General features: G+C 73.9%; 51 protein-coding genes and 3 tRNA genes (1 of these 54 cut by a window edge). 38 read left to right on the top strand and 16 right to left on the bottom strand.

What is annotated here, in order from left to right; all coding sequences use genetic code 11:
- Nucleotides 1-816: the 3' portion of a bifunctional allantoicase/(S)-ureidoglycine aminohydrolase gene (locus EYB28_RS14825; RefSeq protein ID WP_166849368.1), read on the top strand. Its footprint begins 12 nt before the window's first position; only the last 816 of its 828 coding nucleotides appear in the window; its start codon lies off the left edge, out of view; its stop codon occupies nt 814-816.
- A gap of 35 nt (nt 817-851) precedes the next feature.
- On the opposite strand, the gene EYB28_RS14820 is transcribed toward EYB28_RS14825, so the two are convergent.
- Nucleotides 852-2,219, bottom strand: a complete 1,368-nt coding sequence (locus tag EYB28_RS14820) for a deoxyribodipyrimidine photo-lyase (protein ID WP_166849365.1) — start codon at nt 2,217-2,219, stop codon at nt 852-854.
- 60 nt (nt 2,220-2,279) lie between these two features.
- On the opposite strand from EYB28_RS14820, the gene EYB28_RS14815 reads away from it, so the two are divergent.
- Entirely contained in the window at nt 2,280-3,812 is a 1,533-nt protein-coding gene (locus tag EYB28_RS14815; RefSeq protein WP_166849362.1) for a peptide MFS transporter, read from the top strand.
- Between the two features lie 67 nt (nt 3,813-3,879).
- On the opposite strand, the gene EYB28_RS14810 is transcribed toward EYB28_RS14815, so the two are convergent.
- Nucleotides 3,880-5,271 carry an MFS transporter gene (locus tag EYB28_RS14810; protein WP_166849358.1) on the bottom strand — a complete coding sequence of 464 codons (1,392 nt, stop codon included), beginning with the start codon at nt 5,269-5,271 and terminating at the stop codon, nt 3,880-3,882.
- 42 nt (nt 5,272-5,313) lie between these two features.
- Entirely contained in the window at nt 5,314-7,137 is a 1,824-nt protein-coding gene (locus EYB28_RS14805; protein WP_166849355.1) for a sulfatase, read from the bottom strand.
- A gap of 191 nt (nt 7,138-7,328) precedes the next feature.
- On the opposite strand from EYB28_RS14805, the gene EYB28_RS14800 reads away from it, so the two are divergent.
- The 3 genes from EYB28_RS14800 (at nt 7,329) to EYB28_RS14790 (ending at nt 10,402) form a co-directional block, all read left to right on the top strand.
- A complete protein-coding gene (locus tag EYB28_RS14800) occupies nt 7,329-7,910 on the top strand; it encodes a PadR family transcriptional regulator (protein ID WP_166849352.1) in 582 nt (193 codons plus the stop codon).
- Between the two features lie 123 nt (nt 7,911-8,033).
- A complete protein-coding gene (gene ilvD, locus EYB28_RS14795) occupies nt 8,034-9,896 on the top strand; it encodes a dihydroxy-acid dehydratase (protein ID WP_166849349.1) in 1,863 nt (620 codons plus the stop codon).
- Nucleotides 9,897-9,898: 2 nt separating this feature from the next.
- On the top strand, nt 9,899-10,402 hold the full coding sequence (locus tag EYB28_RS14790; RefSeq protein WP_240930579.1) for an N-acetyltransferase: 504 nt from the start codon (nt 9,899-9,901) through the stop codon (nt 10,400-10,402).
- Nucleotides 10,403-10,429: 27 nt separating this feature from the next.
- Here EYB28_RS14790 and EYB28_RS14785 read toward each other — a convergent pair whose 3' ends face one another.
- On the bottom strand, nt 10,430-11,005 hold the full coding sequence (locus EYB28_RS14785; protein WP_166849344.1) for a Uma2 family endonuclease: 576 nt from the start codon (nt 11,003-11,005) through the stop codon (nt 10,430-10,432).
- An 81-nt stretch (nt 11,006-11,086) separates the two neighbouring features.
- Here EYB28_RS14785 and ilvD (EYB28_RS14780) point away from each other — a divergent pair, with 81 nt between their 5' ends.
- The 9 genes from ilvD (EYB28_RS14780) to EYB28_RS14740 all read left to right on the top strand — a co-directional run bounded on the left by ilvD (EYB28_RS14780) (nt 11,087) and on the right by EYB28_RS14740 (nt 20,675).
- A complete protein-coding gene (gene ilvD, locus EYB28_RS14780) occupies nt 11,087-12,808 on the top strand; it encodes a dihydroxy-acid dehydratase (RefSeq protein ID WP_166849341.1) in 1,722 nt (573 codons plus the stop codon).
- A 76-nt stretch (nt 12,809-12,884) separates the two neighbouring features.
- Entirely contained in the window at nt 12,885-13,199 is a 315-nt protein-coding gene (locus tag EYB28_RS14775; protein WP_166849338.1) for a 4a-hydroxytetrahydrobiopterin dehydratase, read from the top strand.
- A 59-nt stretch (nt 13,200-13,258) separates the two neighbouring features.
- Nucleotides 13,259-13,828, top strand: a complete 570-nt coding sequence (locus tag EYB28_RS14770; RefSeq protein ID WP_166849336.1) for a pyridoxamine 5'-phosphate oxidase family protein — start codon at nt 13,259-13,261, stop codon at nt 13,826-13,828.
- A gap of 96 nt (nt 13,829-13,924) precedes the next feature.
- Nucleotides 13,925-14,965 (top strand): ABC transporter ATP-binding protein, encoded by a 1,041-nt coding sequence (locus EYB28_RS14765; protein ID WP_166852484.1) that lies wholly within the window; start codon nt 13,925-13,927, stop codon nt 14,963-14,965.
- The gene (locus EYB28_RS14760) at nt 14,962-16,044 is read left to right on the top strand and encodes an ABC transporter permease subunit (RefSeq protein ID WP_166849333.1); all 1,083 of its coding nucleotides are present in this window, start codon (nt 14,962-14,964) and stop codon (nt 16,042-16,044) included. The genes EYB28_RS14765 and EYB28_RS14760 overlap by 4 nt, the downstream gene beginning before the upstream one ends.
- Before the next feature lie 302 nt (nt 16,045-16,346).
- Entirely contained in the window at nt 16,347-18,170 is a 1,824-nt protein-coding gene (locus EYB28_RS14755; protein WP_166849330.1) for an acetolactate synthase large subunit, read from the top strand.
- A 100-nt stretch (nt 18,171-18,270) separates the two neighbouring features.
- On the top strand, nt 18,271-18,792 hold the full coding sequence (gene ilvN, locus EYB28_RS14750; protein ID WP_166849327.1) for an acetolactate synthase small subunit: 522 nt from the start codon (nt 18,271-18,273) through the stop codon (nt 18,790-18,792).
- A gap of 90 nt (nt 18,793-18,882) precedes the next feature.
- A complete protein-coding gene (gene ilvC / locus EYB28_RS14745) occupies nt 18,883-19,911 on the top strand; it encodes a ketol-acid reductoisomerase (RefSeq protein WP_166849324.1) in 1,029 nt (342 codons plus the stop codon).
- 176 nt (nt 19,912-20,087) lie between these two features.
- Nucleotides 20,088-20,675 (top strand): ASCH domain-containing protein, encoded by a 588-nt coding sequence (locus tag EYB28_RS14740; RefSeq protein WP_166849322.1) that lies wholly within the window; start codon nt 20,088-20,090, stop codon nt 20,673-20,675.
- Here EYB28_RS14740 and EYB28_RS14735 read toward each other — a convergent pair.
- Nucleotides 20,662-21,375 (bottom strand): cyclopropane-fatty-acyl-phospholipid synthase family protein, encoded by a 714-nt coding sequence (locus EYB28_RS14735; protein ID WP_166849319.1) that lies wholly within the window; start codon nt 21,373-21,375, stop codon nt 20,662-20,664. The two genes, EYB28_RS14740 and EYB28_RS14735, sit on opposite strands and share 14 nt — an antisense overlap.
- Before the next feature lie 124 nt (nt 21,376-21,499).
- On the opposite strand from EYB28_RS14735, the gene EYB28_RS14730 reads away from it, so the two are divergent.
- From EYB28_RS14730 to cimA, 4 genes are all read left to right on the top strand, one after another.
- Nucleotides 21,500-22,552, top strand: coding sequence for a 3-isopropylmalate dehydrogenase (locus EYB28_RS14730; RefSeq protein WP_166849316.1), 1,053 nt, complete (start codon nt 21,500-21,502; stop codon nt 22,550-22,552).
- 195 nt (nt 22,553-22,747) lie between these two features.
- Nucleotides 22,748-23,878: a branched-chain amino acid aminotransferase gene (locus EYB28_RS14725; RefSeq protein ID WP_166849313.1), complete on the top strand. Its 1,131-nt coding sequence runs from the start codon at nt 22,748-22,750 to the stop codon at nt 23,876-23,878.
- Nucleotides 23,879-23,931: 53 nt separating this feature from the next.
- Entirely contained in the window at nt 23,932-25,086 is a 1,155-nt protein-coding gene (locus tag EYB28_RS14720) for a winged helix DNA-binding domain-containing protein (RefSeq protein ID WP_166849310.1), read from the top strand.
- Between the two features lie 226 nt (nt 25,087-25,312).
- Nucleotides 25,313-26,962 (top strand): citramalate synthase, encoded by a 1,650-nt coding sequence (cimA, locus tag EYB28_RS14715; protein WP_166849307.1) that lies wholly within the window; start codon nt 25,313-25,315, stop codon nt 26,960-26,962.
- Nucleotides 26,963-26,992: 30 nt separating this feature from the next.
- On the opposite strand, the gene EYB28_RS14710 is transcribed toward cimA, so the two are convergent.
- Both EYB28_RS14710 and EYB28_RS14705 read right to left on the bottom strand, forming a co-directional pair.
- Nucleotides 26,993-27,586, bottom strand: a complete 594-nt coding sequence (locus EYB28_RS14710; protein ID WP_166849304.1) for a hypothetical protein — start codon at nt 27,584-27,586, stop codon at nt 26,993-26,995.
- Nucleotides 27,587-27,688: 102 nt separating this feature from the next.
- Entirely contained in the window at nt 27,689-28,567 is an 879-nt protein-coding gene (locus EYB28_RS14705) for a MurR/RpiR family transcriptional regulator (protein WP_166849301.1), read from the bottom strand.
- Between the two features lie 154 nt (nt 28,568-28,721).
- On the opposite strand from EYB28_RS14705, the gene EYB28_RS14700 reads away from it, so the two are divergent.
- The 7 genes from EYB28_RS14700 to murQ all read left to right on the top strand — a co-directional run bounded on the left by EYB28_RS14700 (nt 28,722) and on the right by murQ (nt 37,021).
- Entirely contained in the window at nt 28,722-29,798 is a 1,077-nt protein-coding gene (locus tag EYB28_RS14700; RefSeq protein WP_166849298.1) for a biotin/lipoate A/B protein ligase family protein, read from the top strand.
- A 366-nt stretch (nt 29,799-30,164) separates the two neighbouring features.
- A complete protein-coding gene (locus EYB28_RS14695) occupies nt 30,165-31,466 on the top strand; it encodes a sugar ABC transporter substrate-binding protein (protein WP_240930578.1) in 1,302 nt (433 codons plus the stop codon).
- Between the two features lie 3 nt (nt 31,467-31,469).
- Nucleotides 31,470-32,441 (top strand): carbohydrate ABC transporter permease, encoded by a 972-nt coding sequence (locus EYB28_RS14690; protein WP_166849293.1) that lies wholly within the window; start codon nt 31,470-31,472, stop codon nt 32,439-32,441.
- A 74-nt stretch (nt 32,442-32,515) separates the two neighbouring features.
- On the top strand, nt 32,516-33,331 hold the full coding sequence (locus EYB28_RS14685) for a carbohydrate ABC transporter permease (protein WP_166852479.1): 816 nt from the start codon (nt 32,516-32,518) through the stop codon (nt 33,329-33,331).
- Complete coding sequence (locus EYB28_RS14680) at nt 33,328-34,989, top strand: glycoside hydrolase family 3 protein (protein ID WP_166849290.1); 1,662 nt, start codon at nt 33,328-33,330, stop codon at nt 34,987-34,989. Before EYB28_RS14685 ends, EYB28_RS14680 begins: the two co-directional genes overlap by 4 nt.
- Entirely contained in the window at nt 34,986-36,056 is a 1,071-nt protein-coding gene (locus EYB28_RS14675; RefSeq protein ID WP_166849287.1) for an anhydro-N-acetylmuramic acid kinase, read from the top strand. Before EYB28_RS14680 ends, EYB28_RS14675 begins: the two co-directional genes overlap by 4 nt.
- Complete coding sequence (gene murQ / locus EYB28_RS14670) at nt 36,053-37,021, top strand: N-acetylmuramic acid 6-phosphate etherase (RefSeq protein ID WP_166849285.1); 969 nt, start codon at nt 36,053-36,055, stop codon at nt 37,019-37,021. The genes EYB28_RS14675 and murQ overlap by 4 nt, the downstream gene beginning before the upstream one ends.
- Before the next feature lie 53 nt (nt 37,022-37,074).
- Here murQ and EYB28_RS14665 read toward each other — a convergent pair whose 3' ends face one another.
- A complete protein-coding gene (locus tag EYB28_RS14665; RefSeq protein WP_166849282.1) occupies nt 37,075-37,833 on the bottom strand; it encodes a YggS family pyridoxal phosphate-dependent enzyme in 759 nt (252 codons plus the stop codon).
- Between the two features lie 106 nt (nt 37,834-37,939).
- Between EYB28_RS14665 and EYB28_RS14660 the strand changes: the two genes are divergently transcribed.
- Nucleotides 37,940-38,377 (top strand): YccF domain-containing protein, encoded by a 438-nt coding sequence (locus EYB28_RS14660; RefSeq protein ID WP_166849280.1) that lies wholly within the window; start codon nt 37,940-37,942, stop codon nt 38,375-38,377.
- A 22-nt stretch (nt 38,378-38,399) separates the two neighbouring features.
- Here EYB28_RS14660 and ybaK read toward each other — a convergent pair whose 3' ends face one another.
- Entirely contained in the window at nt 38,400-38,900 is a 501-nt protein-coding gene (ybaK, locus tag EYB28_RS14655) for a Cys-tRNA(Pro) deacylase (protein WP_166849279.1), read from the bottom strand.
- Nucleotides 38,901-39,037: 137 nt separating this feature from the next.
- Between ybaK and EYB28_RS14650 the strand changes: the two genes are divergently transcribed.
- Nucleotides 39,038-39,796 carry a sulfite exporter TauE/SafE family protein gene (locus tag EYB28_RS14650; RefSeq protein ID WP_240930577.1) on the top strand — a complete coding sequence of 253 codons (759 nt, stop codon included), beginning with the start codon at nt 39,038-39,040 and terminating at the stop codon, nt 39,794-39,796.
- A 68-nt stretch (nt 39,797-39,864) separates the two neighbouring features.
- On the opposite strand, the gene EYB28_RS14645 is transcribed toward EYB28_RS14650, so the two are convergent.
- Nucleotides 39,865-42,609: an RNA helicase gene (locus EYB28_RS14645; protein ID WP_166849277.1), complete on the bottom strand. Its 2,745-nt coding sequence runs from the start codon at nt 42,607-42,609 to the stop codon at nt 39,865-39,867.
- Between the two features lie 123 nt (nt 42,610-42,732).
- Nucleotides 42,733-43,488 carry an aminoglycoside 3'-phosphotransferase gene (locus EYB28_RS14640; RefSeq protein ID WP_166849275.1) on the bottom strand — a complete coding sequence of 252 codons (756 nt, stop codon included), beginning with the start codon at nt 43,486-43,488 and terminating at the stop codon, nt 42,733-42,735.
- Between the two features lie 84 nt (nt 43,489-43,572).
- On the opposite strand from EYB28_RS14640, the gene EYB28_RS14635 reads away from it, so the two are divergent.
- Nucleotides 43,573-44,262: a TetR/AcrR family transcriptional regulator gene (locus EYB28_RS14635; protein ID WP_240930576.1), complete on the top strand. Its 690-nt coding sequence runs from the start codon at nt 43,573-43,575 to the stop codon at nt 44,260-44,262.
- Nucleotides 44,259-45,149 carry an alpha/beta fold hydrolase gene (locus EYB28_RS14630; protein ID WP_166849273.1) on the top strand — a complete coding sequence of 297 codons (891 nt, stop codon included), beginning with the start codon at nt 44,259-44,261 and terminating at the stop codon, nt 45,147-45,149. The genes EYB28_RS14635 and EYB28_RS14630 overlap by 4 nt, the downstream gene beginning before the upstream one ends.
- A gap of 42 nt (nt 45,150-45,191) precedes the next feature.
- Here EYB28_RS14630 and EYB28_RS14625 read toward each other — a convergent pair whose 3' ends face one another.
- A complete protein-coding gene (locus tag EYB28_RS14625; protein ID WP_240930575.1) occupies nt 45,192-46,118 on the bottom strand; it encodes a 3-methyladenine DNA glycosylase in 927 nt (308 codons plus the stop codon).
- Between the two features lie 60 nt (nt 46,119-46,178).
- Between EYB28_RS14625 and EYB28_RS14620 the strand changes: the two genes are divergently transcribed.
- The gene (locus tag EYB28_RS14620; RefSeq protein WP_166849271.1) at nt 46,179-47,015 is read left to right on the top strand and encodes a PhzF family phenazine biosynthesis protein; all 837 of its coding nucleotides are present in this window, start codon (nt 46,179-46,181) and stop codon (nt 47,013-47,015) included.
- Here the strand turns inward: EYB28_RS14620 and EYB28_RS14615 are convergent.
- A complete protein-coding gene (locus EYB28_RS14615) occupies nt 46,993-48,198 on the bottom strand; it encodes a heparan-alpha-glucosaminide N-acetyltransferase domain-containing protein (RefSeq protein WP_166849269.1) in 1,206 nt (401 codons plus the stop codon). The genes EYB28_RS14620 and EYB28_RS14615 overlap by 23 nt on opposite strands.
- Before the next feature lie 232 nt (nt 48,199-48,430).
- Here EYB28_RS14615 and EYB28_RS14610 point away from each other — a divergent pair, with 232 nt between their 5' ends.
- The 4 genes from EYB28_RS14610 to EYB28_RS14595 all read left to right on the top strand — a co-directional run bounded on the left by EYB28_RS14610 (nt 48,431) and on the right by EYB28_RS14595 (nt 52,352).
- Nucleotides 48,431-49,243 carry a class I SAM-dependent methyltransferase gene (locus EYB28_RS14610; protein WP_166852470.1) on the top strand — a complete coding sequence of 271 codons (813 nt, stop codon included), beginning with the start codon at nt 48,431-48,433 and terminating at the stop codon, nt 49,241-49,243.
- 23 nt (nt 49,244-49,266) lie between these two features.
- The gene (locus EYB28_RS14605) at nt 49,267-50,052 is read left to right on the top strand and encodes a fumarylacetoacetate hydrolase family protein (RefSeq protein ID WP_166849267.1); all 786 of its coding nucleotides are present in this window, start codon (nt 49,267-49,269) and stop codon (nt 50,050-50,052) included.
- A 105-nt stretch (nt 50,053-50,157) separates the two neighbouring features.
- Entirely contained in the window at nt 50,158-51,609 is a 1,452-nt protein-coding gene (gltX, locus tag EYB28_RS14600; RefSeq protein ID WP_240930574.1) for a glutamate--tRNA ligase, read from the top strand.
- The gene (locus EYB28_RS14595; RefSeq protein WP_166849265.1) at nt 51,606-52,352 is read left to right on the top strand and encodes an HAD family hydrolase; all 747 of its coding nucleotides are present in this window, start codon (nt 51,606-51,608) and stop codon (nt 52,350-52,352) included. The genes gltX and EYB28_RS14595 overlap by 4 nt, the downstream gene beginning before the upstream one ends.
- A 22-nt stretch (nt 52,353-52,374) precedes the next feature.
- Here EYB28_RS14595 and EYB28_RS14590 read toward each other — a convergent pair whose 3' ends face one another.
- Nucleotides 52,375-53,502: a YeiH family protein gene (locus tag EYB28_RS14590; RefSeq protein ID WP_166849262.1), complete on the bottom strand. Its 1,128-nt coding sequence runs from the start codon at nt 53,500-53,502 to the stop codon at nt 52,375-52,377.
- Nucleotides 53,503-53,572: 70 nt separating this feature from the next.
- On the opposite strand from EYB28_RS14590, the gene EYB28_RS14585 reads away from it, so the two are divergent.
- The 4 genes from EYB28_RS14585 (at nt 53,573) to EYB28_RS14570 (ending at nt 55,017) form a co-directional block, all read left to right on the top strand.
- A complete protein-coding gene (locus tag EYB28_RS14585) occupies nt 53,573-54,484 on the top strand; it encodes a LysR family transcriptional regulator (RefSeq protein ID WP_166849259.1) in 912 nt (303 codons plus the stop codon).
- Between the two features lie 155 nt (nt 54,485-54,639).
- Nucleotides 54,640-54,711: transfer RNA gene (locus tag EYB28_RS14580), tRNA-Gln, on the top strand.
- 99 nt (nt 54,712-54,810) lie between these two features.
- Nucleotides 54,811-54,883: transfer RNA gene (locus EYB28_RS14575), tRNA-Glu, on the top strand.
- A 61-nt stretch (nt 54,884-54,944) separates the two neighbouring features.
- A tRNA-Glu gene (locus EYB28_RS14570) sits at nt 54,945-55,017 on the top strand.
- A 168-nt stretch (nt 55,018-55,185) separates the two neighbouring features.
- Here the strand turns inward: EYB28_RS14570 and EYB28_RS14565 are convergent.
- Nucleotides 55,186-55,947 (bottom strand): PH domain-containing protein, encoded by a 762-nt coding sequence (locus tag EYB28_RS14565; protein ID WP_166849256.1) that lies wholly within the window; start codon nt 55,945-55,947, stop codon nt 55,186-55,188.
- 17 nt (nt 55,948-55,964) lie between these two features.
- Nucleotides 55,965-56,132 carry a hypothetical protein gene (locus tag EYB28_RS14560; RefSeq protein ID WP_166849253.1) on the bottom strand — a complete coding sequence of 56 codons (168 nt, stop codon included), beginning with the start codon at nt 56,130-56,132 and terminating at the stop codon, nt 55,965-55,967.
- Nucleotides 56,133-56,225 lie beyond the last annotated feature (93 nt).

Raw genomic sequence — 56,225 nt, 5'->3', positions numbered from 1 at the left:
ACGCGCTACTTCACCCCGCAGGGCGGGCTGCCCGGGCAGTCCGAGCTGCTCACCGACCGCGCGGTCGTCACCGAGGCGTACACCGTCATCCCGCGCGGGGTGCTGCGGGACATCGTCACGAGCCGGCTGCCCGGCTGGGAGTCCACCCGCCTGTGGGTGCTCGCGCGACCCATCGACGGCTTCGCGACGACGTTCGCCCAGTACGTCGTCGAGGTGTCGCCCGGGGGCGGCGCCGACCGCGGCGAGGTCGAGGACACCGTGCAGTCGGTCGTCTTCGTCACCGAGGGCACCCTCGTCCTGACGTTCGGGGGCACCGAGCACGTGCTCGAGCCGGGTGGGTACGCCTACCTCGCCGCCGGCGAGGAGTGGGCGCTGCGCAACCGGTCCGACGCCAAGGCGGCGTTCCAGTGGGTCCGCAAGGTGTACGAGCCCGTCGAGGGGCACCGCGCCACGTCGTTCGTTACGCGCGAGCAGGACGTCGAGCCCGTCCCGATGCCGGACACCGACGGCGCGTGGGCCACGACACGATTCGTCGACCCCGACGACATCGCCCACGACATGCACGTCAACATCGTGACGTTCCAGCCCGGCGGCTCCATCCCGTTCGCGGAGACGCACATCATGGAGCACGGCCTGTACGTGCTCGAGGGCAAGGCCGTGTACCGCCTCAACGGCGACTGGGTGGAGGTGCAGGAGGGCGACTTCCTGTGGCTGCGGGCCTTCTGCCCGCAGGCCTGCTACGCCGGCGGGCCGAAGCCCTTCCGCTACCTGCTCTACAAGGACGTGAACCGCCAGGTGCGGCTCGACCGCCGCTGAGGGCGGCCCCGGCGTCGCCTGCCGTCCGCGGCCGGTCAGCCCCGCGCGCGGCTGAAGTCGTCCAGCGCCACGCGGCGCTCGTGCGCGTGGTCGACCATCCGGTCCGGGTACCCGGCCGGCGCGGCGTCGAGCCGCCACGGCTCGTGCACGGCCCGGCCCGCGACGCCCCGCAGCTCCGGGACCCACCGCCGGACGTAGTCGCCCTCCGGGTCGAACTTCCGCGCCTGGGTCACGGGGTTGAACACCCGGAAGTACGGGGCCGCGTCGTACCCCGTGCCCGCGACCCACTGCCAGTTGAGCTGGTTCTGCGAGACGTCCGCGTCGACCAGGTGCGCCATGAAGTGGGCGGCACCGCGCCGCCAGTGCAGGTGCAGGTCCTTGACGAGGAACGACGCCACGACCATGCGTACCCGGTTGTGCATCCACCCGGTGGCCCGGAGCTGACGCATCCCCGCGTCGACGAGCGGGTACCCCGTGCGCCCGGCCGCCCAGGCCTCGAACGCGGCGTCGGCCGCCGGGCCGGTCGCCCAGGCGTCGTCCGGCACCACGTCGCGCAGGGACTCGGTGCGTGCGCCCGGCCGGTGGTGCAGGACGTCGGCGTGGAACTCGCGCCACGCCAGCTCGGAACGGTACGACGCGACGTCGGACCCGGGGGCGTCGGCCGCGGCGAGGTCGGCCAGCAGCGTGCGCGGGTGCACCTCGCCCCAGCGCAGGTGCACCGACATCGCGGACGTCCCCGCCAGGTCCGGCCGGTCCCGGGCCTCGTCGTAGCCCGCGAGGCCCTCGCGCAGGAACGCGTGCCACCGGCGCCGGGCGGCGTCCTCGCCGGCCCGCGGCAGCCGCTCGGCGGTCGGCGTCGCCCGCGGCGGGTCCTCGGACCGCAGCGCCGCCCACGGGATCTCGCGCGGCCGGTGGGCCGGGGCCCGCCACCCGTGGTCGAGCCACGCCTGGCGGAACGGCGTGAACACCCGGTACGGGGTGCCGCCGCCCGTGCGCAGGCGCCCGGGGGAGACGGCGTACGCCGAGCCCGTCTCGACGAGCTCGGCGTCGCGCTCCGCCAGCACGGCGCGGACGGCCTCGTCGCGGCGCCGCCCGCGCGGCTCGTGGCTCGCGGCCGCGTGCACCTCGCGCGCACCCACCGCCCGCGCCACGTCCGGCACGACGGAGCGCGGGTCGCCGCGGCGCAGCACCAGCCGGCCGCCGCACGCCGCGTCGAGGGCGGCGAGCGAGTCCACGAGGTAGGCCAGCCGGTTGGCGCCCGCGGCGGACCACAGGGCGTCGTCGAGGACGTACAGGCCGACCACCTCGGCGTCGTCGGCGCGCGCCGCCTCGACCGCGGCCACGAGGGCCGGGTTGTCGGCGAGCCGGAGGTCGCGGCGGAACCACATCACGGTCGCGGGCATCCGCCCACGGTAGCGGCCCTGCGGTCGCAGGCACCCGCGACCGGTGCCAGAGTCGGTCCCATGACCGCGCAGGCCGCGACGCCGCACCCCGAGCACGAGGGCGACCGGGCGTTCTTCGGGCATCCCCGCGGTCTCGCGACGCTGGCCGGCACGGAGCTGTGGGAGCGGTTCAGCTACTACGGGATGCGCGCCATCCTGCTGCTGTACCTCACCGACACGGTGGCGAACGGCGGCCTCTCGATGGACGCCACCACGGGTGCGGCGTTCGTGTCGATCTACGGCACGTCCGTCTACCTCGTGTCCGTCATCGGTGGCTGGCTCGCGGACCGTGTGGTCGGCGCCCGTCGTGCGGTGCTGTACGGCGGCGTGATCATCGCCGCCGGTCACGTGTCCCTCACGGTCCCGGGGTACGGCTTCTCCATGCTCGGGATCGGGCTGGTCGCGCTCGGCACCGGGCTGCTGAAGCCGAACGTCTCCTCGATGGTGGGCGAGCTGTACGCGCGCGACGACCCCCGCCGCGACCCCGCGTTCTCCATCTTCTACATGGGGATCAACATCGGGTCGCTCTTCGCGCCGCTGGTCGTGGGCATCGTCCAGCGGGCGTGGGGGTACCACGCCGGGTTCTCCGTCGCGGCGGTCGGCATGGCCGTCGCCCTGGTCTTCTTCGTCGGCGGCTACCGCTACCTCGGCCGGGCCGGGACGGACGTGCCCAACCCGGTCCGCCCCGAGGACCGGCCCGCCGTCCTCCGCCTCGGCCTGCTCGTCGTGGGGGCGGTCGTGGTCGCCACGGCGCTCGCGGTCGTCGTCGCCGGGGGCTGGGCGGTCGAGGTCTTCATCGACGCGACGTCGTACCTGGCGCTGGCGACGCCGGCCGTGCTGCTCACGGTGATGTACCGCTCGAAGCGGGTCACCGCGGCCGAGCGGCCCCGTGTCGTGGCCTACGTCCCGCTGTTCGTGGCCTCGATGCTGTTCTGGATGATCTTCGAGCAGGCGGCCACGACGCTCACACAGTTCGCGGCGGACAGGACCGACCTGCAGCTCTTCGGCATCACGCTGTCGCCCGCCTTCTTCCAGTCGGTCAACCCGGCGTCCATCATCCTGCTCGCGCCGGTCTTCGCGTGGCTGTGGACGAAGACCGGCGACCGCCCGCCGACGGCGTACAAGTTCGTGCTGGGCCTGACGCTGGCGGCGCTGTCGTTCGTCTTCCTGGCCACGATGTCCGCGGCGTTCGCCGGCACGCTCGCGCCCCCGTGGGTCCTCATCATCGTGTACGTGATCCAGTCGCTCGGCGAGCTCTGCCTGTCGCCCGTGGGCATCGCGGCCACGACGCTGCTGGCGCCGCGTGCGTTCCGCGGGCAGGCCATGGCGCTGTGGTTCCTGTCGAACGCCGCCGGCCAGGCGATCACGGCCCAGACCATCGAGGCCACCGACGGCGTCTCGGACACGGCCTACTTCGGCGGTATCGGGCTGGTGGCGCTCGTCTGCGCCGGGGTCCTGCTCGCGCTCGCACCGTGGGTCACGCGGCACGTCCGCCGGGCGGACGAGCTCGAGCGCGAGGCAGCGGGCGGGGGTCCGGACGGCGGGCGCGGCTGACCGGGAGGGGAGATGCTCCGGCACCCGGTGCGGGGCCGTTCGCGGACGGCCCCGCACCGGGGCGGGGTCACGCGTCGGGGGTTTCGCCCGCCGCGGCGTGGGCCCGTCGTTCGAGCTCTGCGACGAGCGCGCGGGAGTCCTTCACGTACGGGCGGTAGAGGGCGGTGAGGAACGCGGCGTTCAGCGTCATGAGCCCGACGACGAGCCAGAGCATCACCGCCTGCAGGCCGTACGAGTCCGCGAGGAAGCCTGCCAGCAGCGTGTAGACCGCGAACCCCACCGACTCGACGATCGACACGAAGATCGCGAAGGCCGCGCCGCGGAGCTCCGGCGGGACGACGGCCATGACGAGGGGGCGGTTCACCCCCGGGTTGAGCCCCATGGTGGCGCCGATCAGCCCGAACAGGACCAGGTACGGCGCGATGCCGTCGAACGCGATCTGCGTGGTCACGTACGCCACCGCGGCGAACAGGGCTTGCGCGACCTGGAGCAGGGCCACCCGGCCGTGGTCCGGGCTGAGCCGGTGGAGCGCGTCGGCGAGCAGCCCCCCGGCGACCGTGCCGGCGAGGTATCCCACCCCGAACGGTGACATGACGACGGCCGCGGTCGCCGTGTCGAACCCGAACTCCTGCACGAGCAGCGTGACTCCGAAGGCCGCGAGCAGCAGGTGGCTCGACAGGAGCCGGCTGACGAGGAGGACGACGAAGCTCGGGATGCGGACCAGGGACCGCACCCGTGCCCAGGTGATCGTCGACTCCGCGTCACGCTGCGCCTGGCTGAGGGACGACAGCTGCGCCTCGCCGGCGCCCGTCCCCGGGTCCCGGTAGAACAGGAGGATCAACACCCCGAAGACGACGTTGATACCGCCGAAGAGGAAGAAGCCGTAGCGCCAGCCGTCCTCGATGTTCGCGAGCTGCGCGATCACGGGGGCGAGCACGGAGCTGCCCGCCGCCGCGCCCCCGTAGAGCCACCCGACCACGCGTCCGCGCTTCCTGTCCTCGTAGGAGTCGCCGATGACCTCGGGCACGATCGCGTGCGCGGCAGCGACTCCCGCGGCGGCGATCGTGTAGAGCACCACCAGCTGGACGAAGCTCTGGGCCAGGCCCGCGGCGACCGCCCAGAGCCCCCAGAACCCGGTGGCCGTCGCGAGGACCGCCTTGCGCCCGAACTTCCTGGCCAGGAACACCCAGGTCGGTCCGGCGACGGATCCGATCAGCCGCGAGCTGGCGCTGAGGATGCCGAGCGCGCTCGTCGCCAGGCCGAGCGACGCGGCGATGACGGGGAAGAGCGCGTTGACGAGGCCCGACTCGCTGCCGTCGACGATCATCGAGCCGCCGAGGACCACCATGTTGCGCGCTCTCCAGCGGCCGCCGGGCGATCGTGGCGTGTCGGGCACGGTGGGCGCGGTCGCCTCGTGCTCGGGGACGGACCGTGGGGCGAGGCCGTGGGTTGCAGTCATGACATCACTCCGTCGTGATCGGTAGGTGGTGGGGGCGGTCGGTCAGCCGACCTCGGCGTCCACCGTGGTGGGCGACGCCTGCTCGTCCCGGTTCGCCAGCCGGGTGGCGACCGTGCGCAGGACGGGTTCGGGGAGCAGGCCCGCCGCCGCGGCGGCGATCTGGATGATGGTCAGCCCGCTCAGGAAGCCGGCGAGCGGGCTGTGCACCAGCATCGGCGCGCACTCCTCCAGCACGGCTCGCGAGCGCGGGTTCTCGAGCAGCGAGGCGAGGGGCCGGCCGAGGGCGCCGTCCTCGTCCTCCGGGAAGTCCGCGGGAGTGGCCGCGGGTTCCCGCGAGGCGACCACCTGCGACCACTGCTTCTCCACGAGCAGGTGCGCGGCGGTGAGCGGGCCGTCCTGGGGGAGGCCGAGGCGCTCGTACTGGGACGGCGGCGCGTCCGAGGCCACGAGCAGGTCGCGCAGCCGGGTCGCCAGGCGGAGCTCGAGGTCGTCGTCCCGCAGGGGGTGCTCCTGCTCGGGGTCGGTGGCCAGGTCGTACAGCAGGGTCCCGAACGCGAACGGCGTGCCGAACGCCTGGCCGGGCGACCGCAGGACGGGCACGCCCTTGGTGAACGTGAACGGCTCGACGAGCTCGGCCCGGCGGAGCACCTCGTGGTGGAAGAACCCGACCATGTGCGTCGGCATGAGCGTGTGCTCGAACAGGGGCTGGTTCTGCGGAGTCGCGCTCGAGCGCATGTAGACGTACCTGCCGTCCGTCACGCACACGTGTCCGCCGAAGCTGCCGAACAGGCCGGCGTCGCGTCCCGTCGCCGCGTCGGCCACGACGTCGGCGAGGGGCCTTCCCTGCATGTCGGGCGTGCGGTCGACGCCGAAGTACTCCAGGAGCGTCGGGCCGATGTCGATCGTCTGGACGAGGGCGTCCCGCCGCTCGCCGGCGGCCGGTGTCCGGGGGTCCCAGACGAACAGGGGGATGTGGATGGTCTCGTCGTACCAGGGCTGGAGGTTCTTGCCCCACCAGCCGTGCTCTCCGAGCAGGAACCCGTGGTCCGTGTTGACGATGAGCAGCGTGTCGTCCCACATGTCGTGCTCGTCCATCGCGTCCAGGACGCGTCCGAGGTTGGCGTCGCACATGCTGAGCAGGGCGGCGTACTCGTGCCGCGCGTGCTCCACCGCCTCCGGTGGCTCCGTCACCTTCGCGTAGTCGGGCCAGTCGAAGTGGGGCCCGTCGTAGGTGTCCTGGTAGTGCTCCTTGTGCTGCTCGTAGCTGAAGAAGGGCTCGTGCGGGTCGAACGTCTCGATCTGCAGGAACCACCGGTCCTCGTCCTTGTTGGTCCTGAGGAACTCGAGGCCGGCGTCGAACGTGAGCGTCTGCGGGTGCAGGTCCTCGGTCTCGAGATAGCTCCGGTTCACCCAGTCCTGCCGCCACAGGCGTGGTTTGAGCGCCTGGGTCGCGCCGAGCGACTCCGGGATCTCCGGGTCGGCGACGACTCCCTTCCACGGGTCGCCCTCCTGCCCGCGGAAGAGCTCGAACGTCGAGTACCGGGAGTGGTAGGTGGCGCCGCCGTCCTCCCAGTAGTGCTGGTGGTCGGTGGCGAGGTGGGTGTGCACACCGTGGTCCTTCAGCATCTGCGGCACGGAGTCGTCGAAGGGCTCGAGGGGTCCCCACGAGCGGTGCAGGAAGTTGTGGCGGCCGGTGTGCAGCTCGCGCCGCGCGGGCATGCACGGCATGGAGCCGCCGTAGCAGTTCTCGAACATCACCGTGCGCTCGGCGAGCCGCTGGAAGTTCGGTGCGTGGGTCCAGTCGGCGCCGTACGGCGGCAGCATCCTCCGGTTGAGGCTGTCGAACATCACCATGATGGCTTTCACGGGTCCTCCTCGGCCGCGCGCGACGGTGCGGTGGGCGTCGTGACCCCTGCTATGTGCAGAGTGTCATATGTGCAGAGTGTTATATGCTGCCGCCGTGATCGTGTCAACCTCTCCTCGGCCGGCGGCACGGTGAGGCGCGCGGGGGAGCGCGGCCGCTACCGTGGGGCGGCGAACGTCCTGGGAGGAGCCCGATGAAGCTCGAGCACGTGCTGCTGAGCCTCTTGGCGCGAAAGCCCTACCACGGGTACGAGCTGCTGAAGTGGTTCGAGGTCGAGGGGCAGTTCGTGCGCTCGAACGTGCACCACAGCCAGATCTACCGCGAGCTCGCGCGGCTGGTGCGCGCCGGGCACGCGACCTACGAGCTCGACCCGCGCGAGGGGCGCCCCGACGCGAAGGTGTACCGGATCACCCCGGCCGGGCGCGCCGCCCTGCTCGCCTGGGTGCGTTCCGACTTCGAGCCGCCGAGCCGGTTCGAGGACGCCGACTTCAAGGTCAGGTTCGGCTTCGCGGTCGGTGTCGACCTGCGCGCCGCCCTGCGGATCGTCGAGTCGGAGCTGGCCTACCGCCGGGCCCAGGTCGCCCGGTCGCGCGGTCGCGACCTGACGGTCCACAGCCACGACGCGATCCCCGAGTTCGACCCCGAGGCGGCCGCCAGGTACGGGCTGATGACGCACGCCTACGGTGCGGACGCCGTCGACCGGTGGATCGCGTGGCTGGACGGCGTCCGGGAGTCGCTGGTCGCCGACATCGCGGCACGCGACGGCGCCGGCTGACGCCTCCAGTCCGACGGGCGAACCGCCCGCGACCGCATGGCGGACGCGGGCGTACCCTGTCCGAGCCCGCCGTGGCCGCGCTCTCCGAGCGCGCCCCAGCCCACCTGCGTCGAAGGAGCTGACATGAGCCGTCCCCTGCGCTCTCGGACGTCCACCCACGGTCGCAACATGGCCGGTGCCCGCGCCCTGTGGCGCGCGACCGGCATGGGCTCGGAGGACTTCGGCAAACCGATCGTCGCGATCGCGAACTCCTACACGCAGTTCGTCCCGGGCCACGTGCACCTCAAGGACATGGGCGACCTCGTGGCGGGTGCCGTCCGCGAGGCCGGCGGCGTCGCCAAGGAGTTCAACACGATCGCCGTCGACGACGGCATCGCGATGGGACACGGCGGGATGCTGTACTCGCTGCCCAGCCGCGACCTCATCGCCGACTCGGTCGAGTACATGGTCAACGCGCACTGCGCCGACGCGCTGGTGTGCATCTCGAACTGCGACAAGATCACGCCGGGCATGCTCAACGCGGCCATGCGCCTCAACATCCCCGTCGTGTTCGTCTCCGGCGGGCCGATGGAGGCCGGCAAGGCGGTCGTCGCGGACGGCGTGGCCAAGACCCACCTCAACCTCATCAACGCGATCAACTACTCGGCCGACGAGAACGTCTCCGACGACGCGCTGGCCCAGGTCGAGGAGAACGCCTGCCCCACCTGCGGCTCGTGCTCGGGGATGTTCACCGCGAACTCGATGAACTGCCTCACCGAGGCGCTCGGCCTGTCGCTGCCGGGCAACGGCTCGACGCTCGCCACGCACGCCGCGCGCAAGGAGCTGTTCCTGCAGGCCGGCCGTACCGTCGTCGACCTCGCCAAGCGCTACTACGACGAGGAGGACGACTCGGCGGCGCCGCGCGGCATCGCCACGAAGGCGGCCTTCGCGAACGCCATGGCGCTCGACGTCGCGATGGGCGGGTCCACCAACACGGTGCTGCACGTCCTCGCGGCCGCCCAGGAGGGCGAGGTCGACTTCGACCTGACGGACATCGAGCAGATCAGCCGCCGCGTGCCCTGCCTGAGCAAGGTCGCCCCCAACCACCCGAACTTCCACATGGAGGACGTCCACCGCGCCGGCGGCATCCCCGCGCTCCTCGGGGAGCTGGACCGCGCCGGGCTGCTGGACCAGGACGTCACCTCCGTGCACTCGCCGACGCTGCGCTCCTGGCTGGACGACTGGGACGTGCGCGGCGGCAAGGCGACCGACGCGGCCGTGGAGCTGTTCCACGCCGCGCCGGGCGGGGTGCGCACCACCCAGGCCTTCTCCACCTCCAACGTCTGGGAGAGCCTCGACACGGACGCCGCCGAGGGCTGCATCCGCGACATCGAGCACGCGTACACCGTGGAGGGCGGCCTGGCGGTGCTGCGCGGCAACCTCGCCACCGACGGCGCCGTGTTCAAGACGGCGGGCGTCGACCCGGACGTGTTCCACTTCGTCGGCAAGGCGCTCGTGTGCGAGTCGCAGGAGGACGCCGTCGAGAAGATCCTCACCAAGCAGGTCGAGCCGGGCCACGTCGTCGTGGTGCGCTACGAGGGGCCCGCCGGCGGGCCGGGCATGCAGGAGATGCTCTACCCGACGTCGTTCATCAAGGGCCGCGGACTGGGCAAGGTCTGCGCGCTCATCACGGACGGCCGGTTCTCCGGCGGCTCCAGCGGCATCTCGGTGGGGCACGTCTCGCCCGAGGCCGCCGCCGGCGGCACCATCGGCCTGATCGAGGACGGTGACGAGATCGAGATCGACGTCGACTCCCGCTCGATCCGCGTCAACGTCCCCGACGAGGTCCTGGCCGAGCGCCGCGCCAAGATGGAGGCCCGGGAGAACCCGTGGCAGCCGCTGAACCGTGACCGCTACGTCTCCCCGGCGCTGCAGGCGTACGCCGCGATGGCGACGTCGGCCGACCGCGGTGCCGTGCGCGACGTCTCGCTCGTCGCTCGCCGCTGAGCGTGCGTCTCGTCGACCTGACCCTCGCCGAGCTCGACGACGTCGCGCGGCTCCTCGTCGATGACGGCGGCTACTCCGAGCGGGTCGCGGGCCACGCCGCGACCCGCCGGGACGCCGCCGACGTCCTCACCTCCCGCCCGCCCAGGACGGCCCCGGGCGCGAAGCACGTCCTCGGCCTGCGCGACGAGGCCGGGGCGGCCGTCGGCGTCGCCGACGTGATCCGCGGCTGGCCGAGCGCCGAGCACGCGCACGTCGGGCTGCTGCAGACCGCCGCGAGCCGCCACCGCCAGGGGCTGGGGCGTGCGCTGCACGCCGCGGTGCTCGAGCGGGTGACCACCTGGACCGAGGTGACGACGCTGCGGCTCGCTGTCGTCGACACCAACCGGGACGCGGCCGAGCCGTTCTGGCGCGCGCTGGGCTACCGGCCGACCGGCGAGTCGAAGCCGTTCGAGTCCGGGAGCGTTCGGTCGGCGGCGCGCATCTGGACCCGCCCGGTCGCCCGCTGAGGACGTCGGGCACGCCCGACCGGCTGGTCAGCGGTGAGCGTTCAGGCCCGCGACGTCGATCTGCAGGGGGAACGGGCGGTCGAGCTCCAGGGTGTCCCTGGCGATGGCCACCGGCACGTAGGCACCGGTGGCGTCGTCGCGCTCGTAGGCGTGGACCGTGGTGGCGCCGGCGTCGTCCTCGATGCGCCAGAAGTGGGCGATCCCGGCCTCGGCGTACTTGTGGAGCTTCACCGTGCGGTCGCGGTGCGCGGACTCGGGTGAGACGACCTCGACGGCCAGCACGACGTCGCCCACGGGGTACCAGGTGGCGTCCGGCGCGATCGTTCGCGTCGCCACGACGACGTCGGGCTCGGGACGGTTGTGCTCGTCGAGGCGTACGGTCATCTCGCTGTCGACGACGAAGCCGTCAGGAGCCTGGGCCGTCAACGTCGACCGGAGCGAGAAGATGACGCTGCTGTGCCAGCGCCTCTGGGGGGACATCATGAAGACGAGGGCTCCGTCGATCAGCTCGGTGTGGCGGGGCGCGTACGGAAGGTGGTCCAGGTCGTCGGCCAGCCAGCCCTCCGGGCGCGGAGGGCGCATCCAGTCCGGCAGCGTGGTCATGCGTCCACGATAGCCAGCGGACCCGCGCCACGGCGAGAGATCCGCAGGGCCGGGCGCCGCCGTCGGGCCTAGCCTGGCGCCATGAGCGCCGACGTCGACACCCACGCCCCAGAACCGGACCTCAAGCCCCGCTCCCGCCAGGTCACCGACGGCCTGGAGGCGACCGCGGCCCGCGGCATGCTCCGCGCCGTCGGCATGACCGACGACGACTGGGGCAAGCCGCAGATCGGGGTGGCGAGCTCGTGGAACGAGATCACCCCCTGCAACCTGTCGCTCGACCGGCTCGGCGGCGCGGTCAAGCAGGGGGTGCACGCCGGCGGCGGCTACCCGCTGGAGTTCGGCACCATCTCCGTCTCCGACGGCATCTCGATGGGGCACGAGGGGATGCACTTCTCGCTCGTGTCGCGGGACGTGATCGCCGACTCGGTCGAGACGGTGATGCAGGCCGAACGGCTGGACGGCTCGGTGCTGCTCGCCGGGTGCGACAAGTCGCTGCCCGGCATGCTCATGGCCGCCGCCCGCCTCGACCTCGCGAGCGTGTTCCTCTACGCCGGGTCGATCATGCCGGGCTGGGTCAAGCTGTCCGACGGCACCGAGAAGGACGTCACCCTCATCGACGCGTTCGAGGCCGTCGGGGCGTGCGCGCGGGGCCTGATGAGCACCGAGGACGTCGACCGCATCGAGCGTGCCATCTGCCCGGGCGAGGGCGCGTGCGGAGGCATGTACACCGCGAACACGATGGCGTCGGTGGCCGAGGCCATGGGCATGTCGCTGCCCGGGTCGGCCGCGCCGCCGTCGGCGGACCGCCGCCGCGACGGGTTCGCGCACCGCTCGGGCGAGGCCGTCGTGGAGCTGCTGCGCCGCGGCATCACGGCGCGGCAGATCATGACCAAGGAGGCCTTCGAGAACGCGATCGCCGTCGTGATGGCCTTCGGCGGCTCCACCAACGCCGTACTGCACCTGCTCGCGATCGCGCACGAGGCGGAGGTCGACCTCACGCTCGACGACTTCTCGCGCGTGGCCGCCCGCGTTCCGCACCTGGGCGACCTCAAGCCGTTCGGCCGCTACGTCATGAACGACGTCGACCGGATCGGCGGGGTCCCCGTGGTGATGAAGGCGCTGCTCGACGCCGGGCTGCTGCACGGCGACTGCCTCACGGTCACCGGCCGCACGGTGGCGGAGAACCTCGCCGAGATCGCCCCGCCGGACCCGGACGGGAAGATCCTGCGGGCCCTGGACCGGCCCATCCACCCCACGGGCGGCATCACGATCCTGCACGGGTCCCTGGCGCCGGAGGGCGCCGTCGTCAAGAGCGCCGGGTTCGACTCCGACGTCTTCGAGGGCACCGCCCGCGTGTTCGAGCGGGAGCGCGCCGCCCTGGACGCGCTGGAGGACGGCACGATCACCGCCGGGGACGTCGTCGTCATCCGCTACGAGGGCCCCAAGGGCGGCCCCGGGATGCGCGAGATGCTCGCGATCACCGGCGCGATCAAGGGCGCGGGGCTGGGCAAGGACGTCCTGCTGGTCACCGACGGCCGGTTCTCCGGCGGCACCACCGGGCTGTGCGTCGGGCACATCGCCCCGGAGGCCGTCGACGCCGGCCCGATCGCGTTCGTGCGCGACGGCGACCGCATCCGGCTCGACGTCGCGTCCGGGACGCTCGACCTGGTCGTGGACGGCGCCGAGCTCGCGGCGCGGCGGACGGCGGACTGGGCCCCGGTCCCGCACGGGTACACCCGGGGCGTGCTGGCGAAGTACACCAAGCTCGTCGGGTCGGCGTCCCGCGGGGCCGTCCTCGGCTGACCGCCGACCGACGGGAGCTCCCGGCACGCGGGTGGGGCGCCCGCGTGCCAGGCTGGCACGCGAGGGGGTGTGAGAGATGACAGACCAGATCACGACGGACGAGTTCGGGGCCGCCGACGGCGTCGCCGACTGGCGGGTGCGCGACGGCTCGGCCGAGGCCGTCTTCCGCACAGGGTCGTTCGCGGCGGGGGTCCGCCTCGTCGACGAGATCGGCGAGATCGCGGACGCGCTGGACCACCATCCGGACGTCGACCTGCGCTACGGCGCCGTCACGGTGCGCACGTGGTCGCACGACGTCGGCGGGCTCACCCGGCGCGACACCGAGCTGGCGCGGCGCGTCAGCGAAGCCGCCCGCGAGCTCGACATCCCCGCCGACCCCGCCGGCGCGTAGGTCGTCGTGCGGCTCGGGCGCCGGCGCCCGAGCCGCACGGGACCTGCGAGGATGACGCCATGGGACAGGTCCACGAGCACATCGACGACCGCCTCCGGACGTTCGTCGAGGCGCAGCACGTGTTCTTCGTCGCGACGGCGCCCCTCGCCGCCGACGGGCACGTGAACGTCTCGCCCAAGGGGATCGACGGGTCGTTCGTCGTCGTGGACGAGACCACGGTCGCGTACCTCGATCTCACGGCCTCCGGGGCCGAGACGATCGCCCACCTGCGGGAGAACGGGCGCATCACCCTGATGTTCTGCGCGTTCGAGGGACCGCCGAACATCGTGCGGCTGCACGGCCGCGGCCGGGTCGTGAGCCTCTACGACGACGAGTTCACCGTCTGGGCGCCGCGGTTCGCCGAGCGGCGGGGCGCCCGCGCGGTGATCGTCGTCGACGTCGAGCGGGTCTCCGACTCGTGCGGGTACGGCGTGCCCCTCATGGACCACGTCGGCGAGCGCGACCTGCTGCCGCCGTTCATGGACCGCAAGGGGGTCGACGGGCAGGCCGACTACCGGCGGCGCAAGAACCGGACCAGCATCGACGGGCTCCCCGCGTTCGACGACGACCCGGTGCCGACCGCCGTCTGAGCCCCGCGGCGGGACCGCTATGATCCGAGCGGCACCCGGGGCGCCGGGGTGAATCAGTGGTGGATCGACGGGCCGGCGACGCCGCCGCCCGAGGAGGTGGCGGCCCTGGACGGCGAGCTCGCGATCGAGACGCACGGCCTGCGCAAGACCTACCGGAGCGTCCGCGGCCGTGCCGTCTGCGTCGAGGGCCTCGACCTGGAGGTGCCCGTCGGCGGCGTCCACGGGTTCCTCGGCCCCAACGGGTCGGGCAAGACGACCACGATCCGGATGCTGCTCGGGCTGGTGCGCCCGGACCGCGGGACGGCGCGGATCTTCGGCCACGAGGTGCCGAAGCGGCTGCCGGACGTGGTCGGCCGGGTCGGCGCGATCGTCGAGAGCCCGAAGTTCTTCCCCGCCTTCAGCGCGCGGAGCAACCTGCGGCTGCTCGCCGACGCGATCGGCGCGCCCCGCGGCCGGGTCGACGCCGTCCTCGAGGAGGTCGGGCTCGCCGGGCGGGCGCGCGACCGCTACAAGGGCTACTCGCTCGGCATGAAGCAGCGGCTCGCCATCGCCGCGACCCTGCTCAAGGACCCCGACCTGCTCATCTTCGACGAGCCCACCAACGGCCTCGACCCGGCGGGCATCCGCGAGATCCGCCGCACCATGCGCGGCCTGGCGGACCGCGGCAGGACCGTCCTGGTCTCGAGCCACATCCTCGGTGAGGTGGAGCAGATCGCCGACACCGTCTCGATCGTGGCGCGCGGCCGGCTCGTCGCGTCCGGGCGGGTCGCCGACCTCATCGGTGCCGGTGGCCGCGGCTCCGTCCGGGTGCGGGTGGCGCCCGACGACCTGATCATCGCCACGAGCCTGCTGGAGACCGGCGGCCTGACGGTCCGCCGCGAGCACGACGCCCTCGTGGTCGACGGCGGCCCCGACCCGGCAGCGCTGAACCGGGCGCTGGGGGAGCGCGGCGTGTGGGCGCGCGAGCTCGTGCCCCAGCAGGCCGACCTCGAGTCCGTGTTCCTCGGGCTCACCCAGCACGAGGCGCCGGGCGGCCGTACGCACGCCGGGGGCCGCCGCCGCGGGCGCCGGCGCGGCGCGCAGCCCGCGGAGCCCACGCCCCCGGAGACCGGCGCGACGCAGGAGGTAGCCCGATGACGCGGCTGCTGCGCGTGGAGCTGCGCCGGCTGTGGCTGCGCAGGATGACCTGGGCCGCGTGCGTCCTGGCGCTCGTGGCGGTGGGCATCGGCATCGCCACCCAGGTGGGGACGGCGCGGCCGCCCACCGACGCGCAGATCGCCGAGGCCGAGCGCTTCTACGCCGACGAGCTCGCCTGGTGGGAGGAGCACGGCGAGGAGGAGGTGGCGTCCTGCGAGGAGGCCGAGGCCGCCGAGGGCGACGGCGCGGACTACGGGTGCGAGGAGATGGGCCCGCGCCTGGAGCACTACCTGCCGCCGACGTCCACGTTCGTCCCCGACGCCGCGGAGCTCGACGGGCCGTCCGTGGCCGCGGACGTCGACGGCGCCGTCGCCCCCGACCCGGCCGTGGCCGCGGTCCAGGGGTCGCTCTGGTCCGGGTGGAGCGGCCTGCCGTCCCTCGTCCCCGTGGCGACGGGCCTGCTGATGCTGGCGTTCGTCGTCGGGGTGAGCTTCATGACCGCCGAGCAGGGCTCGGGCGCGCTGGGGATGTGGCTGACCTTCGAGCCGCGCCGCCGCCGGGTCTACTGGTCCAAGGCGGTGGCCGCCGCCCTGGGCACCGTGCCGGTCGTCCTGCTCGGCTGGGCGGCCCTCGTCGGCGGCGCCTACGCCGTCTACGCCCGCTTCGGCACCCTCGGGGACGTCACGGGCCCGGTCTGGGTCCAGGTGGCGGCGTTCAGCGGCCGGCTGGTGCTGGCGGGAGCGGCCTTCGCCGCGATCGGGGTCGCGCTCGGGGTGCTGCTCCGCCACGCGGCCGCCGCCGTCGGGGTCGGCGCGGGCGTGCTCTGGCTGAGCACGGTCTTCGCCTACTCGCTGGGCGGGCTGCAGCGCTGGACGCCCGCACTGAACTTCGACGCCTGGCTCCGGGACGGGGCGACGTACGAGGTGGTGCGCACCACGATGGGCGAGGACGGGACGTACGCCGAGGAGTGGGTGACCCGTGTGGTCGCCGGGTGGCAGGGCGGCCTGTACCTCCTGGCCCTCACCGTGGTGCTGTCGCTGGTCGCCCTGGTCGTGTTCCGGCGGCGCGACGTCTCCTGAGCGGCGGCGCCGGCCCGTCCATGCCCTCTTGCCCGACGACGTCGTGTCCATGATGCGGGACACCGGGCTCACGACGTGACATCCCGCAGTGACGGGCGTAACGTTCGACTCGTGCAGACGACGATTCTCGTAGTACTTCTTCCTGGGCGCGCCGGCTGAGGCCACGCACTAGGGCTTCGTCAGCGCGCTCACCCCTCGACCATCCCGCACCTCGCCGGGACCGGGGGGTTTTTCATTGCACGGATACGTCCAGCACGAGCTCCACCGCCCCTCGTCCATCCACCGGCAGGCAGGAGAGACCGATGGCCCAGCCGAACCCGACCCCCGCACAGGTGGCAGCGCGCGCGAACCGCGCCGACGCCCGCCGTACCCCCGGCGAGGAGGTGAGCGGCGCCGAGTCGATCGTCCGTTCCCTCGAGTCGGTCGGCGCGGAGGTCGTCTTCGGCATCCCCGGCGGCGCCATCCTTCCCGCCTACGACCCCCTCATGGACTCGGACAGGCTCCGCCACGTGCTCGTGCGGCACGAGCAGGGCGGCGGCCACGCCGCCCAGGGGTACGCCCACGCGACCGGCAAGGTCGGCGTGACGATGGCGACCTCCGGCCCCGGGGCCACGAACCTCGTGACCCCGCTGGCCGACGCGCACATGGACTCGGTGCCGATGGTCGCGATCACCGGCCAGGTGGCGGAGTCGCTCATCGGGACCGACGGCTTCCAGGAGGCCGACATCGTCGGCATCACGATGCCGATCACCAAGCACTCCTACCTGGTCACCGACCCCGACGAGATCCCGCGGACCGTCGCCGAGGCCTTCCACATCGCCTCGACGGGGCGCCCCGGCCCGGTGCTGGTGGACATCGCCAAGTCCGCGATGCAGGCGCGCACCACCTTCTCCTGGCCGCAGGAGCTCGCGCTGCCCGGCTACCACCCGGTGACGAAGCCGCACGCGAAGCAGGTGCGCGAGGCGGCCAAGCTGCTCGCGACCGCCCGCCGCCCCGTGCTGTACGTCGGCGGCGGCGTGATCCGCTCGGGTGCGTGGCAGGCCCTGCGGCGCCTCGTCGACGTCTCCGGAGCCGCCGTCGTCACGACGCTCACCGCGCGCGGCGCGGTGCCCGACAGCCACCCGCAGCACCTGGGCATGCCGGGCATGCACGGCACGGTGCCCGCCGTCGCCGCGCTCCAGAAGGCGGACCTCGTGGTGGCCCTCGGCGCCCGCTTCGACGACCGGGTCACCGGGAAGCTGTCGAGCTTCGCCCCGCACGCCGCCGTCGTGCAGGCCGACATCGACCCGGCGGAGATCGGGAAGAACCGCGCCGTCGACGTGCCGATCGTCGGCGACCTGAACGAGGTGATCTCGGACCTGGTCCCGGCGCTCGAGGCCGAGCACGAGCGGTCGGGCAAGCCGGACATCGAGGCCTGGTGGCACCAGCTCGACACGTGGCGCGAGACCTACCCGCTGGGCTTCACCGCGACCGACGACGGGCACCTGGCGCCGCAGCACGTCATCTCGCGGCTGGGCGAGCTGGCCCGGCCCGACAGCCTCTACGTCGCGGGCGTCGGCCAGCACCAGATGTGGGCCGCGCAGTTCATCCGCTACGAGCACCCGCGCACCTGGCTGAACTCCGCCGGCCTGGGGACCATGGGCTTCGCCGTCCCGGCCGCCATGGGGGCCAAGGTCGGCCAGCCCGACCGGGACGTGTGGGCGATCGACGGCGACGGCTGCTTCCAGATGACCAACCAGGAGCTCGCGACCTGCGCGCTCAACGAGATCCCGATCAAGGTCGCGCTGATCAACAACAGCTCGCTGGGCATGGTCCGCCAGTGGCAGACCCTCTTCTACGACCAGCGCTACTCGAACACCGACCTGCACACCGGGCACGGCACCAAGCGGATCCCGGACTTCGTCAAGCTCGCCGACGCGTACGGCTGCGAGGGCATCCGCGTGGAGCACGAGCGCGACGTCGACGCCGCGATCAAGCGGGCGAACGAGATCGACGACCGGCCCGTCGTCGTCGACTTCACCGTCTCGCGCGACGCGATGGTGTGGCCGATGGTCGCCGCCGGCGTGAGCAACGACGACATCCAGTACGCGCGGGGCATCTCGCCCGCGTGGGATCGGGAGGATTGAGCGAAATGAAGCGGAAGTTGAGGGCCGCAGCGAAGCAAGGCACTCGGCTGCAGCGGAATGCAGCCTCGATCCGACCCATGTCACTGGAGGACTGACCGTCATGTCGCGACACACCCTGTCCGTGCTGGTCGAGAACAAGCCGGGCGTCCTCACCCGCGTGTCCGCGCTGTTCGCCCGCCGCGGGTTCAACATCCACTCCCTGGCCGTCGGGCCGACCGAGCACGAGGAGATCTCGCGCATCACGGTCGTCGTCGACGTCGAGGAGCACCCCCTCGAGCAGGTGACCAAGCAGCTCAACAAGCTGGTGAACGTCATCAAGATCGTCGAGCTCGACGCCGAGACCTCAGTGCAGCGCGAGCTGCTCCTGGTCAAGGTGCGCGCGGACGCGACGACCCGCACCGGCGTGCTCGAGGTCGTGGAGCTGTTCCGCGCCCACGTGGTGGACGTCGTGCCCGAGACGGTGGTCGTCGAGGCGACCGGCACGGCCGCGAAGCTCTCCGCGCTGCTCGCCGCGCTCGAGCCGTTCGGCATCCGTGAGATCGTCAAGTCCGGCACGCTCGCCGTCGGCCGCGGCCCGCGTTCCATCACCGACCGCGCGCTCGAGCGCGTGCGCAGCGCCTGACCGTCCCGACCCACCCGCGGGGGCCCGCGGCCTCCGCACCACCCCACACTCGACCCCGCTCGAGAAGAACCGAGATCAAGGAGCATCACCGTGGCTGAGCTGTTCTACGACGACGACGCCGACCTGTCCATCATCGCCCAGCGCAAGGTCGCCGTCATCGGCTACGGCAGCCAGGGGCACGCGCACGCGCTGAACCTGCGCGACTCCGGTGTCGACGTCCGCGTCGGCCTGCGCGCCGGCTCGTCGTCGGTGAAGAAGGCCGAGGACGAGGGCCTGCGCGTGCTGCCCGTCGCCGAGGCCGTCGCCGAGGCCGACGTCGTCGTCATCCTCGCGCCGGACCAGGTCCAGCGTCACCTGTACCGCGACGAGATCGCGCCGAACCTCAAGCCGGGCGCGGCGCTCGTCTTCGGGCACGGCTTCAACATCCGGTTCGGCTACATCAAGCCGGAGGCCGGGCACGACGTCTTCATGGTCGCCCCCAAGGGCCCGGGCCACCTGGTCCGCCGCGAGTACGCGGACGGCCGCGGCGTGCCGGTCATCGTCGCCGTCGAGCAGGACGCGTCCGGCTCCGCCTGGGACCTCGCCCTGTCGTACGCCAAGGGCATCGGCGGACTGCGTGCCGGCGGCATCCGGACCACCTTCACCGAGGAGACCGAGACCGACCTGTTCGGCGAGCAGGCCGTGCTGTGCGGCGGCGCCTCGCAGCTGGTCCAGTACGGCTTCGAGACGCTGACCGAGGCCGGCTACCAGCCGGAGGTCGCGTACTTCGAGGTGCTGCACGAGCTGAAGCTCATCGTCGACCTCATGGTCGAGGGCGGCCTGGCGAAGCAGCGCTGGTCGATCTCGGACACCGCCGAGTACGGCGACTACGTCTCCGGCCCGCGCGTCATCGACCCGCACGTCAAGGAGAACATGAAGGCGGTGCTCGCCGACATCCAGAGCGGCGCCTTCGCCGAGCGCTTCATCGCCGACCAGGACGCGGGCGCGCCCGAGTTCACGGCCCTGCGCGAGAAGGGCGAGTCGCACCCGATCGAGACCACCGGCCGCGAGCTGCGCAAGATGTTCTCGTGGATCAAGCCCGCTGACTCCGACTACACGGAGGGCAGCGCCGCTCGCTGACCCACACCGTCAGCAGCGACGCGCGCGGCCGCCGCCCGGGAGACCCCCGGCCGGCGGCCGCTCGTGCGTCGGGGGGCCTCTGGTGAGCAGGCCCGCCAGGCGCCGGCCGACGTCGACCAGGTCGAACGTGGTACCTGCGGCGGGCCGCGGGCGGGCGGTGCTGGCAGGATGGCCGCATGACCGACGACGCCACCGGGAAGCCGGCTCCCGAGGACCAGCCGCAGCCCCCCGACCAGCTGGACGACACCGTCCAGGCCGAGCGCATCACCCGGTTCTGGGACGCCGCGCGGCCGAGCGCCGGCCGGACCAGCCACGGCGGCGCGGTGGGCGAGCGCTCCGAGAACGTGGTGCCGCCCGAGGCGTGGGCGTTCGGCGACTCGCCGCGGCTCGCGGACGAGCTGCTCGGGCTGGTGCTCGCCGGCACCAAGACCGCGACCGCGGAGTCGCTGTGGGCCTACGAGGCCGCCGGTGAACCGGTGCCGCGCAAGGGCGACCTGTCGATCGTCCTCGACGGCGCAGGGGAGCCCCGGCTGCTCATCCGCACGACCGACGTCACCACGGTGCCGTTCGACGAGGTGACGGCGGAGCACGCGGACGCCGAGGGGGAGGGCGACCGCACGCTGGAGTCGTGGCGGGCCGAGCACGAGCGGTACTGGCGCCGGACGCTGGCCGACATCGGCCGTGAGTTCGACCCGTCGATGCCCGTGGTCTGCGAGCGGTTCAAGGTCCTGTTCAGCGCCGGGCCGGACGCTACGCGGGCGTGAGGACCAGCCAGGCGAAGCCGACCACGTCCCGGTAGCCGCCGAGATACTCCTCGCGTCGCTCGTCGGCGAAGCGGCGGGCTCCCGGGGTGCCGACGCGCTCGACGCCGGCGCGCCAGGCGGACTCGAAGTCGTCCCACTCCGACTGCGTCGACGTGGCGGCGTGCCGCACCCGGAACCCGGCATCGGTGGCGGTGCGGGCCAGCGTCGCGAGGTCGGGCAGGTCGCCGAAGATCTCCCGGACCTCCGCGCCGGGGCTCGCCTCGTAGACGCCGTCGGCGAACAGCACCGTCCCGGCTGGCGCGGTCACGTCACGCAGCGCGGCGAGCGCCGTGGCCGCGTCGCCCCAGATGTGCGCCGCCCCCACGTTGACCACGGTCGTCGCGGGTCGTTCCCAGGCGGTGGCGTCGGTCTCGTGGAAGGTGACGCGCCCGGCGAGCCCGCGTTCCCGGGCCCCGCGGCGGGCACGGGCGAGGTCGCCCTGGTGCTGGTCGACGCCGTCGCCGGAGGTGCCGTGGCGCTCGCAGAGCCGGAGCAGCAACTCGCCGCTGCCGCACCCGAGGTCGAGGGCGCGCCCGTCGGGAGCGGGCGGGGCCAGCCTCTCGACGAGGTCGGCCGCGCGGGCCTCGCCGAGCGGGCAGTTGAAGGTCAGGTCCGCCGCGGCGGCGTCGCCGTAGGTCCGGAGGTCGTCGTCCTGGGTCATCGCCCGATCGTGCGGCGGTGCCGGCGGTCGCGTCCAGGCATTTCGTCTCCTCGCGCGAGCACCGGGGTGTCCGAAAAATGAGATCGGTGTCCGTATCATGGCGACCCGGGCGTAGGCTCGGCCCATGACGCGGAGCATCGATCTGGCAGTGGTGGCCGGCGACGGGATCGGCACGGAGGTCGTCGAGCAGGGGCTCGCCGTCCTGGAGGCGGCCGTGGCCGGCTCGGACGTCAAGATCTCGACCACCGAGTTCGATCTCGGTGCCCGCCGCTGGCACGCCACCGGCGACGCGCTCACCGACGCCGACCTGGAGAGCATCAAGGGCCACGACGCGATCCTGCTTGGCGCCATCGGCGACCCGAGCGTGCCCTCCGGCGTACTGGAGCGCGGCCTGCTGCTCAAGCTCCGCTTCTCGCTGGACCACTACGTCAACCTGCGCCCGGGCAAGCTGTACCCCGGCGTGACCAGCCCGCTCGCGGACCCGGGCGAGGTCGACTTCGTCGTCGTGCGTGAGGGCACCGAGGGCCCGTACGTCGGCAACGGCGGCGCGCTGCGCGTCGGCACGCCGCACGAGATCGCCACCGAGGTGTCGGTCAACACCGCCTTCGGCGTCGAGCGCGTCGTGCGCGACGCCTTCGCCCGCGCCCAGGCGCGCCCGCGCAAGCACCTCACGCTCGTGCACAAGCACAACGTCCTCGTGCACGCCGGCCACCTGTGGCGGCGCACCGTCGAGGCCGTGAACGCCGAGTTCCCGGACGTCACGACCGACTACCTGCACGTCGACGCCGCCACCATCTTCCTGACGACGAACCCGTCGCGCTTCGACGTCATCGTCACGGACAACCTCTTCGGCGACATCCTCACCGACCAGGCCGCCGCCATCACCGGTGGCATCGGCCTCGCCGCGTCGGCGAACATCAACCCCGACCGCACCGCCCCGTCGATGTTCGAGCCGGTGCACGGCTCCGCGCCGGACATCGCGGGCCAGGGCAAGGCGGACCCGACCGCCACCGTGCTGTCGGTCGCCCTGCTGCTCGACCACCTCGGGCTCACCGAGGAGAGCAGGCGCGTCGAGGCGGCCGTCGCGGCCGACCTCGCCGAGCGGCCGGCCCACGGCGACCGAGTACGCACGACGGCCGAGATCGGGCGCGAGCTCGCCGGCCGCGTGGCCGGCTGAGCCCTCGCGGACCCCGGCGCCACCGCGCCGCCCGACCCCGGCCGTCTCCACCCGCCACCCTGCACCCGCGCCCGTCGACGCCGTCGGCGCGCGCCCCTCGTCCAGGGTGACCACTGCGGCCGGAGCGGAGGGCTGCCCACGGGGAGCCGAGTCGTGGAAAACTGCAGAGGTCATCCGGTGAAAGGCCTAGCGATCATGACCACGACTTCGTCCAGCATCCTCCCGTCCGAGCTCGAAGACCTCGTCGCCCTGTTCGACGTCCGCGGCACGGACACGCCCACCCCCGACGCCGAGCGCGAGGCCGCGCTGGCGTCGCCACGCTTCGGTACCGTCTTCACCGACCACATGGCGCGCATCTCGTGGCGCCAGGAGGACGGGTGGCTCGACCGGCGCATCGAGAAGTACGGGCCGCTCCAGCTCGACCCGGCGACGGCCGTGCTGCACTACGCCCAGGAGATCTTCGAGGGCATGAAGGCCTACCGGCACGACGACGGGTCGGTGTGGACGTTCCGCCCCGACGCCAACGCCGCCCGGTTCGCGCGTTCGGCGCACCGACTGGCGCTGCCCGCGCTGAGCGTCGAGGACTTCGTCGGCTCCATCGCCGCGCTCGTGCGCACCGACGCCGCGTGGGTGCCGTCGGGGGAGGACTCGAGCCTCTACCTGCGCCCCTTCATGTTCGCCTCCGAGGCCTTCCTCGGGGTGCGCCCGGCCGCCGAGGTGGAGTACCTCGTCATCGCCTCGCCCGTCGGCCCGTACTTCGCCGGCGGGGTGAAGCCGGTCTCGATCTGGGTGGACGAGGAGTACCACCGGGCCGGGCCCGGCGGGACCGGCGACGCGAAGTACGGGGGCAACTACGCGGCGAGCCTGCTGCCGCAGCAGCTCGCTGCCGACAACGGCTGCGACCAGGTGTGCTTCCTCGACGCCGCGACGAACACCCACCTCGAGGAGCTCGGGGGCATGAACGTCTTCGTGGTCATGGACGACGGGTCGGTGCACACCCCGGAGCTCACGGGCTCGTTCCTCGAGGGGGTCACCCGGTCGTCGATCCTGCGGCTCGCCACGGACCGGGGCCACGAGGCCGTGGAGCGGCGCATCCCGCTCACGGAGGTCGTCGAGGGCCTCGCCGACGGCACCGTCCGGGAGATCTTCGCGTGCGGCACGGCCGCCGTCGTCACCCCCGTGGGGCGCCTGCTGGGCAGCACGTTCGACCGCCAGGTCGGCGACGGCGAGCCCGGGGCGCTGACCATGGAGATCCGCGAGCAGCTCACCGGCATCCAGTACGGGCGCGTGGCCGACCCGCACGGCTGGATGCGCCGGCTCGCCTGAGTCCGAAGAGCCGAACCGCAGGGTCAGCCGACGAGGGGACTTCCGAGGGCCGGATGCCGACGCCGATCACGCTGGAGGAGCTCACGCGCACGACGCTGGCGCGGCAGGGCCTGCTCGCCCGGTCCGACCGCTCCGTCCCGGAGGTCGTGGGTCGGGTGGGCGGCCTGCAGGCCCAGCACGCGGAGATGCCCTACGTCGCGCTCTGGTCGCGGCGCGCCGGGCAGACGGTCGACGAGCTCGAGGAGGCGCTCACGGGGCGGGCGCTCGTCAAGGCCACGGTGATGCGCTCGACGCTGCACCTGGTCCCGGCGGACGACTGGCCGGTGCTCGACGCCGTGTCCGCGGAGCAGCGGCTCGCGGCGTGGCGCGCCAGCGCCCGGCGCGCGGGCGTCGACCTGCTGGCGCTCAACGCGAGCGTGCGGGCGTTCAGCATCGAGCCGCGCACCCTCGACGAGATCGAGTCGTTCGCCGCGGACCAGTACCCCGGGGTGGACGCCGCCGCCGCGATCCCGGGCGGCGTCAGCCGGCCGTGGTGGCGCCTGGCGAGCGCGGGCGGCGGGCTGGTGCACGTGCCGCCGAGCGGGCTGTGGGGCTCGCACGCCGCGCCCCGGTACGTCGACGGCCAGGTGTGGCTCGCGGACCGGCTCCCGCTGCCGCGCCCGGCGGTGGCGCCCGACGAGGCGCGCGGCCGGGTCGTGGGCCGCTACCTCGCGGCGTTCGGCCCGGCCTCCCCGGCGGACGTGGCGCGCGGCGTCGGCATCCGCGGCGCGGGCGCGCTGCGACGGGCCCTCGAGGCGCTCGACCTGCGCACGTACGAGACCCCCGACGGCCGCGAGCTGGTGGACCTCGCCGGCGCCGAGGTGGTGCCCGGCGACACCGCGGCCCCGGTGCGGTTCCTGCCCCGGTGGGACCAGCTGCTCGTGGCGTTCGCGGTGCGGGACCGGCTCCTCGACGCCGCCGCCGCGCAGGCCGTCTACCGGCGCAACGCGGACGTGCTGCCCACGGTCCTCGCGGGCGGGCGGGTCGCCGGGACGTGGGCGACGGAGCGCGACGGCGACGCGGCCACCCTGCGGGTCACGATGCTCGCCGACGCGGCCGACCTGGACGACGGGGTGCGGACGGAGGCGGAGGCCGAGGCGGACGCCCTGCTCGCGTACCTCGAGCCCGACGCCGCGACCCGCGCTGTGGCGTGGTCCCGGCACGCGTGAGCGTGTCCGCGGGGCGGCCGGTGCGCCCCACCGGGCCGCCACGTGTGGCACTATGTGAGGCATGACACGCCTCGCACACCAGCGTCGCCGGCTCATTATCGGCTAGCGCGTCCGGCACACCTCGCCGGACGCGCAGACCTTCCGTACCCCGGGGGGTCTTTTTTCATGACCGCAGTTCCACGGCGCGCGGGCCCCCGCCCGGTGCGTCACCGACGTGGGGAGTCCCATGGCCACCGCCCCGTTCCACGTGTACGACACCACCCTGCGCGACGGCGCGCAGCAGGAGGGGATGAACCTCTCCGTGGCGGACAAGCTCGCGATCGCGCCGCTGCTGGACGAGCTCGGCGTCGGGTTCATCGAGGGCGGCTGGCCGGGTGCGGTCCCCAAGGACACCGAGTTCTTCCGGCGCGCCGCCAAGGAGCTGACGCTGCGCCACGCCGTCCTCGCCGCGTTCGGGGCCACCCGCAAGGCCGGCGCGCGCGCCTGGGACGACCCGCAGGTGCGCGCCCTGCTCGACGCCGAGGCGCCGGTCGTCACCCTCGTCGCCAAGTCGGACGTGCGGCACGTGGAGCGGGCGCTGCGCACGACGCCCGACGAGGGCATCGCGATGATCGGCGACACGGTGCGCTTCCTCGTGGGGGAGGGGCGGCGCGTCGTGGTCGACGCCGAGCACTTCTTCGACGGCTACCGCTTCGATCCGGCCTTCACGACGGCGGCCGTCTCCGCCGCGTTCGAGGCCGGCGCCGAGGTGGTCGCGCTGTGCGACACGAACGGGGGCATGCTGCCCCGCGCGGTGAGCGACGTCGTCGCCGAGCTGCGCGACGGGCTCGGCCTCGTGCACGGCGCGGACGCCGCCCCGGGCGACCCGCTGCTCGGCATGCACGCCCACAACGACTCCGGGTGCGCCGTGGCGAACACGCTCGCCGCCGTCGACGCCGGCTGCGCCCACGTGCAGGGCACCGTCAACGGCTACGGGGAGCGCACCGGCAACGTCGACCTCGTGACCGTCGTGGCGAACCTCGAGCTCAAGGACGGCCGGCGGACCCTGGCCGGCGACGGTCTCGCGGAGGCGACGCGGATCGCGCACGCCGTCGCCGAGATCACCAACATCTCGCCGTACGCCCGCCAGCCGTACGTGGGGGCCAGCGCGTTCGCGCACAAGGCGGGGCTGCACGCCAGCGCCATCAAGGTCGACCCCGACCTGTACCAGCACATCGACCCCACCGCCGTCGGCAACGACATGCGCATGCTCGTCTCCGACATGGCGGGGCGGGCGTCGGTGGAGCTCAAGGGGCGCGAGCTCGGGTTCGACCTGTCCGGCCAGGGGGAGCTCCTCAGCCGCGTGACGAACCGGGTCAAGGACGCCGAGGCGCGTGGGTACACCTTCGAGGCCGCCGACGCGTCGTTCGAGCTCGTGCTGCGCGAGGAGCTCACCGGCACGCGGCCGGCGTACTTCCGGGTGGAGAGCTGGCGCACCATCGTGGAGACCGTCGTGGGTCCCGGGCACCCCGACGCGGACCGCCGCGACGCCGACGCCGTCGCCGAGGCGACCGTCAAGCTGCACGCGGGAGACGAGCGCCTCGTGTCCACGGGCGAGGGCAACGGCCCCGTGCACGCGCTCGACCACGCCCTGCGCAACGCGCTCACCCGCGTCTACCCGCTGATCGAGAAGTTCGAGCTCATCGACTTCAAGGTGCGCATCCTCGACGCCGAGCAGGGCACCGACGCCACCACGCGCGTGCTCGTCGAGACGACGGACGGCCTGCGGTCGTGGTCCACGGTGGGGGTGGGGCCGAACATCATCGAGGCGGCGTGGGAGGCCCTCATCGATGCGCACGTCTACGGTCTGCTGCACGCCGGGGTCGAGCCGCGCTGACTCGTCCCACCGCCTGTTCGCAGCGCGCGGTCAGGTCCGCACGCCGGTGCGGGCGAGCACCCCGGTGAGCATCGACCACACGGCGATGCCCAGCACGATCCAGACCAGGGCGGTCGTCAGCCCGGGCAGCAGCTCCGGGCTCGTCGTGAACGGCAGCGCGGCGAGAATGATGGTCGTCAGCGTGACGAGCCAGCCGAAGAACATCCGCGCCCGGGGCGCGGCGAGCACGAGCAGGTGCAGCACGAGCGCCGCGAGCAGCGCGAAGAGGGCGCCCGCCACGGCCCACGAGGCGTCGGCGCTCGACCCCGCGAGGTGCGGCTCGGCGGCCATCTCCTGGTCCATGACGTCGGTGAGGACGACCGACGCGGCGAAGCCGAGCAGCGCGCACACGAGCACCGTCGCCGCCGCGCCCGCCCAGTAGCGGCCCGCGTCCAGGCGCAGGGACCCGGGTGACGGCGTCGAGCCCGGAGTCACGCCCGGAGCCGAGCCCGGCGTCGAGCCCGGCGTCGAGCCCCACGAGGCGGCGGAGGGCGGGATGACGCCCGGGGGCTGCTCGTCGGGGCGGTTCGGGTCGTACGGGTCGTTCGGGTCGTGCGGACCTGCCGGCGTGCTCGGGTTCGTCATGGCGTCGCTCCGTCGTCTCGCTCGGTCTCGCTCGGTGTCGCTCCAGCCCGGCACCAGACGACCACATCTCCCGCCCGGACGCGCGGCCGACGCGCCGTGGGCTCAGCGCGTGCGCGGCGGCAGGCGGTGCTGCTGCACCGCGTCGTACGTGGCCTTGAGGGCGGCGGCGGTCTCGGTGTAGCGCTGCTGCGCGACGCGGACGAACAGGAAGTCGACGACGGCGAGCTGCGCGATCCGGCTCGACAGGGCTCCGGACCGGAACTGCGTCTCGCGGGCCGTCGTGGTGAGGACGATCTCCGCGACGTCGGCGAGCGGCGAGGCGGGGAAGTTCGTCACCGCGATCGTCGTCGCGCCGGCGTCGCGGGCCAGCGACAGCGCCTGGAGCGCCTCGACGGTGCGCCCGGTGTGGGACACCGCGACCGCCGCGCACCCGGGTGCCAGGAGCGACGCCGAGGTGAGCTGCAGGTGCGGGTCGAGCGGGGCGGTGCAGATCATCCCGATGCGGGACAGCTTCTGGGCCAGGTCCTGCGCCGTCAGTCCGCTCGACCCGACGCCGTACACGTCGGTGCGCGTCGCCCCGGCGAGCGCGTCGACGGCGCGCTCGAGCGCGTCCAGGTCGAGCATCCGGGCCGTCTCCTCGATCGTGCGTGCCTCGTGGAACGCGATCTTGGACACGACGTCGGTGGTGGTGTCGGTCTGGTTGATCTCGCCCTCGGCGATGCCGGAGCGTTCCAGCTCCAGCGCGTGCCGGCTCGTGGCCTGCGCCAGGTCGATGCGGAACTCCGGGTAGCCGGCGTACCCGACGGCGCGGCAGAAGCGCACGACGGTCGCCTGGGACGTCCCGGCGCGTGCCGCGAGCTCCGTGATGGTCGCTCCGACCACGCCGACGGCGTCGTCGAGCACGACCTGGGCGATCCGTGCCTCGGCGGGGCGCAGGGTGGGCAGCGCCTGGCGAAGACGCACCAGCACGTCACCGTTCATCGGCGGTTCCTCTCGGTCGAGCGGCGAGGATCCCAGTCTGGCACTTCTTTACCCGCGCAGGGCTCCTGACGAAAGATTGGTGCGTGTCGGCGAGGCGGCGGTGGTGTGACCGAGAGTACCGCGCGGGCTCCTCGCGCGCGGCTACGGTGGGGTGGTGCACGGTGAGTACAAGGTTCCTGGTGGCAAGCTCGTGGCGGTCGACCTCGAGGTGCGCGACGACAGGATGGCCGACGTCCGGCTCAGCGGGGACTTCTTCCTCGAGCCCGACGACGCCCTCGGCGTCATCGACGCCGCGCTGACCGGGCTGCCGCGCCACACGCCCACGAGCGAGCTGGCGCGCGCGGTGGACGAGGGGGTGCGCGCCGCCGAGCGCGACGGGCGGCTCGCCGGGCCCGTGGCGATGGTCGGGTTCGACGCCTGGGCCGTGGCCGTCGCCGTGCGCCGGGCGCTCGGCCTGGCGACGACGTGGGAGGACCACACCTTCGAGGTGCTGCGCCCCGGCCCGATGGCGCCGCCGACGCTCGCCGCTCTCGACCAGGTGCTCACCGAGGAGCTCGCCGAGGGGCGGCGGGGCCCGACGCTGCGGTTCTGGGACTGGACCGAGCGGGCCGTGTTCATCGGGTCGTTCCAGTCGCTGGCGAACGAGGTGGACCCGGTGGGCGTGGCGAAGCACGACGTCACGGTGGTGCGCCGCATCTCCGGCGGCGGCGCCATGTTCATGGAGGCGGGGAACTGCGTCACGTTCTCGCTGGTGGTACCGGCCTCGCTCGTCGACGGGCTCTCCTTCGAGCAGTCCTACGCGTTCCTCGACTCCTGGGTGCTCGGCGCGCTGGCCGACGTCGGCGTCGAGGCCTACTTCTCCGGCATGAACGACGTCTCCTCCCCGGCGGGCAAGCTCGCGGGCTCGGCGCAGAAGCGCCTGGCCGGGGGCGCCGTGCTGCACCACATGACGATGGCCTACGACATCGACAACGACAAGATGCTCGAGGTGCTCCGGATCGGGCGCGAGAAGCTGTCGGACAAGGGGACCCGCAGCGCGAACAAGCGCGTGGACCCGCTGCGCTCGCAGACGGGCATGTCGCGCGAGGCGATCGTGGACGCCTTCGCCGCGTCCTTCGCGAGCCGGTACGCGACGACCCCGTCCGCGCTGCGTCCGGAAGAGCTCGAGCGGGCCGGCGAGCTGGTGCGGACGAAGTTCGCGAGCCCCTCCTGGATCAACCGGGTGCCCTGACCTCCGCGCGCTCCGCACCGTAGGTCACCATCCGCGTAGGTCACCATCCGGTCACGACCGCGGGTCCGCGCTTCCGTCGCGCCCGGTGTCGTCAGTAATCTCCAGACCGGTCGTGACGGCCGAAATCTTATTTCAGAAGGACTCCTTCCCAAACCCTCGGGAGCTCGTGTACTCTCGCCGACGTTGGTTTAGTAGGACTCCTGACCAAACGGGACGGAGAGCGAGACGAGGACGTCGCGCCGGCGGCGCCCGGGCCGGAACGGCCGCGGGGCGTCACGAGACGAGGACGTCGTTCAGCACGACGACGACGGCGCGCGGGAGCGCCGGGACGACGACGGCGGCACAGGCCGCCCAAGGAGGACGACCATGCGGCGACAGATGTTCGGCCGGACGAAGACGGCGGTGGCCACCGGAGCGCTCCTGGCGCTCGGGCTCGCCGCCTGCAGCTCGGGCGGGTCCGACGGCGGGGACGATGGCGGCGAGGGCGGGACCCTCGACGTGTGGATCATGCAGGGCACCAACCCCAGCGGGGAGAAGTTCTTCGACGAGGTCGGCAAGGCGTTCAAGGAGGAGACGGGCGCGACGCTCAACGTCGAGTTCGTCGAGTGGGGCGACGCGCACGACCGCTTCGTCACCTCGATCGCGGGCGGCACCACGCCCGACGTCGCCGAGACCGGCACGACGTGGACCCCCGAGTTCGCCGACGCGGGCGCGCTCGCGCCGCTGGACGACTACGTGTCCGAGGCCGGCCTGGACGGCGACCTGGTCGAGGGGCTGGCCGAGGCCGGCACATACGACGGCGCGCTGTACGGCATGCCCTGGTACGCCGGCGTCCGGTCGTTCGTCTACAACACCGAGATGTTCGACAAGGCCGGCATCGAGCCGCCCACCACCTGGGCCGAGATCGAGTCCGCCGCCAAGGCGCTGAAGAAGGAGTTCCCGGACAAGATCGCCGTCGCCGTCCCCGGCGACGCCGAGTTCACGGTGTACCCGTGGGTGTGGGGCGCGGGCGGCGAGGTCGCCACGCTCGACGGCGACACCTGGACGTCGCAGCTCGACAGCCCCGAGTCCCAGGCGGGCCTCGAGTTCTGGACCGGCCTCGCCGCGGACGGCTACTCCTCCGCGGGCGCCACCACCTGGCGCGAGACCGACGTGCTGGACTCCTTCGCCCAGGGCGACGTCGGCATGGCCGTCATGGGCTCGTGGACGCCCGGCGCCATCGTCGAGGCCAACGCCGACATGGAGGGCAAGTTCGCCGCCGTGCCGATCCCGGGCCAGGACGGCGGGATCGCCCCGTCCGTGCTCGGCGGCTCGCACCTGAGCATGTTCAACACCGCCGACGACAAGGACCTGGCGTTCGAGTTCATCGAGATGATGACCACCGGTGAGTTCGCGTCGAAGTGGGGCGAGCAGTCCGGGTACTTCCCGGGCCAGAAGTCGCTCCTGGAGGAGGCGACGAGCAGCACCGACCCGCTCGTGGCGCCGTTCGCCCAGCAGTTCGTCGAGGGCGGCGCCTCCGTCCCCGTGTCGCCGAACTTCGGCGCCGTCCAGGCCAAGCTGACCACCAGCACGATGATGCAGTCCATCCTCTCGGGCGACCAGGACGTCGCGACGGCGAGCAAGGCCGCGGCCGAGGAGATGACCTCCCTGCTCAACGGCGGCAGCTGACGCATGTCGAGCACGACGACCGTCACGGCGCCGACGGGGTCCGGGCACCAGCCCGGCTCCGTCGGCGGCCGGCTCGCCCGCAAGTCCGTCCTGGCGCGGTGGCGCCCTTGGCTGCTCCTCGCCCCCGCGCTGCTCGTGCTCGCGGTGCTGTTGCTGTGGCCGCTGATCCGCATGGGGATGTTCTCCCTGCAGGACTACGGCCTGCCGGAGATCGTCTCCGGCGAGGCGAACTGGATCGGCCTCGGCAACTACACCGAGGCGCTCACGTCCGAGCAGCTGCGCACCGTCGTGCTGCCCAACACCGTGCTGTTCGCGATCGCGTCCGTCGTGTGCACGGTCGTCTTCGGCACCGCCGTCGCGGTGCTGCTCGCCTCGCTTGGCCGGGTGTGGCGCGTCATCGTCTCGAGCTCGATCATGGCGGCCTGGGCGATGCCCGCCGTCACCGGCACGTACGTGTGGGTGTGGATCTTCGACGCCGACCGTGGCGTGTTCAACCACGTCCTGCAGTCGCTCGGTCTGCAGGACCAGCCGGTCAACTGGTTCACCGACCGTTGGTCGTTCTACGCGATCGTGCTGCTCAACATCGTGCACCACGGCTTCCCGTTCGTGGCCGTCACGGTGCTCGCGGGCCTGCTCGGCGTGCCGAAGGAGCTGCTGGAGGCCGCCGAGATCGACGGCGCCGGGCCCTGGCGCCGGTTCTTCTCCGTGACCGTCCCGCAGCTGCGCCAGGTCTTCGCCGTGGTCGTCATCCTGTCGACCATCTGGGACTTCAAGGTGTTCGCGCAGGTCTACCTCATGCCCGGCGGTGCGGGCAGCAACCGCGAGGTGCTCAACCTCGGCGTGTGGTCGTACGTGGAGTCCTTCGGGCAGAACCGGTACGGCTTCGGCTCGGCCATCGCCGTGCTGCTGACCGTGCTCCTGCTGCTCGTCACCGTGGTGTACGTCCGCACGATCCTGAAGGAGGAGGAGCTGTGAGCGCCCCGACGACCTCCGCCGCCCGCGCCTCGACCCGCCCGGCCGCCGCGTCGCGCCGCCCCGCGCGCCGCGCGCTGCGCCCCGGGCAGGTGGGCAAGGGCCTCGCCGTGGCCGGCCTGCTGTTCTTCACCCTGTTCCCCGCGTACTGGATGCTCGTCAGCGCCCTGGACGCGAAGGCCGGGGCGAGCACGTCGTTCGTCCCCGCGGACTTCACGCTGGACAACTTCCGGTTCGTCCTCACCGACGGCGGCTTCGCCACCTTCCTGCGCAACTCGCTCCTCGTCGCCCTGGCGACCGTGCTCGTCTCGTCGTTCCTGGCGCTGCTGGCGTCGGTGGCCGTGGCGCGCTTCCGGTTCCGGCTGCGCACCCAGGTGCTGCTGCTCGTGCTCGTGGTGCAGATGGTCCCGCTGGAGGCGCTCGTCATCCCCCTGTTCGTGCAGGTCCGCGACCTGGGGCTGCTCGGCCAGCTGTCCGGCCTGATCGTCGTGTACGTGGCGCTCGCGCTCCCGTTCGGCATCTGGATGCTGCGCGGGTTCGTGGCCGCCGTGCCGGTGGAGCTGGAGGAGGCCGCCTACCTCGACGGCGCGTCGTGGGGGCGCATGTTCCGCTCGATCCTGCTGCCGCTGGTCGCGCCCGGGCTGGTGGCGACGAGCATCTTCAGCTTCATCACCGCGTGGAACGAGTTCGTCTTCGCCCTCACCCTCCTCGGCGGGGAGGAGCAGAACTACACCGTCGCGATCGGCCTGCGGTCGTTCTTCGGCCAGCACTCCAACGACTGGGGCTCCATCATGGCTGCCTCGACGATCATCACCGTGCCGGTCATGGTGTTCTTCATCCTCGTCCAGCGCCGGCTCGCCGGCGGGCTCACCGCCGGCGCGGTGAAGGGATGAGCGTGCCGGACGCCGTGCCGACCACAGTGCAGGACGCCGGGCAGGACGCTGGGCAGGACGCCGTCGCGCGGGCCGTGCGCGGCGTCCTGCTGCCGGGGTTCACGGGCACGACGCCGCCAGCCTGGCTCGTCGACGCCGCGCACGAGGGGCTGGCCGGCGTCGTCCTGTTCGCGCACAACACCCCCGACGTGGCGACGACGGCGGACCTCACCGGCCGCCTGCACGAGCTCGCCCCCACCCTCCTCGTCGCCACGGACGAGGAGGGCGGGGACGTCTCGCGCCTCGAGGCGGCCACCGGGTCGTCCCTGCCCGGGGCGGCCGCCCTCGGGCTCCTGGACGACGTGCCCGCCACCGAGGCGGCGGGCGAGGCGCTGGGGCGGATGCTCGCCGCGGCCGGCGTCGACCTGGACCTCGCGCCGGTGCTCGACGTCAACCGGCCCGAGAACCCCGTCATCGGGGTCCGGGCGTTCGGCGACGACGCGGAGCACGTGGCCCGGCACGGGGCCGCGTTCACCCGCGGCCTGCGCCGCGGCGGCGTCGGCACGTGCGGCAAGCACTTCCCCGGGCACGGCGCCACCACGGCGGACTCCCACCTGGAGCTGCCCGTCGTGCCCGACGACCTGGCCACGCTGCGCCGGCGCGACCTGGTGCCGTTCGCCGCGGCGCTGTCCGGCGACGGCTCCCCGGACGGTCGCGGCCTCGACGCGCTCATGACGGCGCACGTCCGCGTGCCCGCGCTCGGTCCCGCGCCCGCGTCGCTCGAACCCGCCGTCACCGCGCTCGCCCGCGACCTGTTCCGTGAGCACGGGACCGGCGACGACGGCCTGATCATCACCGACGCCCTCGACATGCGCGCCGTCTCCGACGGCGCCGACGTGGGGGAGGCCGCCGTCCGCGCCGTCGAGGCGGGCGCCGACCTGCTGTGCCTCGGCACGACCGTCGGGCGCGACGACGAGGCGCTGTTCCGCACCGCCGTGGACGCGCTGACCGCGGCCGTCCGGACGGGGCGCGTGACCGTCGAGGCGCTGCAGGCGTCGGCGGCACGCGCGGCGGCGCTCGCCGCCCGGGCACGCGACCTGCGGTCGCGGGCGGGCGTCACGCCCGGCGCCGAGGCGGCGGTCGCGGCGCAGCGGACCCTCGCGGAGCTCGGCACGCGCCTCGCCGCCCGCGCCGTCGCCGGCGGTCTCGCGCCCTGCGCGGGGCTCGCGGGCGACCCCGGGCCGGACGTCGTCGACCTGCGGGTGCGCCTCGACCACGCGGCCGGGCGCACCGCCCAGCACGTGCAGCGCGCCGTGCGCGAGCGCTGGCCGGACGCCGTCACGCACCCGCCGCTCGACGACGCCGCCCTCGCGGCGCTCCTGGGCGCGCCGCCGACGGCCCGCCGGCCGCTCGTGCTGATCACGCGCGAGCCTGCCCCGGGGAGCCCCGAACGGGCGCGCCTCGAGGCGGCCTGGGCGGCCCGGCCCGACCTCGTGGTCGTCCACGTCGGCCTCCCCGCGACGTCCGGCCGCGTCGTGGACTGGTTCACCGGGCTGCCCGGCGGCCCTCCGCCCGTCGTGTCCGCCTGCGGCACGGGGCGCACCGGCGCGCACGCCGCCGTCGACCTGCTCGCCGCGGGGTGGCCCGGCCCCGGCGGCGCCGGGAGCCCCACGTCGTGATCGTCATCGGCGTGTCCTCGCCGGCCGCCGTGGACGCCATCGGCGCCGCGGCGGCCGACCTGGACCTGCGGTCCGACGGGACGCTGCACCTGCGGCCGCTCGGCCACGCGGCGTACCCGTGGCCCGACGCCCTGCGGCGACGCGTGCTCGCCGCGATGCCACCGGCGCGCGTCGACGTGGGCGAGGTGTGCGAGCTGGACACCCTCGTGGGACAGGAGCTCGGCGCCGCCGCCCGCCGGGCCGTCGACGACCTCGCCGGCGGCGACGCCGACCTGGTCGCGTCGGCCGGGCAGCCGATGCACCGATGGGTCGTGGGCGGCCGCACCCGCGGCACGCTCCAGCTCGGGCACCCGGCCTGGGTCGCCGAACGCGCACGGCGGCCGGTGGTCGGCGACTTCCGCGCGGCCGACGTCGCGGCCGGCGGGCAGGGCGCTCCGCTCGGCAGCGTCCTGGACGCCCTCTGGCTCGGTGTCGAGGCCGGGGACGGGCGCCGCCCGACCGCCGCGCTGCACCTGGGCGACACGGTCACCGTGACCGTCGTCGGCGCCGCGGAGGAGGCGGTGCTGTGCTGGGACGCGGGACCGGGCCGCGGCTACCCGGACGTGCCGGGCCCGGACGCGGGCGCCGCGGGCGCCGACGACGCCCTGGACGAGCTCACGGCGGACGCCGTCGCCCGGTCGCTCGTGCGTGACGGCCCGGCCGGCGGGGTGGGCCGGGTGGTCCTGACCGGGCCGGGCGCGTACCGTGCCGGGCTCGTCGACCGCCTGCGGGCCCAGCTGCCCGACGGCACCGGGGTGGTGCTCTCCGACGCGCTCGGCCTGCCCGCGGGCGCGTGGGAGCCGTACCTGGCCGCCCTGCTGGGGTTCCTCGGCGCGCACGGCCTGCCCGGCACCGCCGCCGGGCCCTACCGGCGCCGTGCGACGGGGGCGCGCCGGCCGGCTGTCCTCGGGTCGCTCACCCCGCCCGGGCCGCTGCCCGTCGCCCTGCCGGACGTCCCGGTGCGGCGGCTCGTGCTCGCCTCGTCCCCCGAGGCGCTGCTGACATCGCCGAGAGGAAGCCACCGATGACGAGCGACACCCCGCACCCGACCGCCGAGCACGACGACGTGCTCTCGGTCGCCCGGCTGCAGTCCCCGACGGAGGAGCGCAACCCGCGCACCACCGACCTCGACGTGGTGCCGACCGGCGAGCTGGTGCGCCTGGTCCTGGACGAGGACGCCCGCGTGGCGGACGTCGTGCGGGCCGAGACCGACCGCGTGACACGGCTGGTCGAGCTCGCCGTCGCGGCGATCCGGTCCGGCGGCCGGGTGCACTACGCCGGCGCCGGCACGTCGGGCCGGCTCGGCGTCCTCGACGCCGTCGAGCTCGCGCCCACCTACGGCGTGGGCCCCGAGTGGTTCGAGGCCCACCTCGCGGGCGGGCTGGACGCCATGACGGTCTCCGTCGAGGGCGCGGAGGACGACCCGTCCGGCGGGCGCCGCGACCTCGACGCCGTCACCGGGCACGACCTCGTCGTCGGGCTCGCCGCCAGCGGCCGGACCCCCTACGTGGGCGGCGCGCTCGACCTGGCCCGGGAGCGCGGTGCGCGCACCGCGCTCGTGAGCGCCAACCCCGCCGCGCCCCTGGCCGAGGGCGTCGACGTGGCGATCCTCCTGGACACCGGACCCGAGGCGGTCACCGGGTCCACGAGGATGAAGGCCGCCACCGCCCAGAAGATCGTCCTCAACACGTTCTCGACCGCCACGATGGTCCGCCTCGGCAAGACGTACTCCAACCTCATGGTCGACGTCCGCGCCACCAACGCGAAGCTCCGGGCCCGGCTCGTGCGGCTCCTGAGCCAGGCCACCGGCCTCGAGCCCGAGGTGTGCGCCCCGGTGCTCACCGAGGCCGGGGGACAGGTGCAGGTCGCGCTCGTGATGCTCCTCGCCGACGTCGACGCGGCGGCGGCGCGCACGGCGCTCGACGGCGGGGACGGTGGTGTTCGCGGGGCGCTCGCCCGTCTCGGCGACCCGGAGCCGGGGCCCGCGAGGTAGTGCCTCCCGTCCTCCGGTAGTGCGCCCCGGGGACGACCGGAGCGCCGATGGCACTACTTCGCGGTGGTGCGGGCGCCGAAGACGGCCGTGCCGACGCGCACGACGGTGGCGCCCTCGGCGACGGCGAGCTCCAGGTCGCCCGTCATGCCCATGGACAGCTCGCGCGCCGTCGCCGTGCCGGTGGCGCCGGAGGCCACGACGTCGTCGCGGAGACGGCGCAGGACGGCGAAGCCGGCCCGGACGGCCTCGTCGTCGTCCGAGTTCAGGCCGATCGTCATGAAGCCCGTCAGCCGCAGCCCCGGCAGGGCCGCGACCTCGGTCGCCAGCGCGGCCGCCTCGCCGGGCACGACCCCCGACTTGCTCTCCTCGCCCGACACGTTGACCTGCACCATGACGTCCAGGGTGCGGCCGTCGCGCTCGCAGCGGCTCGACAGGGCCGAGGCCAGCGTGGCCGAGTCCACCGACTCCACGCCGGTGGCGTGCGCGAGCACCTGGTTGACCTTGTTGCGCTGCAGGTGGCCGATCATGTGCGACTCGACCCGGCCCGCGGCGACCAGGTCGGCGAGCGCGGGCGCCTTGGCCACGAGCTCCTGGACGCGGTTCTCGCCGACGAGCAGCGGGCGGTCGTCGCCCTCCGCGGCGGCGAGCTCCAGGGCCGCCGTCACGGCGTCGGCGACGGTCGCCGCGTCCTGCGTCTTGGTGGCGAGCAGCACCCGTACCTCCGCCGGGTCCCGGCCCGCCGCCCGGGCGGCGTCGGCGACGCGGGAGCGGACGGCGGACAGGCGGGAGCGGAGGTCGGACGAACCGGGCATGCGGCTCAGTGTACGAACCCCGCGGCGCCGACCGGTCCGGAGATCAGGGTCGGACCCGGGGGATCCCCCAGGGCCCCGGCGGCGCCGGCGGTGGGAGGATCGAGGGGTGAAGGCCCTGCTCAACATCATCTGGCTCGTCTTCGGCGGGTTCGTGCTCGCGCTCGGGTACGTCGCCGCCGGGATCGTGTGCTGCCTGCTGATCGTCACGATCCCGTGGGGGATCGCGTCGTTCCGGATCGCGGGGTACGCGCTGTGGCCGTTCGGGCGCACGGTCGTCGACAAGCCGTCGGCGGGGGCCTGGTCCGTGCTGGGGAACGTCATCTGGGTGATCGTCGCCGGCTGGTGGCTGGTCGTCGGGCACGTCGTGACGGCGGTCGCGCAGGCGGTCACGATCATCGGGATCCCGCTGGCGATCGCCAACATCAAGCTGATCCCCGTCTCGCTGCTGCCGCTCGGCAAGGACATCGTGCCCTCCGACGCGCGGTACCCCACCTACCAGCGGGGCCCGCAGACGCCGCCGTACGCCCCGTACCCGCCCCGCTGAGCCGGCCGCCGCGCGGCGCCGGTCAGTCCCGGGCGATCGGCGCCACGCGGCCCCGGGTGAGCCGGAGCAGGTCCGCGGGGGCGAGCGAGACGTCGAGGCCGCGACGCCCGCCGGACACGTAGACCGCCGGAAGGCCCTCGGCGCTCGCGTCGAGCACCGTGGTGTGGCGCGTCCGCTGCCCGAGCGGGGAGATCCCGCCGACCACGTACCCGGTGGCGCGCTCCGCCGCGGCGGCGTCCGCCATCGTCGCCCGCTTGCCGCCGACGGCGCGGGCCAGCGCCTTGAGGTCGAGCGAGCCGGTCACCGGCACGATCCCGACGACGAGCCTGCCGTCCACGTCGGCGAGCAGCGTCTTGAAGACGTGCGCGGGCTCCGCGCCGATCGCGGCCGCGGCCTCCATCCCGAAGCTCAGGTCGCTCGCCGGGTCGTGGGTGTAGGGGTGCTGCGCGTACGGCACGCCGGCCCGGTCGAGCGCGACGAGGGCGGGCGTGCCGGCGGAGGCGTTCCTGGTCTTCTTCGCCACGGCGGCGATCCTGCCACGCCTCCCGTGCCGCTCTGTGATGTTGTGGGCGTGAGTTTGGCGCTGTATCGGCCGCGAACAGCGCCAAGCTCACGCCCACAACCGCCGGGTGAGGGGTGCGGACCGTCTACGGTTGTCGGGTGCTGCTCCTGCTCCTCGTCGTCGCCATCCTCGTCGGCGGGGCCCTGCAGCGTGTGGTGGGGATGGGCTTCGGCCTGGTCGCCGGCCCCTTCATCGTGCTGCTCGTCGGCCCGCTCGAGGGCGTCCTGTTCGTCAACCTCGCGGGCGCCGTCGCCGCGACGCTGATCCTGGGCCGCGTGGTCCGGGACGTGGACTGGCGCCGCTACGCGTGGCTGGCCTCCGCGTCGGTGCTCGTCACGGTCCCGGCCGCCCTGCTGCTGCGCGACGCGAGCACCGCGGCCCTGGAGGTCACGGTGGGGGCGGTGGTGGTCGCGGCCATGACCCTCGCGGTCGTGACGCCGCGGCTGCGGAGGTCGGGCACGCACCCGTGGTCGTCGGAGGCACGCTGGCCGCTGACCCTGACCGGCACGGCGAGCGGCTTCGGCAGCGTCGCGGCCGGCATCGGCGGCCCTCCGGTGGCGATCTACGCGGTCCTCACCGGGTGGGAGCCGCGGCGGTTCGCGGCCACGGCCCAGCCGTTCTTCGCCACGAACGCCGTGGCGGCGATGGTGGCCAAGCTGACCCTCGCCGACGCGAGCTTCCCGTCGTTCGACTGGTGGGAGTGGGTCGTGGTGCTGGCCTCGATCGTCGCCGGTCTCGCCGTCGGCGACGCGCTCGTGCCGCGCGTGTCCGCCACGACGATGCGCCGCGGCCTCGTGGTCCTGGCCTACGCGGGCGGCCTCACCACGCTGGTCCGCGGGCTCACCGAGCTCACCTGACCCGTTGTGGGCGCGAGACACGCCGCTATCGCTCGAGGGATAGCGGCGTGTCTCGCGCCCACAACGGGTCAGAGGCGGCCGACGTCGAGGACGGTCAGCACGGGCGTGCCCGCCTCGTCGCTCGCGGCGAGGTCGACGACGCCGGTGATCGCCCAGTCGTGGTCGCCGTCCGCGTCGTCGAGCACCTGGCGCACCCACCAGGTGCCGGGCTGCACCGTGGTGTGCTGCCCGTCGCCGGTCGTCGTGCCCGCGGGCAGCTCGGCGCCCGGCTCCAGGACGGTCAGCAGCGCCGACGAGCGTGCGGACGCCCCGATGCCGATCGCGTCGTCCCCCTGGGCCTCGAACAGGTCGTCGAGGGCGTTCGCCCAGGCGTCGGCGTCCCAGCCCGCGCCGCCGTCGAGGCGGCCCAGCGCGTCGTAGTCCTCCCGCGCGGCCAGCTCGACCCGCCGGAACGTCGCGTTGCGCACGAGTCGGCGGAACGCCCGGGTGTTGCCGGTGACGGGGCGGGTCGGCGCCTCGGCGCCCGCCTCGGCGAGCTCGCCCACGACGACGTCGTCCGCGTCGTCGTCGACGGGGTTCTGCAGCCGCTCCCACTCGTCCAGCAGCGACGAGTCGACGCCGCGCACGAGCTCGCCGAGCCACTCGACGATCTCCGCGACCTCCTCGGTGCGGTGCTCCTCCGGCACCACCTGCCGCAGCGCCCGGTACGCGTCCGCGAGGTAGCGCAGCACCACGCCCTCGGTGCGCTCCAGCCCGTAGACCGACACGAGCTCGGCGAACGTCATCGCCTGCTCCAGCATGTCGCGCACGACGGACTTGGGCGACGGCTCGGCGTCGGCCACCCACGGGTTGGCGCGCTTGTACGTCTCGAAGGCGGGGCCCAGCAGGTCGGCCAGCGGCTGCGGCCACGTGACCTCCTCGAGCGCCTCCATCCGCTCCTCGTACTCCATGCCCTCGGCCTTCATCGCCGCCACGGCCTCGCCGCGCGCCTTGTTCTGCTGGCCGTACAGGATCTGACGCGGGTCGTCGAGCGTCGCCTCGATGACGGAGACGACGTCGAGCGCGTGCGTCGGGCTCTCGACGTCGAGCAGGTCCATCGCCGCCAGCGCGAACGGAGACAGCGGCGCGTTGAGGGCGAAGTCGCGCGGCAGGTCGACGACGAGCCGCACGCTGGGCCGGTACCCGGCCGGCCGCGACGGGTCGGGCACGCGGACCTTCTCCACCACCCCGGCGACGCGCAGGGACCGGTAGATGCGGAACACCTGGCGCACGTGCTTCGCCTGCTGCGCCTCGGTGTCGTGGTTGGCGGTGAGCAGGTGTCGCATCGCCTCGACCGGATCGGCGCTGTCGGTGCCGTCGGCGTCGTCGCGGGTGCGGGCCAGCACGTTGAGCACCATGGCGTGGTTGACCCGGAACTGGCTCGACAGCGGCTCCGGGTCGGCGTCGCGCAGCCGCTCGAACGTGGACTCGGTCCAGTTCACCGCCCCTGCCGGGGCCTTCTTGCGGACGATCTTCTTCAGCTTCTTCGGGTCGTCGCCCGCCTTGGCGAGCAGCTTGCGGTTCTCGACCACGTGGTCGGGCGCCATGACCAGCACCTCGCCGACGGTGTCGTACCCCGCGCGCCCGGCGCGGCCGGAGATCTGGTGGAACTCACGCGCCGTGAGGTGGCGCATGCGCTCGCCGTCGAACTTCACCAGCGACGTCATGAGCACGGTGCGGATGGGCACGTTGATCCCGACGCCGAGCGTGTCGGTGCCGCAGACCGCCTTGAGCAGGCCCTTCTGCGTGAGCCGCTCGACCAGCCGGCGGTACTTGGGCAGCATGCCCGCGTGGTGCACGCCGATGCCGGCGCGCAGGAACTTGCTCAGGGTCTTGCCGAAGCCCGTGCCGAAGCGGAACGCGCCGATCTCGGCGGCGATCTCCGCCTTCTCCGCCTTGGAGGCCAGCGACGCCGACAGCAGCGCCTGCGCGCGCTCGACGGCGTCCTTCTGCGTGAAGTGCACCACGTACACCGGGGCGCGGTGGGTGCTGACCAGCTCGGCGATGACGTCCGTGAGCGGCTCGACGACGTAGCTGAACGTCAGCGGCACGGGCCGCTCGGCGCCCGCCACCTCCGCGACCGGCCGCCCGGACCGCTCCTCGAGGTCCTCGCGCAGGCGGCTGGTGTCGCCGAGCGTCGCCGACATCAGCAAGAACTGGGTGTCCGGCAGCTCCAGCAGCGGCACCTGCCACGCCCAGCCGCGCTGCGGGTCGCCGTAGAAGTGGAACTCGTCCATGACGACCTGGGCGACCGCGTCGTCGCCGCGCTCGCCGTCCGTCTCGGCCGGTGCGTCCTCCGCGCCGGAGCCCCGCAGCGCGAGGTTCGCGAGGATCTCCGCCGTGCAGCAGATGATGGGCGCGCCGGGGTTCACGGCGGAGTCGCCGGTCATCATGCCGACGTTGCGCGACCCGAACGCCGCGACCAGGTCGAAGAACTTCTCGCTGACCAGCGCCTTGAGAGGCGCGGTGTAGAACGTGCGGCCGCCGAGCCCGGAGCGGCGGGCCGCCAGGGCGGCGAACTGCGCCCCCATCGCGACCATCGACTTGCCCGAGCCGGTCGGGGTGGCCAGGACGACGTGCGAGCCCGTCATGAGCTCGAGCAGCGCCTCCTCCTGGTGCGGGTACAGGTCGCGGCCGGTCGACGACGCCCACGCGCTGAATCCCTCGAACAGCGTGTCGGCGTCCGGGGCGCCTCCCGTCGGGGCGGGCAGGTGGGGCAGCAGGGTCCCGGCGGGGCGCGGGCTGGTCGCGAGGGAGGCGTCGGCGGCAGTCATCGCGAGCCATTGTCCCAGCCGACGGCCGTCAGAGCGGATCTCGTCGGCAGCTTGCGATCAGTTCGGCAGTCCGGACTGCCGAGCTGATCGCGAACTGCCGCGGTGATCGGTGGTGGGTGCGGCTCAGCCGAGGTGCCACAGGCGCCGGTAGAACGCGATGCGCTCCGGGTCCGGCGCGATGCCGTAGGCGTCGAAGAACGCCGCCTCGTAGCCGTCGCCGTAGTTCCACTCCAGGCTGTCGCTCGCCACGGCGAGGTCGGCCCATCGGTCGGCGACCCCGAGGGCGTCGAGGTCGACGTGCGCGACCCAGGTCCCGTCGTCATCCAGCAGCGTGTTGGGGGCGCACGGGTCGCCGTGGCACACGACGAACCGGTCCACCTCGGGCACCCGGCCCACCCGGTCGCGCGCCGCGGGGGAGAGGCGGGCGGCACGGTCCGCGACGCCCCACGAGAACGGGCAGTCGTCCACGGGGAGCGTGTCGTGCAGGGCGCGCAGCCCCGCGCCGATCGCGCGGGCGGCGGCCTCCGGCCGCTCCACCCACTGCCGCTCGACGGCGGAGCGGCCGGCGATTCCGGCCGTCACCAGCCAGGAGCCGGCGGCGTCCGCGCCGCGGTCCAGCACGCGCGGGACCGGGGTGTAGCGGCCGGCCCAGGCGAGCCGCTCCGCCTCGGCGGCGAGATCGAGCTCCACGGCCGTGACGGGCGCCCACTTGACGTAGCGCTCGCGGGGAGCGTCGGTGCCCGCGAGCCGGAAGGTCAGCCCGCCGACCGCATTGCGCCAGACCGGGGTGACGACGTCGTCGCCGGCGAGCCGCGCGACGGCGGCGGGGACGTCGACGGGCCCCTGGGGCGCCGCGGCGAGGTCGGACGGGACGGGCACCCGTGCATCGTGCCACCGCGGTCGGGGGCCGTGCCCGCGAATTCCCGGCCCGGGCCTCCGCCGGCCCCTGTTAGGATACGAAACGTGCCGTATCGAAAAGTGTCGGAGCAGCCCCGCCGCGCCGGGCGCCCCCGCGACGCCGCGCGGGAGAGCGCGATCCTCGAGGCCGTCGACGCCGTGCTCGCCGAGCGCGGGTACGAGGGGCTCACCTACGAGGAGGTCGCGCGCCGCGCCGGCGCGTCCAAGGCGACCCTGTACCGGCGGTGGGCCACGAAGCGCGAGATGGTCGTCGCCGCCCTGCGGGCCGGCCCCGCGCGCGCCCCGGACGCCGGCCCGGTCGACACCGGGAGCCTGCGCGGCGACCTCCTCGCCCTGTGCCGTCGCCTGCTGGCCACGATGCGCGCGGCCGACGGCCGCACGGCGCTGCTGCTGCTCCAGGCCGGCCTCGAGGACCCCGAGCTCTGCGACGCCATCGAGGAGGCCGTCGGCCCGACAGGCTCCCGCCTGCCCGCCTCCGTCGTCGACGCCGCCGTCCGCCGCGGCGAGCTGCCGGCCGGCGCCGACCCCTTCCCCTTCGAGGAGGTCGTCGGGTCAGTCCTGCTGCTGCGGCGCCTCAACGGGCTCGCGGCCGACGACGACTACCTGCACGCGCTCGTCGACACCGTCCTGGTCCCGGCGCTGCGGGCCACGGCCGACGGCGCTCCCCGGCCGCCCGCCGGCATCTTCTCCGGGCACCCCGCCCCCGACACCCACCCCCGTGAAGGAGACTCATGACCGTCCCCACCATCGACGGCTTCACCACCCACCGCCTGCCCGGCCAGGACGACGTCGCGCTGCACGTCGCCGTCGGCGGCGACGGGCCCGCCGTCGTCCTGCTGCACGGCTTCCCCCAGACGCACTACATGTGGCGAGATGTCGCGCGGGACCTGGCCCGGGAGCACACCGTGATCGTGCCCGACCTGCGCGGCTACGGCCGCAGCGACAAGCCCGCCGCCACCGACGAGCACACCTACGCCAAGCGGACCATGGGCGCCGACGTCGTGCGGGTCGCGCGGGCTCTCGGCCACGACCGGTTCGGCCTCGTCGGGCACGACCGCGGCGCGCTGGTCGGCGTCCGCACCGCGCTCGACCACCCCGAGGCGGTGCGCTACCTCGGCATCCTCGACGTGCTGCCCACGCTCGACACCTGGGCGGTGCTGCGCGGCGTGGACGCGAAGGTCGCCTGGCACCTGTACCTCATGGCGCAGCCGCCCGGGCTGCCGGAGCGGATGATCGCCGCCGTGGCGGAGGAGTTCTTCGGCTCGTTCCTCGACGCCTGGGACACCGACGGCACCACGTTCACCCCCGAGGTGCGGCGCCACTACGTCGACAGCGCGGTCGCCGCCGTCGACTCCATCGTCGCGGACTACCGGGCCTCCGCCGGCGTCGACCTGGACATGGACGCCGCCAGCCGCGACGCGGGGGAGCGGCTCGCGATGCCCGTCGGCGTGATCTCGCAGGACTGGGGGTCCCGCCTCGGCTTCGACGCCGCCGGGCTCTGGGGCGCCTGGGCACCCGACCTCACCTATGAGCCGATCGACGCTGGCCATTTCATGGCCGAGGAGCGGCCGGACGAGATCGCGCGCTTCGTCCGAGGGCTCGCCGCCCGCGCCGGGGCCTGACGCGCTACAGCTCGGTGACGCGGCGGCCGCCCGGCCGGGGGATCAGCCCTCGGCCGGGCGGTCGCCGGTGAGCGCGTCGCAGACGGCCACCAGACGGTGGCGCAGGTCGTTCGAGCGCGCGGCGTAGTCGCGCTGGCGGCGCACGTACTCCGCCTTGCCCTCCGGCGTCTCGATCGCCAGGGCCTCGACGCCGTAGGAGGAGACGTCGTAGGGGGACGCCGCCATGTCGGTCCACCGGATCTCGCGCGCCAGCTCGAACGCGTCGAGCAGCAGGTCGCCGGGCACGGCGGGGCCCAGCTTCAGCGCCCACTTGTACAGGTCCATGTTCGCGTGCAGGCAGCCCGGCTGCTCCATCGCGGGCTGGCGCTCGCGGGTGGGGCGCAGCCGGTTGGCGTCCCGGGCCTCGGGGGTGAAGAACCGGTAGGCGTCGAAGTGGCTGCAGCCGATCGTGTGCCCCTCGACGACGGCGTCCGTGCCCGCGTCGCCCAGCCGCAGCGGCAGCGGGTGGCGGTGGTCGCGCCCCGCGGCGGCGTCGCGGTAGACCATCGCCCACTCGTGCAGGCCGAAGCAGCCGAACGTGCCGGGGCGGGCCGCCGTCGCGTCGACGAGCGCGCGCACGTACCGCACGGTGTCGCCGCGCTCGGCGAGGAACGCGGCCACGTCCAGCGCCGCGCCCGTGCCGCCGTCCGGCGTCGCGACCGTGCGGTACCACCGCCACGACGCCCGCTCGGGCGCGCCGGCGAGGACGACGCCCGGGCCCGGATGCCAGCGGCGCAGCGTCCCGACCCGCGTGGGGTAGTACGTGAAGAGGAAGTCCTCGATCGCGTGCTTGGCGCCCCGGTCGCGGGCCGCGCGCCACGTGGCCGTCAGGGTGTCCGCCCGTGCGGCGTGCGCGGCGGCACGCTCGTGCCACTCGGACGCCGGGACGACGACCGGCGACACGACGGATCCAGGAGCGGGGGCGGGCACGTCCCCCAGCCTACGAGCGCCCCCGCCGCGGTCGGCCGGCGCCGCCGTAGAGTGTGCCGCATGTCGCACGCGTTCCGTCAGGTCGACGTCTTCGCCTCCGGCCCGCTCACGGGCAACCCGGTCGCCGTCGTGCACGACGCCGACGACCTCACCGACGAGCAGATGGCCGCCTTCGCCCGGTGGACCAACCTGTCGGAGACGACGTTCCTGCTCGCCCCCACCGACCCGGCGGCCGACTACCGGGTGCGCATCTGGACCCCGGGCGGCGAGCTGCCGTTCGCCGGTCACCCCACGCTCGGCACCGCGCACGCCTGGCTGGAGGCCGGCGGGACGCCGCGCGACGCGGCCGCCGTCGTGCAGGAGTGCGGCGTCGGCCTGGTGACCGTGCGTCGCGACGACGCCGGCCTCGCGTTCGCCGCGCCGCCGCTGCGCCGCTCCGGGTCGGTGGCGCCCGAGGACCTCGCGCGGATCGCCCGCGCGCTGCGGGTGCCGGTGTCCGCGATCGGCGACGCCGCGTGGGTGGACAACGGGCCAGGCTGGGTCGCCGCGCTGCTGGACGACGCGGCGGCGGTCCTCGCGCTGGAGCCGGACATGGCGGCGTTCGGCGACCTCAAGATCGGCGTGGTCGGCCCGTACGGGCCGGGAGAGTCCGACGCCGCGGTCGAGGTGCGCGCCTTCGTGCCGGGGATCGGCGTGCCCGAGGACCCCGTCACGGGGTCGCTCAACGCCGGGATCGGGCAGTGGCTCGCCGGCGACCTCCTGCCGTCGCGCTACGTCGCGTCCCAAGGGACCGCGATGGGCCGCCGCGGGCGCGTCCACGTGGCCCGGGAGGCCGCGGACCTGCTGTGGGTGGGCGGCGCCGCGGTGACGACGATCAGCGGGACGGCGACTCTCTGAGCCGTGCGGCGCCGTCGGCCACGCGGCTGACGAGCCGTTCGAGCGGCCCGCGTCCGAGCAGGAACCGCCACGCGGTGGTGGCCGCGAGGGTGACCAGCACCATCACCGCGAGCGGGCCGTTCGTCTCGGAACCGATCAGGTCCCAGTGCCAGATCGCGACGATCTGCAGCGAGTACACCGTCAGCGCCATGGCGCCCGTCGCGGCGAGCGGCGCGAGCACCCACCGACCCACGCGGCCGGCGTAGAGACACAGCCCGACGACGGCGACCGCGAAGCCGCCCGAGCCGACCGCCTCGAAGGTGGTGTCGTCGTGCGGGCCCGCGAGCAGCAGGAACGCGCCCGTCGGCCACGGCGCGTCCCAGGCGTGGGGGTCGGGCGCCAGGTCGCTGGAGGTCGCGACGACCTGCCGGCGGATCGCGTCGGCGCCGCCCGCCGCGTCCGCGAGACGCACCGAGAGCAGGCCGGCGAGGGCGGTGGCGGTGAGCCCGCCCAGCACCAGGCCGCGGCGCAGCCGGTGCGACGTCAGGTCGCACCGGCCGATCGCCATCCCCGCCAGCACGTACGCCATCCACACGACGGCCGGGTAGTGCCCGGTGAGCACGAAGTCCGTGACGGCGCCCGAGCCGTCGCGGGGCAGGCGCAGCCCGGCGCGCGCGAGGACCTCCGGCCCCCAGTGCGCCGCCGCCGGGCCGACGACGGCGATCACCGTGGCCAGCGCCGCCAGCCGGGGCGGGCGCCAGCGCAGGAACGGCAGCGCGAGGACGAAGTAGGCGGCGTAGAAGCCGAGGATGAGCGCCACCCGGGTGCCCAGCAGGTCGAGCAGCGCGACGAGGGCGAGCAGCAGCGCCGCGCGCACGAGCAGGCGGGTGCGGACCGCGACCAGGGCCGGCCCGCCGACGGGCCGCGGGCCACCGCTGACGATCCCGACCGAGATCCCGGCGACGAGGGCGAACAGGATCGAGGACCGCCCGTGGGCGATCGACAGCCACCCGGGCAGGGTGCCGAGGTCGTCGGAGGTGACCCCGACGTGGGCGGTGAACATGCCGAGGATCGCGATCCCGCGGGCGACGTCCACCCCGGGCACCCGTCCCTCGCCGCCGCCGAGCAGCCGCAGGTGGCGGCGCAGCCAGTCGCCGGCAGCCCGCGTGGCCGGCCGCTCCGTCGTGCCGCGGGGCGCACCCATGGCGCCGATCATGCCACCGCGGACGACCACGCCGGCGTCCCGAAGCGTGAGAATCCGCCGGTGAGTGCGGCCCGCGGTCACTACCGTGGGCCCCATGAGCGACCACCCGACGGCGTCCGACCTCGACCTGACCGACGAGCACGTCCGGGCCGCGGGAGCCCCCGCCACGGCCCCGGAGCCTGCCGGGGCGGACCTCAACGACGCCATCGAGGCGCCGAGCACGCACCACACGGTGCCCAGCAAGGAGTCCGAGTCGTACACGCACGGCCACCACGACTCCGTGCTGCGCGCGCACCGCAGCCGCACCGCGCAGAACTCCGCCGGCTTCCTGCTGCCGCACCTGCGCGACGACATGACGCTGCTCGACGTCGGCTGCGGGCCGGGGACGGTCACCGCCGACCTCGCGCGCGTCGTGGCGGGCGGCCAGGTGGTGGGCGTGGACGCCTCCGGCAAGGTGCTCGACGCGGCGCGCGAGCACGCCGACGCGCTCGGGTACACCAACGTGCGCTTCGAGCAGGCCAACGCGTACGAGCTGCCGTTCGACGACGACACGTTCGACGTCGTGTACGCGCACCAGCTGCTGCAGCACCTGTCCGACCCGGTCGCGGCGCTGCGCGAGATGCGGCGCGTGGCGAAGCCGGGCGGTCTGGTCGCCGTGCGCGACGCCGACTACGCGGGCATGGCCTGGTACCCCGAGACCGCGGGCCTCACCGAGTGGAACGAGCTGTACCACGAGGTCACGCACGCGTACGGCTTCGAGCCCGACGCCGGCCGGCGCCTCATGTCCTGGGTGCAGGAGGCCGGGCTCGACGGCATCGTGCCCTCCGCGTCGTCGTGGTGCTACGCCACCCCGACCGACCGGCAGTGGTGGGGCGAGCTGTGGGCCGAGCGCTGCGTCGAGTCCAACTTCGCCGTGCAGGCCAAGGAGTCCGGCCTCGCGGACGACGTCGCGCTCGAGCAGATCGCGCAGGACTGGCAGGCGTGGGCGCAGGCCCCGGACGGGTGGTTCGCGATCCTGCACGGCGAGGTCCTGGCCCGCGCGTGACCCGCCGCGCGTAACCTGGGCGCGTGCGCATCGCGAGATTCACCACCGGAGACGACCCCCGCTTCGCCCTCGTCCAGCACGAGGGGGACCGGACCTACCTGGCCGTGCTGGGCGGCGACCCGCTCTACATGCCGGCCATGCCCACGGGCGAGCGGATCGAGCTGGGCGACGGCGTCCGGCTGCTCGCGCCGGTCATCCCGCGGTCCAAGGTGGTCGCCGTCGGCCGGAACTACGCCGACCACGCGAAGGAGATGGGCGACGAGGTCCCCACGACCCCGCTGCTGTTCTTCAAGCCCAACACCGCCGTCGTGGGCCCGGACGACCCGGTCGTGCTGCCGTCGTTCTCCCGCGAGGTCAGCTACGAGGCGGAGCTCGCCGTCGTCGTGTCCAAGATCTGCAAGGACGTCGAGCCGGAGCAGGCCCGCTCCTACGTGCTCGGGTACACCGTGGCCAACGACGTCACCGCGCGCGACGCGCAGCGCACCGACGGGCAGTGGGCGCGCGCCAAGGGCTTCGACACCTCCTGCCCGCTCGGCCCGTGGATCGACACGGACCTGAACCCCGAGGACGTCGCGGTCCGCTCCCGCGTCAACGGCGAGCTCAAGCAGGACGGCCGCACCGCCGACATGGTCTTCGACGTGCCGTTCCTCGTGTCCTACATCAGCAAGGCCATGACCCTGCTGCCGGGCGACGTCATCCTCACCGGCACGCCTGCCGGCGTCGGGCGCGTCGACCACGGCGACCGCATGGAGTGCGAGGTCGAGGGGATCGGCACGCTCGCCAACCCCGTGTTCCGCCGCGAGGACTGACGCCGGATACCGGCCGAGCACAACCTGGGCGCCCCTACCGGCCCGGATGACGGCGCTCAGGTCGTGCTCGGTGGGGGCCGGGCCGCCAACTACTAGGCTGTGCCCGTGATCCCCGCACCTGGTTCTTCCGACGTCCGTGTCCGCTTCGCCCCGTCCCCGACGGGCATGTTCCACGTCGGCGGCGGTCGCTCGGCGCTGTTCAACTGGGCGGTGGCCAAGCACCAGGGCGGCACGTTCGTGCTGCGCATCGAGGACACCGACGCCGCCCGCAACAAGCCCGAGTGGACCGACGGCATCCTCAGCGCGCTCGCCGCGCTCGGCATGCACGCCGACGACCCGACCTTCGAGGGCCCGTACTTCCAGTCCGCGAACGTCGACAAGCACCGCGAGGCCACCGGACGGCTGCTCGACGCCGGTCGCGCGTACTACTGCGACTGCACCCGCGATGACGTCGCCGCCCGCACCGGCAGCCAGCAGTCCGGCTACGACGGGCACTGCCGCGACCGCGGCCTGACGTACGAGTCCGGCCGGGCGCTGCGGTTCCGCACCCCCGACGAGGGCGAGACCCAGGTCGTCGACCTCATCCGCGGCAACCCCGTCTTCCCGAACGCGTCGATCGAGGACTTCATCGTCGCGCGCGGGGACGGGTCGCCCGTGTTCCTGCTCGCCAACGTCGTCGACGACCTCGACGAGGGCATCACGCACGTCATCCGCGGCGAGGAGCACCTGTCCAACACGCCCAAGCAGCAGCTCCTGTGGGAGGCGCTGGGCGCCACCCCGCCGGTGTGGGCGCACCTGCCCGTCATCGTCAACGAGAAGCGGCAGAAGCTGTCCAAGCGGCGCGACAAGGTCGCCCTCGAGGACTACCTCGCCGAGGGGTACCTGCCCGACGCGCTGGTCAACTACCTCATGCTGCTCGGCTGGGCGCCCGGCAACGACGAGGAGATCCTGCCGTTCGACGAGCTCGTGGAGCGCTTCCGCGTGGAGGACGTCAACAGCGCCTCCGCGTTCTTCGACGTCAAGAAGCTGCTCGCGTTCAACGGCGAGTACATCCGCGCGATGTCCGTCGAGGACTTCGTCTCCGCCGTCGACCCGTGGTTGCGCGCCCCGCATGCCCTGTGGCGCCCCGAGCAGTTCGATCCCGCCGCGTTCGCCGCCGTCGCCCCGCTGGCCCAGTCGCGCGTCGCGCTGCTCGCCGACATCACCGACAACGTCGACTTCCTGTTCCTCGACGAGCCCGTCAGGGACGAGAGGTCCTGGGCCAAGGCCATGAAGCCCGGTGCGCCCGAACTCCTCGCCGACGCCCGCGCGGCGCTCGCCGACCTCGGCGACTGGTCGGCCGAGCCGCTCAAGGAGACCGTCCTGGTGGTGGGGGAGAAGCACGGCCTCAAGCTCGGCAAGGCGCAGGCGCCCGTGCGCGTCGCCGTCACCGGGCGCACCATCGGTCTGCCGCTCTTCGAGTCTCTCGAGGTGCTGGGGCGCGAGCGCACCCTGGCGCGCGTCGACGCGGCGCTGGCCCGGCTCGCCCAGGACCCGCCCCAGGCCCCGGCCCAGTGACGGCCTTCGGGGCGCCGGGGCGCGTCGACGGCGTCCTGCTCGACGTCGACGACACCCTCGTTGACACGCGCGGCGCGTTCGCCACGGCGCTCGCGGCCGTCGCCGACGCGCACCTGCCCGACGACGTCGACCGGGTCGCCGTCCTCGACCACTGGCGCTCCGACCCGGGAGGCCACTACGCGCGCTACACGCGTGGGGACACGGACCACCGCACGCAGCGGCGGCTGCGGGCTGACCTGCTGCACCGGACGTTCGGCGGGGACCCGGTCACCGAGGCCTCGTTCGGGGCGTGGGACGACCTGTTCTGGGGCACGTTCGAGCGCTCCTGGCGGGCGTTCGACGACGCCGCGCCGCTGCTCGTCGCGCTACGCTCCGCCGGTCTGGCCCTCGGGGTGGTGACGAACGCCGCGACGGAGCTGCAGGAGCGCAAGCTCGCGGCCGCCGGGCTCGACCTCGACGTGCTGGTCGGCGTCGACACCCTGGGGTACGGCAAGCCGCACCCCGACGTCTTCGTGGAGGGCGCCCGCCTGCTCGGGACCGAGCCCGCCCGGACGGCGTACGTCGGCGACGAGCCCCGCGTCGACGCCCGGGCCGCGCACGACGCCGGGCTGCTCGGCGTCTGGCTGGACCGTCCCGGCACGCGCCGCGACGGCGAGCACGACGTCGACGTCGCCGGGATGCGGGGCGACGGGATCGTCGTCGTGACCGGGCTGGCCGACCTGCCTGCCTTGTTCGCCGGCTGATCGGCGCCTCGCTCGGGAGCTGTCACGCGGTGAGCGTGAGGACGGCGGCCAGCGACGTGCCCGTCACGACGACGGCGGAGCAGGCGCCGAGCAGCAGCGGACGGCGTCCGGTCCGGGCCAGGTGCGGGACGTCCACGCCGAGGCCGAGCGCGAACATCGCCGCGGTGAACAGGACGGTCTGCAGCTGCGCCGCGGCGCCCAGCACGGACGCCGGGAGCACGCCGAGGCTGCTCACCGCGACGGCCGCGAGGAAGCCGAGCACGAACCCCGGGACGGGAAGCGTCCGCCGCCCGCGGGCCCGGCCGCCTGCCCTGCCGGTCTCCGAGGGCACGGCGGGCCCGACAGGCCTGGTGAGGGCGGTGCGGCGCGCCAGGACGACGCCGGCGCCCGCGACGAGCGGTGCCAGCAGCACCACGCGCGCCAGCTTGGCGACGGTCGCCGTGGCGAGCGCGGTGGCCGAGACCGTGCCGGCCGCCGCGACCACCTGCGCCACCTCCTGCACGCTCGCGCCGATCCACAGCCCCGCCTGCGCGTCGTCCAGGCCGAGGTGGCCGCCCAGCGCCGGCAGCACCGCGATCGCGAGAGTGCCGTAGACGGTGACCAGCGCGAGCGCCGCCGCGACGCCCTCGCGCAGGCGGACGTCCTGGCCCGCTCCCGGCCGGCGTTCGAGCACCCCGGTCATCGCGGACACGGCGGCCGCGCCGCAGATGGAGAAGCCCGTGGCGACCAGGAGCGTCGTGGTGCGCGGCACCCGCAGCAGGCGCCCGAGGGCCAGGGTCCCGGCGAACGTCACCGTGACCGTGGCCAGGACGACGGCGACGCCCCGCCAGCCCAGGGCCAGCACGTCGGGCAGGGCGAGCTGGAGACCCAGCAGGACCACGCCGGCGCGCAGCGGCACACGCGCGACCCACGCCACCCCCGGCGCGACGCGCGCCGCGAACCGGCCCGCGGGCCCGCCGTCGGCCGTCCCGGCGGACTCCCGGGACCGCCGCGCCCGGCCGAGCAGCGACCCCACCACGGCGCCGGCGAGGAGCGCCAGCACCAGCGGGGACAGCGCGGGGACGCCGGCGGCGGACAGCGCCGCGGTCCCGGCGACCAGGGCGGCGGTGGCGGCGGCGGCGAGCCCGAGGCCGGGCAGGGTGCGCGTCATGATGTCCACCGTCGCCGGGCCGGACCGGACGCGGAAGGCCCAGGTCCCGATCCATCCATAGACTGCCGCTATGGCTGAACGCAGCACCCTGGCCGCGCTCGAGCTGCTCGTGGCGCTCGACGTGCACGGCTCCATCAGCGCCGCCGCGCGCGCCCTCGGCGTGTCGCAGCCCACGGCGTCGGCGGGCCTGCGCCGGCTGGAGCGCCGCCTGGGCGTCGACCTGGTGGCCCGCGGCGCGCGCGGCACGGAGCTCACCTCCGCGGGACGGGAGGCGGCCGAGCGTGCGCGGGAGGTCGTGGCGGCGTCCGACCGGTTCGAGGAGTCCGTGACCGCCCTGCGCGCCGGCCCGGGGGTCACGCTGCGCGTGGCGGCGAGCCTCACGATCGCCGAGTACCTCGCCCCGCGCTGGCTCGCCGACGGTGGAGGCGCGGCGGGGGAGCGGCGCGCGGACGTGGACCTGATGGTCCGCAACTCCCGGGAGGTGATGACGCTGGTGCTCGACGGCGGCGCGGAGCTCGGCTTCGTGGAGAGCCCCACCGTGCGCCGCGGCCTGCGCAGCCGCACGGTCGCCCGCGACGAGCTCGTCGCGGTCGTGGCGCCGGACCACCCGTGGGCCGGGCGCGGGTCGGTGCGCCCGGACGAGCTCGCCGCTGGCCGGCTGGTGCTCCGCGAGGCCGGGTCCGGCACCCGCGAGATCCTGGAGGCGGCGCTCACGGGAGCGGGCGTGCGTCTGCCGGGGCACGTGCCCTCGTTCGGCTCGACGGCGGCGCTCAAGACGGCGGTGCGGCACGGGGAGGCCGTCGCGGTGCTGTCGGCGCTCACGGTGGCCGACGACGTCGCCGCGGGGCGTCTGGCAGCTCTCCCGGTAGCTGGGGTGGACCTGTCCCGGCGGCTGCGCGTGGTGTGGCGGGACGGCGCCACGCTGTCGGCCGCGGCGAGGCGGCTCGTGGCCGTCGCGCGGGCGCGACGGGCGGACGGTTGAGGCGGCGCGCGCCGGTCCGGGAGCCAGGGCAGGAGTGACCGACGGCACCCCGGTCTCGTTTTGGCCGGTGGGCCCTGATCCGGTAATGTTCTGCGTCGTTGGGCCTCAACGGGCGCGCCGGCCAAGGTCGGATTTGCCCGGAAGGTCTGATCCCTTGGGGTATGGTGTAATCGGCAGCACGAGTGATTCTGGTTCACTTAGTCTAGGTTCGAGTCCTGGTACCCCAGCGCAGCGCTCAGCGTGAGCCGGTTCGGTGTCCGGAAGGACCCGGGCGGTGCGCTAGAGTTCTCACCGGCAACGCGCAGCATGAGCTGTTCGTGTCATAGGCCCCCATCGTCTAGCGGCCTAGGACGCCGCCCTCTCACGGCGGTAACACGGGTTCAAATCCCGTTGGGGGTACGCATCCACCGGCTCGCCGGTGGTCGCACAGGCTCTGCCCGCGCGGCAGAGCCACGTTCTGGCCCCCATCGTCTAGCGGCCTAGGACGCCGCCCTCTCACGGCGGTAACGCGGGTTCAAATCCCGCTGGGGGTACGTCGCTCGAAGGCCCGGTCCGTCAGGACCGGGCCTTCGTCGTTCACGGGGTGCTCCGGCAGTGCGTGCGCCGCGGTGACGCCGGGGAGGGGCACCGGCCACCGCGCGGCGGTAGAAGGACGCCCGCCGTCCGGAATCCGGAGGGCGGGCGTCCTCGTGCCGGTGGGCTCAGAAGAACGGCTTGGGGATGGTGACCCCGCCCGGGCTCGACTCGGGCGGCTCGTCGTTGCCCGGGCGGGTGAACCGCGGGTCGCGGCCGTCCGCGCGCGGCGCCGGCGTGCCGGGCTGGATCTCGATCGGCTGGGTGGTGGGACGTGGCTCCTGACCGGCGTCGTCCGGCCCCTGCGAGTCGACCGGGATCACCGAGGGCGGCATCGGCGGGTCCTCGGCGGCGTCCGCCGGAGGCGGGCCGAAGCCGAAGATCGTGTCGCACAGGGTGCGGTACGTGGCGTCCGGGTCGGGGACGAAGTTGATGGTGCTCAGCGCCTGGTCCTGGCCCGCCGACTCCAGGTCGAAGCGGCCGTAACCGACCATCTGGCCGAAGACGCTGCGCGAGTAGCCCATGTCGGTGACCTTCGCCAGCGGCATCATCGCCACCCGGTGCACGACCAGGCCGTAGAGGAGCAGCAGGCGCTTGTCCGTGGCGATGAACCACTCATTGTACCACTCGAGCCAGCGCCACACGAAGCGCACCGCCACGACGATCCAGGCGAGCCACAGCCAGCTGATGGTGCCGCGCACCTCGATGGGCGTGGACATGACGATCCCGCCGACCACCAGGAAGGCGGCGAACGTCGTTGCGATGGGTTCGAGCAGGCGTGCCCAGTGCCGCCGGGTCGCCACCACGAACCGTTCGGCGGGCAGCACGTAGCGCTGGAGCTGGCGGTGGCTTCGGGCGGCCGCGTCAGCGCGGTCCTGGACGGAGTCCATCGTCGGCCTCCGCCTGCTCAGGACGCCAGGTTGGCGAAGAACTGACCGAAGCCGGTGAAGGCGCTGAGGATGAACTCCCAGATGGCCTCCACGATGTTCGCGGCCGCGTCCGGGTTGGTCACGACCGCGTAGATCAGGAAGATGACCACGATCCAGATCAGGAGGGTCTTGGCCTTGGCAGGCATCGGTCCTCACGCCTCTCGGTTGTGGGCTGAATTGCCACGTCACCTGGACAATAACGAAAGCGGGGCAACCCGGACAGTCGAACGCCCGGCGCG

Source organism: Isoptericola sp. BMS4 (assembly GCF_011634835.1).
Lineage (GTDB): Bacteria > Actinomycetota > Actinomycetes > Actinomycetales > Cellulomonadaceae > Isoptericola.
Note: the sequence above shows the minus strand (reverse complement) of the source record. Positions and strands in the feature narration are given on the sequence as shown.

Bases quoted from the DNA above. Each gene is read 5' to 3' on its own strand.
- EYB28_RS14820 (WP_166849365.1), bottom strand. From the start codon at position 2,219: ATGCCCGCGACCGTGATGTGGTTCCGCCGCGACCTCCGGCTCGCCGAC.
- EYB28_RS14815 (WP_166849362.1), top strand. From the start codon at position 2,280: ATGACCGCGCAGGCCGCGACGCCGCACCCCGAGCACGAGGGCGACCGG.
- EYB28_RS14810 (WP_166849358.1), bottom strand. From the start codon at position 5,271: ATGACTGCAACCCACGGCCTCGCCCCACGGTCCGTCCCCGAGCACGAG.
- EYB28_RS14800 (WP_166849352.1), top strand. From the start codon at position 7,329: ATGAAGCTCGAGCACGTGCTGCTGAGCCTCTTGGCGCGAAAGCCCTAC.
- ilvD (WP_166849349.1), top strand. From the start codon at position 8,034: ATGAGCCGTCCCCTGCGCTCTCGGACGTCCACCCACGGTCGCAACATG.
- EYB28_RS14785 (WP_166849344.1), bottom strand. From the start codon at position 11,005: ATGACCACGCTGCCGGACTGGATGCGCCCTCCGCGCCCGGAGGGCTGG.
- ilvD (WP_166849341.1), top strand. From the start codon at position 11,087: ATGAGCGCCGACGTCGACACCCACGCCCCAGAACCGGACCTCAAGCCC.
- EYB28_RS14775 (WP_166849338.1), top strand. From the start codon at position 12,885: ATGACAGACCAGATCACGACGGACGAGTTCGGGGCCGCCGACGGCGTC.
- EYB28_RS14770 (WP_166849336.1), top strand. From the start codon at position 13,259: ATGGGACAGGTCCACGAGCACATCGACGACCGCCTCCGGACGTTCGTC.
- EYB28_RS14760 (WP_166849333.1), top strand. From the start codon at position 14,962: ATGACGCGGCTGCTGCGCGTGGAGCTGCGCCGGCTGTGGCTGCGCAGG.
- EYB28_RS14755 (WP_166849330.1), top strand. From the start codon at position 16,347: ATGGCCCAGCCGAACCCGACCCCCGCACAGGTGGCAGCGCGCGCGAAC.
- ilvN (WP_166849327.1), top strand. From the start codon at position 18,271: ATGTCGCGACACACCCTGTCCGTGCTGGTCGAGAACAAGCCGGGCGTC.
- EYB28_RS14740 (WP_166849322.1), top strand. From the start codon at position 20,088: ATGACCGACGACGCCACCGGGAAGCCGGCTCCCGAGGACCAGCCGCAG.
- EYB28_RS14735 (WP_166849319.1), bottom strand. From the start codon at position 21,375: ATGACCCAGGACGACGACCTCCGGACCTACGGCGACGCCGCCGCGGCG.
- EYB28_RS14730 (WP_166849316.1), top strand. From the start codon at position 21,500: ATGACGCGGAGCATCGATCTGGCAGTGGTGGCCGGCGACGGGATCGGC.
- EYB28_RS14725 (WP_166849313.1), top strand. From the start codon at position 22,748: ATGACCACGACTTCGTCCAGCATCCTCCCGTCCGAGCTCGAAGACCTC.
- EYB28_RS14720 (WP_166849310.1), top strand. From the start codon at position 23,932: ATGCCGACGCCGATCACGCTGGAGGAGCTCACGCGCACGACGCTGGCG.
- cimA (WP_166849307.1), top strand. From the start codon at position 25,313: ATGGCCACCGCCCCGTTCCACGTGTACGACACCACCCTGCGCGACGGC.
- EYB28_RS14710 (WP_166849304.1), bottom strand. From the start codon at position 27,586: ATGACGAACCCGAGCACGCCGGCAGGTCCGCACGACCCGAACGACCCG.
- EYB28_RS14705 (WP_166849301.1), bottom strand. From the start codon at position 28,567: ATGAACGGTGACGTGCTGGTGCGTCTTCGCCAGGCGCTGCCCACCCTG.
- EYB28_RS14695 (WP_240930578.1), top strand. From the start codon at position 30,165: ATGCGGCGACAGATGTTCGGCCGGACGAAGACGGCGGTGGCCACCGGA.
- EYB28_RS14690 (WP_166849293.1), top strand. From the start codon at position 31,470: ATGTCGAGCACGACGACCGTCACGGCGCCGACGGGGTCCGGGCACCAG.
- EYB28_RS14680 (WP_166849290.1), top strand. From the start codon at position 33,328: ATGAGCGTGCCGGACGCCGTGCCGACCACAGTGCAGGACGCCGGGCAG.
- murQ (WP_166849285.1), top strand. From the start codon at position 36,053: ATGACGAGCGACACCCCGCACCCGACCGCCGAGCACGACGACGTGCTC.
- EYB28_RS14665 (WP_166849282.1), bottom strand. From the start codon at position 37,833: ATGCCCGGTTCGTCCGACCTCCGCTCCCGCCTGTCCGCCGTCCGCTCC.
- EYB28_RS14645 (WP_166849277.1), bottom strand. From the start codon at position 42,609: ATGACTGCCGCCGACGCCTCCCTCGCGACCAGCCCGCGCCCCGCCGGG.
- EYB28_RS14630 (WP_166849273.1), top strand. From the start codon at position 44,259: ATGACCGTCCCCACCATCGACGGCTTCACCACCCACCGCCTGCCCGGC.
- EYB28_RS14620 (WP_166849271.1), top strand. From the start codon at position 46,179: ATGTCGCACGCGTTCCGTCAGGTCGACGTCTTCGCCTCCGGCCCGCTC.
- EYB28_RS14615 (WP_166849269.1), bottom strand. From the start codon at position 48,198: ATGGGTGCGCCCCGCGGCACGACGGAGCGGCCGGCCACGCGGGCTGCC.
- EYB28_RS14590 (WP_166849262.1), bottom strand. From the start codon at position 53,502: ATGACGCGCACCCTGCCCGGCCTCGGGCTCGCCGCCGCCGCCACCGCC.
- EYB28_RS14585 (WP_166849259.1), top strand. From the start codon at position 53,573: ATGGCTGAACGCAGCACCCTGGCCGCGCTCGAGCTGCTCGTGGCGCTC.
- EYB28_RS14565 (WP_166849256.1), bottom strand. From the start codon at position 55,947: ATGGACTCCGTCCAGGACCGCGCTGACGCGGCCGCCCGAAGCCACCGC.
- EYB28_RS14560 (WP_166849253.1), bottom strand. From the start codon at position 56,132: ATGCCTGCCAAGGCCAAGACCCTCCTGATCTGGATCGTGGTCATCTTC.